General features: G+C 47.5%; 54 protein-coding genes and 1 other annotated feature (2 of these 55 running past the window's edge). Of the genes, 46 read left to right on the forward strand and 8 right to left on the reverse strand.

The genetic code is table 11. The annotated features are described in order from the left end of the window. A protein-coding gene (locus tag HU147_RS06985) for a class I SAM-dependent methyltransferase (protein ID WP_224075565.1) crosses the window boundary here: on the reverse strand, positions 1-520 show its 5' end (the start). 638 nt of this gene lie to the left of the window's left edge; the window shows 520 of its 1158 coding nt (coding positions 1-520); it begins with the start codon at positions 518-520; the stop codon falls past the left edge of the window. Positions 521-675: 155 nt separating this feature from the next. Here HU147_RS06985 and HU147_RS06990 point away from each other — a divergent pair, with 155 nt between their 5' ends. From HU147_RS06990 to cydC, 5 genes are all read left to right on the forward strand, one after another. Continuing rightward, on the forward strand, positions 676-2319 hold the full coding sequence (locus HU147_RS06990; RefSeq protein ID WP_224075566.1) for an AMP-binding protein: 1644 nt from the start codon (positions 676-678) through the stop codon (positions 2317-2319). Between the two features lie 183 nt (positions 2320-2502). Next, positions 2503-3114, forward strand: coding sequence for an NAD(P)H:quinone oxidoreductase (gene wrbA / locus HU147_RS06995; RefSeq protein ID WP_224075567.1), 612 nt, complete (start codon positions 2503-2505; stop codon positions 3112-3114). A gap of 144 nt (positions 3115-3258) precedes the next feature. Beyond that, positions 3259-3927: a hypothetical protein gene (locus tag HU147_RS07000; RefSeq protein ID WP_224075568.1), complete on the forward strand. Its 669-nt coding sequence runs from the start codon at positions 3259-3261 to the stop codon at positions 3925-3927. 459 nt (positions 3928-4386) lie between these two features. Beyond that, positions 4387-6111 carry a thiol reductant ABC exporter subunit CydD gene (gene cydD, locus HU147_RS07005; RefSeq protein ID WP_224075569.1) on the forward strand — a complete coding sequence of 575 codons (1725 nt, stop codon included), beginning with the start codon at positions 4387-4389 and terminating at the stop codon, positions 6109-6111. Beyond that, a complete protein-coding gene (cydC, locus tag HU147_RS07010) occupies positions 6108-7814 on the forward strand; it encodes a thiol reductant ABC exporter subunit CydC (RefSeq protein WP_224075570.1) in 1707 nt (568 codons plus the stop codon). Before cydD ends, cydC begins: the two co-directional genes overlap by 4 nt. A 186-nt stretch (positions 7815-8000) precedes the next feature. Here the strand turns inward: cydC and HU147_RS07015 are convergent, their stop codons facing one another. After that, complete coding sequence (locus tag HU147_RS07015) at positions 8001-8231, reverse strand: hypothetical protein (RefSeq protein ID WP_224075684.1); 231 nt, start codon at positions 8229-8231, stop codon at positions 8001-8003. 343 nt (positions 8232-8574) lie between these two features. On the opposite strand from HU147_RS07015, the gene HU147_RS07020 reads away from it, so the two are divergent. The 3 genes from HU147_RS07020 (at position 8575) to HU147_RS07030 (ending at position 11424) form a co-directional block, all read left to right on the forward strand. Next, a complete protein-coding gene (locus HU147_RS07020; protein ID WP_224075571.1) occupies positions 8575-9594 on the forward strand; it encodes a fatty acid desaturase in 1020 nt (339 codons plus the stop codon). A gap of 97 nt (positions 9595-9691) precedes the next feature. After that, positions 9692-10828, forward strand: a complete 1137-nt coding sequence (locus HU147_RS07025) for a sensor histidine kinase (protein ID WP_224075572.1) — start codon at positions 9692-9694, stop codon at positions 10826-10828. Continuing rightward, complete coding sequence (locus tag HU147_RS07030; protein WP_224075573.1) at positions 10825-11424, forward strand: response regulator transcription factor; 600 nt, start codon at positions 10825-10827, stop codon at positions 11422-11424. Before HU147_RS07025 ends, HU147_RS07030 begins: the two co-directional genes overlap by 4 nt. Positions 11425-11637: 213 nt before the next feature. On the opposite strand, the gene HU147_RS07035 is transcribed toward HU147_RS07030, so the two are convergent. Continuing rightward, complete coding sequence (locus HU147_RS07035) at positions 11638-12006, reverse strand: DUF2188 domain-containing protein (protein ID WP_263427763.1); 369 nt, start codon at positions 12004-12006, stop codon at positions 11638-11640. Between the two features lie 102 nt (positions 12007-12108). Between HU147_RS07035 and putP the strand changes: the two genes are divergently transcribed. The 3 genes from putP to hflX all read left to right on the forward strand — a co-directional run bounded on the left by putP (position 12109) and on the right by hflX (position 15850). Further along, positions 12109-13635, forward strand: a complete 1527-nt coding sequence (gene putP / locus HU147_RS07040; protein ID WP_224075575.1) for a sodium/proline symporter PutP — start codon at positions 12109-12111, stop codon at positions 13633-13635. A 114-nt stretch (positions 13636-13749) separates the two neighbouring features. After that, positions 13750-14472: a VOC family protein gene (locus tag HU147_RS07045; protein ID WP_224075576.1), complete on the forward strand. Its 723-nt coding sequence runs from the start codon at positions 13750-13752 to the stop codon at positions 14470-14472. Between the two features lie 106 nt (positions 14473-14578). Next, a complete protein-coding gene (gene hflX / locus HU147_RS07050) occupies positions 14579-15850 on the forward strand; it encodes a GTPase HflX (RefSeq protein WP_224075577.1) in 1272 nt (423 codons plus the stop codon). 263 nt (positions 15851-16113) lie between these two features. Here the strand turns inward: hflX and HU147_RS07055 are convergent, their stop codons facing one another. Next, positions 16114-17835 (reverse strand): ABC transporter ATP-binding protein, encoded by a 1722-nt coding sequence (locus tag HU147_RS07055; RefSeq protein ID WP_224075578.1) that lies wholly within the window; start codon positions 17833-17835, stop codon positions 16114-16116. Between the two features lie 164 nt (positions 17836-17999). On the opposite strand from HU147_RS07055, the gene HU147_RS07060 reads away from it, so the two are divergent. The 8 genes from HU147_RS07060 (at position 18000) to HU147_RS07095 (ending at position 25608) form a co-directional block, all read left to right on the forward strand. Continuing rightward, positions 18000-18869 (forward strand): DUF6612 family protein, encoded by an 870-nt coding sequence (locus tag HU147_RS07060; RefSeq protein ID WP_224075579.1) that lies wholly within the window; start codon positions 18000-18002, stop codon positions 18867-18869. Positions 18870-19119: 250 nt separating this feature from the next. Then, positions 19120-20070 carry an ABC transporter permease gene (locus HU147_RS07065; RefSeq protein WP_224075580.1) on the forward strand — a complete coding sequence of 317 codons (951 nt, stop codon included), beginning with the start codon at positions 19120-19122 and terminating at the stop codon, positions 20068-20070. Further along, on the forward strand, positions 20063-21013 hold the full coding sequence (locus HU147_RS07070; protein ID WP_224075581.1) for an iron chelate uptake ABC transporter family permease subunit: 951 nt from the start codon (positions 20063-20065) through the stop codon (positions 21011-21013). Before HU147_RS07065 ends, HU147_RS07070 begins: the two co-directional genes overlap by 8 nt. Next, positions 21010-21771, forward strand: a complete 762-nt coding sequence (locus HU147_RS07075) for an iron ABC transporter ATP-binding protein (RefSeq protein ID WP_036807645.1) — start codon at positions 21010-21012, stop codon at positions 21769-21771. Before HU147_RS07070 ends, HU147_RS07075 begins: the two co-directional genes overlap by 4 nt. A 19-nt stretch (positions 21772-21790) precedes the next feature. Further along, entirely contained in the window at positions 21791-22747 is a 957-nt protein-coding gene (locus HU147_RS07080) for a siderophore ABC transporter substrate-binding protein (RefSeq protein WP_224075582.1), read from the forward strand. A gap of 247 nt (positions 22748-22994) precedes the next feature. Then, entirely contained in the window at positions 22995-24062 is a 1068-nt protein-coding gene (locus tag HU147_RS07085; protein WP_224075583.1) for an ABC transporter permease, read from the forward strand. 3 nt (positions 24063-24065) lie between these two features. Next, on the forward strand, positions 24066-24737 hold the full coding sequence (locus HU147_RS07090; RefSeq protein ID WP_224075584.1) for an ABC transporter ATP-binding protein: 672 nt from the start codon (positions 24066-24068) through the stop codon (positions 24735-24737). Between the two features lie 256 nt (positions 24738-24993). Beyond that, entirely contained in the window at positions 24994-25608 is a 615-nt protein-coding gene (locus tag HU147_RS07095) for a phosphatase PAP2 family protein (protein ID WP_224075585.1), read from the forward strand. A 44-nt stretch (positions 25609-25652) separates the two neighbouring features. Here the strand turns inward: HU147_RS07095 and HU147_RS07100 are convergent, their stop codons facing one another. Together HU147_RS07100 and HU147_RS07105 are read right to left on the reverse strand one after the other, a co-directional pair. Next, positions 25653-26933, reverse strand: a complete 1281-nt coding sequence (locus HU147_RS07100; RefSeq protein ID WP_224075586.1) for an ammonium transporter — start codon at positions 26931-26933, stop codon at positions 25653-25655. A 12-nt stretch (positions 26934-26945) separates the two neighbouring features. Beyond that, the gene (locus tag HU147_RS07105; protein ID WP_036807619.1) at positions 26946-27287 is read right to left on the reverse strand and encodes a P-II family nitrogen regulator; all 342 of its coding nucleotides are present in this window, start codon (positions 27285-27287) and stop codon (positions 26946-26948) included. A gap of 150 nt (positions 27288-27437) precedes the next feature. Between HU147_RS07105 and HU147_RS07110 the strand changes: the two genes are divergently transcribed. The 22 genes from HU147_RS07110 to HU147_RS07215 all read left to right on the forward strand — a co-directional run bounded on the left by HU147_RS07110 (position 27438) and on the right by HU147_RS07215 (position 50633). Further along, complete coding sequence (locus HU147_RS07110) at positions 27438-28082, forward strand: uracil-DNA glycosylase (protein WP_224075587.1); 645 nt, start codon at positions 27438-27440, stop codon at positions 28080-28082. A gap of 162 nt (positions 28083-28244) precedes the next feature. Then, a complete protein-coding gene (zupT, locus tag HU147_RS07115; protein WP_224075588.1) occupies positions 28245-29054 on the forward strand; it encodes a zinc transporter ZupT in 810 nt (269 codons plus the stop codon). A gap of 53 nt (positions 29055-29107) precedes the next feature. Continuing rightward, positions 29108-30055, forward strand: a complete 948-nt coding sequence (locus HU147_RS07120) for a DUF4003 family protein (RefSeq protein ID WP_224075589.1) — start codon at positions 29108-29110, stop codon at positions 30053-30055. A 115-nt stretch (positions 30056-30170) separates the two neighbouring features. Beyond that, complete coding sequence (locus HU147_RS07125; protein WP_224075590.1) at positions 30171-31388, forward strand: MFS transporter; 1218 nt, start codon at positions 30171-30173, stop codon at positions 31386-31388. A gap of 165 nt (positions 31389-31553) precedes the next feature. Further along, positions 31554-32408: a GNAT family N-acetyltransferase gene (locus HU147_RS07130; RefSeq protein ID WP_224075591.1), complete on the forward strand. Its 855-nt coding sequence runs from the start codon at positions 31554-31556 to the stop codon at positions 32406-32408. A gap of 222 nt (positions 32409-32630) precedes the next feature. Further along, the gene (gene abc-f, locus HU147_RS07135; protein WP_224075592.1) at positions 32631-34295 is read left to right on the forward strand and encodes a ribosomal protection-like ABC-F family protein; all 1665 of its coding nucleotides are present in this window, start codon (positions 32631-32633) and stop codon (positions 34293-34295) included. Positions 34296-34352: 57 nt separating this feature from the next. Continuing rightward, entirely contained in the window at positions 34353-35321 is a 969-nt protein-coding gene (locus HU147_RS07140) for an ABC transporter ATP-binding protein (protein WP_224075593.1), read from the forward strand. Positions 35322-35356: 35 nt separating this feature from the next. Next, positions 35357-35956 (forward strand): ABC transporter permease, encoded by a 600-nt coding sequence (locus tag HU147_RS07145; RefSeq protein ID WP_440137293.1) that lies wholly within the window; start codon positions 35357-35359, stop codon positions 35954-35956. Positions 35957-35983: 27 nt separating this feature from the next. After that, positions 35984-36871, forward strand: coding sequence for a glycine betaine ABC transporter substrate-binding protein (locus HU147_RS07150; protein WP_263427777.1), 888 nt, complete (start codon positions 35984-35986; stop codon positions 36869-36871). A gap of 155 nt (positions 36872-37026) precedes the next feature. Further along, a complete protein-coding gene (locus HU147_RS07155; RefSeq protein ID WP_224075596.1) occupies positions 37027-38175 on the forward strand; it encodes a thiolase family protein in 1149 nt (382 codons plus the stop codon). A gap of 18 nt (positions 38176-38193) precedes the next feature. Further along, positions 38194-38964, forward strand: a complete 771-nt coding sequence (locus HU147_RS07160) for a 3-hydroxyacyl-CoA dehydrogenase (protein WP_224075597.1) — start codon at positions 38194-38196, stop codon at positions 38962-38964. Between the two features lie 14 nt (positions 38965-38978). Further along, positions 38979-40127 carry an acyl-CoA dehydrogenase family protein gene (locus HU147_RS07165; RefSeq protein ID WP_224075598.1) on the forward strand — a complete coding sequence of 383 codons (1149 nt, stop codon included), beginning with the start codon at positions 38979-38981 and terminating at the stop codon, positions 40125-40127. Next, positions 40128-41099, forward strand: coding sequence for a CaiB/BaiF CoA transferase family protein (locus HU147_RS07170; RefSeq protein WP_224075599.1), 972 nt, complete (start codon positions 40128-40130; stop codon positions 41097-41099). A 49-nt stretch (positions 41100-41148) separates the two neighbouring features. Next, positions 41149-42780: a long-chain fatty acid--CoA ligase gene (locus tag HU147_RS07175; RefSeq protein WP_224075600.1), complete on the forward strand. Its 1632-nt coding sequence runs from the start codon at positions 41149-41151 to the stop codon at positions 42778-42780. A gap of 171 nt (positions 42781-42951) precedes the next feature. After that, positions 42952-43184: a binding site (T-box leader), on the forward strand. Positions 43185-43245: 61 nt separating this feature from the next. Then, positions 43246-44238, forward strand: a complete 993-nt coding sequence (gene trpD / locus HU147_RS07180) for an anthranilate phosphoribosyltransferase (protein WP_224075601.1) — start codon at positions 43246-43248, stop codon at positions 44236-44238. Next, a complete protein-coding gene (gene trpC, locus HU147_RS07185) occupies positions 44235-45008 on the forward strand; it encodes an indole-3-glycerol phosphate synthase TrpC (RefSeq protein ID WP_224075602.1) in 774 nt (257 codons plus the stop codon). Before trpD ends, trpC begins: the two co-directional genes overlap by 4 nt. Then, entirely contained in the window at positions 45005-46801 is a 1797-nt protein-coding gene (trpB, locus tag HU147_RS07190) for a tryptophan synthase subunit beta (RefSeq protein ID WP_224075603.1), read from the forward strand. The genes trpC and trpB overlap by 4 nt, the downstream gene beginning before the upstream one ends. After that, complete coding sequence (gene trpA, locus HU147_RS07195) at positions 46798-47568, forward strand: tryptophan synthase subunit alpha (RefSeq protein WP_224075604.1); 771 nt, start codon at positions 46798-46800, stop codon at positions 47566-47568. Before trpB ends, trpA begins: the two co-directional genes overlap by 4 nt. A 23-nt stretch (positions 47569-47591) precedes the next feature. Beyond that, positions 47592-48182 (forward strand): DNA-3-methyladenine glycosylase, encoded by a 591-nt coding sequence (locus HU147_RS07200; protein WP_036807559.1) that lies wholly within the window; start codon positions 47592-47594, stop codon positions 48180-48182. A 70-nt stretch (positions 48183-48252) separates the two neighbouring features. Continuing rightward, a complete protein-coding gene (locus HU147_RS07205; protein WP_036807556.1) occupies positions 48253-48774 on the forward strand; it encodes a type 1 glutamine amidotransferase domain-containing protein in 522 nt (173 codons plus the stop codon). A gap of 221 nt (positions 48775-48995) precedes the next feature. Continuing rightward, on the forward strand, positions 48996-49325 hold the full coding sequence (locus HU147_RS07210) for an ArsR/SmtB family transcription factor (RefSeq protein ID WP_224075605.1): 330 nt from the start codon (positions 48996-48998) through the stop codon (positions 49323-49325). Between the two features lie 12 nt (positions 49326-49337). Then, the gene (locus tag HU147_RS07215; protein WP_224075606.1) at positions 49338-50633 is read left to right on the forward strand and encodes an arsenic transporter; all 1296 of its coding nucleotides are present in this window, start codon (positions 49338-49340) and stop codon (positions 50631-50633) included. Between the two features lie 39 nt (positions 50634-50672). Here the strand turns inward: HU147_RS07215 and HU147_RS07220 are convergent, their stop codons facing one another. Further along, positions 50673-51470 (reverse strand): GNAT family N-acetyltransferase, encoded by a 798-nt coding sequence (locus tag HU147_RS07220; RefSeq protein WP_224075607.1) that lies wholly within the window; start codon positions 51468-51470, stop codon positions 50673-50675. A gap of 376 nt (positions 51471-51846) precedes the next feature. Here HU147_RS07220 and HU147_RS07225 point away from each other — a divergent pair, with 376 nt between their 5' ends. The 4 genes from HU147_RS07225 to HU147_RS07240 all read left to right on the forward strand — a co-directional run bounded on the left by HU147_RS07225 (position 51847) and on the right by HU147_RS07240 (position 56232). Beyond that, complete coding sequence (locus HU147_RS07225; protein ID WP_224075608.1) at positions 51847-52773, forward strand: manganese-dependent inorganic pyrophosphatase; 927 nt, start codon at positions 51847-51849, stop codon at positions 52771-52773. Between the two features lie 336 nt (positions 52774-53109). Continuing rightward, positions 53110-53817, forward strand: coding sequence for a DsbA family oxidoreductase (locus HU147_RS07230; protein WP_224075609.1), 708 nt, complete (start codon positions 53110-53112; stop codon positions 53815-53817). Positions 53818-53912: 95 nt separating this feature from the next. Further along, positions 53913-54542, forward strand: a complete 630-nt coding sequence (locus HU147_RS07235; RefSeq protein WP_224075610.1) for an FMN-dependent NADH-azoreductase — start codon at positions 53913-53915, stop codon at positions 54540-54542. A 136-nt stretch (positions 54543-54678) separates the two neighbouring features. After that, the gene (locus tag HU147_RS07240) at positions 54679-56232 is read left to right on the forward strand and encodes an FAD-dependent oxidoreductase (protein ID WP_224075611.1); all 1554 of its coding nucleotides are present in this window, start codon (positions 54679-54681) and stop codon (positions 56230-56232) included. Positions 56233-56319: 87 nt separating this feature from the next. Here HU147_RS07240 and HU147_RS07245 read toward each other — a convergent pair whose 3' ends face one another. Next, positions 56320-56841: a YceI family protein gene (locus tag HU147_RS07245; RefSeq protein ID WP_224075612.1), complete on the reverse strand. Its 522-nt coding sequence runs from the start codon at positions 56839-56841 to the stop codon at positions 56320-56322. A gap of 200 nt (positions 56842-57041) precedes the next feature. On the opposite strand from HU147_RS07245, the gene murB reads away from it, so the two are divergent. Further along, positions 57042-57671: the 5' portion of a UDP-N-acetylmuramate dehydrogenase gene (murB, locus tag HU147_RS07250; protein ID WP_224075613.1), read on the forward strand. 288 nt of this gene lie beyond the right edge of the window; 630 of the gene's 918 nt are visible here — the first part of the coding sequence; the start codon lies at positions 57042-57044; the stop codon falls past the right edge of the window.

The raw sequence follows: 57671 nt of genomic DNA on the forward strand, positions 1-57671 counted from the left end.
GCAAATGCACGAGCGCGTCGTCGATAAACTCGATAAAGCGGTTGATTTGGCGGAATTTATCGTATTTCTGTTTTTTCACTTTGCCGTCCGGGCTCTGGACGCCGAGGCGCACAAGAAACGGATAAGCGATGCCGTCTTCCAGCAAGTATTGTTTTTTGCGGTTATGCGACAGTTCAGCGGCTTTAGTTTCGGTTTGTTCGGTTTTCCAGGAAATCTTAAATTTCTTGGACAGCTGAATCTGGACCCGTTCGTCGGTGAACTGGAATAAAGCCTGGCGAAATTCTTCGAATAAATTCTCCAGCTTTTTCAATGCATCTGCTATCGCAAGGTTTTCGTGTTTTAGTATATGTTCATATTGGTACTCGAACTGAATAAAATACTCGTTTTTAATTTCTACCGGCTTTAGTTTCACTCGCTTGATTTCATTCGACTTGAGGCGCGGCTGGCTGATGGTGGCCGAGACAAGCGCGCGGCGCTCTATGGGTTCGGCTAATTGTTCATGCATTGTTTGTAGTTCCATTGCAAATCCTTTCGTCTTTCATAATAGTTGTATTTTATCATGACCCATGAAAAAAATACGGCTGGACGTTTGCTTTTGCTCTTCCTCAACATGTTTTGAATTTTGTGATAATATGGAAGAGGATTGAAAACGTTTACATACTGAGGGGGATGGATATGGCAATTGTAGAAAAAACGGTGGGGCAGATTGTGCGGGAACGGGCATCCTTGCACCCGGCAACAGAAGCATATGTTTATCCGGAACGAAACGTCCGCAAAACTTACAAGGAATTCGATGAAGAAACGGACCGCTTGGCCAGAGCCTTTATGGGAATTGGCATTGCAAAGGGGGAGCACATTGCCATTTGGTCAGACAACAAGCGTGAATGGCTATTGAGCCAATTTGCGACCGGAAAAATGGGCGGAGTGCTCGTCACGGTCAACACAAGCTACCAGTCAGCTGAATTGGAATACCTCTTAAAGCAGTCCGATGCGACGACGTTGATTTTAGGGGAAGAATTTAAAGGGACGAGCTATATCGATATCATCAATGAAGTTTGCCCCGAACTGAAATCCGCAGAAAAAGGTGCGGTTTCAAGTGAAAAACTGCCGCATTTTAAACGCGTCATCGTCATGGGGGAAAATCAGTTTCCGGGTATTTACACGTGGAGCGAGTTTGAGGCCTTTGCTGAAGAAGTAAGCGATGAACAGCTTGAAGAACGCTTTGTCTCGATGGACCCGGATGACGTCATCAACATCCAGTACACGTCCGGAACGACCGGTTTTCCAAAAGGGGTCATGCTGACGCACCGGAATGTCGTCAACAACGGCAAGTTGATCGGTGACACAATGAACTTATCCGAACTGGACCGCCTGTGCATTCCGGTACCATTTTTCCACTGCTTCGGCTGTGTGCTTGGCACAATGGCCGCCGTGACGCATTCGACAACGATGGTCATCGCCGAGCAATTTGAACCGAAGCGGGTGCTGCAAATGGTCCAGGACGAGAAATGCACAGGGCTTCACGGGGTGCCGACGATGTTCATCGCAGAGCTGAACCATCCGGATTTCGGATCATTTGATACATCTACTTTGCGTACGGGCATCATGGCCGGATCGCCGTGTCCAATTGAAGTGATGAAAAAAGTCATCAATGACATGGGGGCATCGGAAATTACGATTGCTTACGGACAAACCGAATCGTCTCCGGTCATCACGCAGACGCGTGCGGACGATGACATCGAAAAGCGGGTGTCCACCGTCGGCAAACCGCATGCGGAAGTCGAAGTGAAAATCGTGGACCCCGTAACCAATGAGCAAGTGCCGGCGGGGGTTCCGGGTGAATTGTGTACGCGCGGCTACCATGTCATGAAAGGCTATTATAAAAATGAAGAAGCGACGCGGAATGCGATTGACGAAGAAGGGTGGCTCCATACAGGAGATATTGCAGTTGAAGATGAAGACGGCTATATCGCCATTACCGGCCGCATCAAAGACATGGTCATCCGCGGGGGCGAAAACATTTATCCGCGCGAAATCGAAGAATTTTTGTATCAGCATCCTTCCATTCAGGATGTCCAGGTAGTCGGGGTGCCGGATCCGAAATACGGAGAAGAATTGATGGCCTGGGTCATTTTAAAAGAAGGGCAGAAGCTGTCTTCAGAAGAACTGCGCGAGTATTGCCAAGGCAAAATCTCCCGGCATAAAATTCCGCGGTATATTGAATTTACAAAGGAATACCCGATGACCGCGTCGGGAAAAATCCAGAAATTCAAATTGCGTGAAATGTCAGCAGAGCGGACCGAAAAGACGGAAGTGTAATCGCTTTTTCAAGCAGAAAACAAGTTGCCGGGTGCGGAAGTTTCTGCATTTGGTAGCTTGTTTTTGTTTAATAAGCAAGTAAAACGGGGAAACAGGTAGGGTAAGAAAAAATCTTTAATTCAGGATATTTCTCGAATTAGCAGCAGTCACGGACTCAATGCATAAAGGAGAGGAAGTCAACCCATGGCAAATGTAAAATTAGCGATCATTTACTACAGTTCGACAGGCACCAACTATCAAATGGCAAAATGGGCAGAAGAAGCGGCCCAGCAGTCCGGTGCAGAAGTGCGGGTAGCAAAAGTGAGAGAAACTGCACCACAGGCAGCCATCGAATCAAATCCGGCATGGAAAGCTCATCATGAAGCGACTCAAGATGTACCGGAAGCGGAAGTGGACTTGCTTGAATGGGCGGATGCCATTATTTTCAGTGTACCGACCCGTTATGGCCACGTACCGACCCAGTTCCAGCAGTTCCTTGATATTACCGGAGGAGCCTGGGCACAAGGCAAACTGGCGAACAAAGTGGTCAGTGCGATGTCGTCTGCGCAGAATCCCCATGGCGGTCAGGAAGCAACCGTACTCGCCGTCTACACATCCATGTTCCATTGGGGTGCAATTGTGGCAGCGCCGGGCTACAACAATCCGGCCTTGTTCAAAGCAGGCGGCAATCCTTACGGGACGACGGTTACCGCAGGCGAAAACGGCATGGTGGAAGATGTGGAAGACGCAGTTAAATACCAGGCAAACCATACGGTTGAAGTGGCGCAATGGATTAAAAACGGCCAAACTCAATAAATCGTAAGTGAGCAAAGCAGGTGAGATGTAAAAAATCTTGTCTGCTTTGTATTTCTAATGGGCAAGGAGTGGAATGCGCGAGTGCTGTGGCTCAGTTTATTTTTCATCATCGGATTTATAATTATTCATCTTTTTTCTAAAAACATGACCTTTTTAAAAGCTCTGCCACGCTCCCGCTTTCTTTCCATTGCCGGCGGCATCTCGGTCGCTTACGTTTTCCTGCACCTGCTGCCGGAGCTTGGAGTTTTCCAAGATGAACTGCGGGGCGAAGTGGAAGGGACGGCATGGCGTTTTCTGGAACATCATATTTATGTAATTGCCATGCTTGGGCTCGTTATCTTTTACGGCTTGGAACAAATGGTCAAGTCGTCTAAGAGAAGACACGCAAAAGCAAGCGGAGAAAATTCAAGGGACGGCGTTTTTTGGGTCCACATCGGTTCTTTTGCTTTTTATAATGCTTTGATCGGCTATTTGCTTGTCCGAGAAGAGTATGAAAGTTCTTGGGGCATGCCGCTTTTCTTTATTGCGATGGGCGTGCACTTTATCACGAACGATAAAGGGCTTCGGGCAACCCATAAAGAAGACTACGACCGATACGGCAGGTGGTTATTGGCAGTTTCGATTTTCATCGGCTGGGCAATTGGTGTGTTGACAGAAGTCAATGAACTTATAATCTCGTTTCTTACCGCGCTGCTTGCAGGGGGCGTCGTGCTGAACGTCTTGAAGGAAGAGCTGCCAGAAGAGCGGGAAAGCAGGTTTTCAGCTTTCTGCATCGGAATCATCGGCTATTCGATTTTATTGCTGCTGCTATAAGTTGTTGCTTGTATTTCTAGCCAGAAACTAATTATTTTGCTATCATATCAAAATAATCATATGTAAAAGTCCCGGAAATCTTAATTCTTTGGGGTGTCCAAAATGATCACACAAGAGGAAAAGCGGGTGTTCGAGTACGAATTGAATAAATTAAATGCAGAGTATCAGAAATGTGCAAATAACTCTTTGAGATCACAAATAAAAGAAGATATCTCTTTTCTGCAATCCGTTCTCCAGTTCCTGCATCACAAAAATGACAAAATGAATACGTCCAACCAATAAACCCGCCAGATTTTTTCGGCGGGTTTATTGATTTTATCGGGAACAAAAGGAAATCAGAGAATGTGAACAAGCTTGTAACAAACGGCGCGTTAAATGGGCTGAGCGCGGGCAACCGCAACGGAATTTAGGCCTCATTGCTTTATAATGGAGGCAACAGCGGTTAAAGGAGAGAAAAGCATGGTTGATTTAAAACAACTGGCTTATGAACGAAAGAATATCATGGCCTTCCTGTTTATTGCCTCCTTCTTGAAAGGTGCGGCGATGATCGGGCAAGCTTTATTTTTTGTATGGATCGCCGATGGCGTTTTTCTTAAAGGGGCTTCGTTCGAAGAAGTCTTGCCTTATTTGTACGGCTTGTTCGGCGCAATTTTGGTGCGTGTGGCGTGTGGATATATAATCGGCCGATCAGGAGTGAATTTAGCAGCGGAAGTAAAGATGGACTTGCGCAAAAAATTGATTGCATCTTTTGCAAGCAACCCGCTGCAAGCTTCGATTCAAGGGCAGTCCGGGCAAAAAGTCAGTTTGCTGCTGGACGCGGTCGATGAGCTGGACGGCTACTTCAGCAAGTACATTCCGCAGATGGTCCAAAGCTATATCATTCCGCTTCTTTTGCTTGTCGTCATTTTTTCACAGCACTGGGTAACCGGGTTGATCATTTTAATCACGGCGCCGTTTATTCCAGTTTTCATGGCGCTTGTCGGCATTAAAACCAAGGAGAAAGCGGATCAGCAGATGGAAAAGCTGGGCCAGTTTTCTGGAACTTTTCTTGATGTGCTGCAAGGTTTGACCACTTTGAAGTTGTTTAATCAAGCGGACCGGCAAAAACAGACCATTCAAAAAAGCAGCCTGGATTTCCGGGATGCCACAATGGAAGTACTGAAATCGGCCTTTTTGTCATCGCTTATGCTTGAATATATTTCCATGCTCAGCATGGGGATTATCGCACTTGAAATCGGATTGCAGCTAGTCGTATTCGATAGCCTGACATTTTTCAAGGCGTTTTTTGTGATGATCCTTGTACCGGATTTCTTTAACATGCTGAAAGATTTCGGCAGTGCCTTCCATACCGGGAAAGGGAGTACGGCTGCGGCTAACCGGCTGTCTGCACACTTGGAAAAAGAAGCGCCCGCAGTTGAATGGGGAGCAGGAACATTATCGAACGACCCTCCGCATCTTTTGCTGCAAGATTTAACATTCCAGTATGGTGAGAGTTTCAAGCTGGGATCGATTAATGCGGAAATTGCGCCTTACAGCCAACTGGCCATTATCGGCAAAAGCGGTTCCGGTAAAACCACGCTGCTGCATGCGATAGCAGGACTGCTGCCGCTTTCAAGCGGCGCTGTACTGGTGAACGGTGTTCCGCGTGAACAAATTGATGAAAAATCATGGTTTGATCAATTGAGCTATATTTCGCAAAATCCTTATTTATTTGCAGGAACCATAAAAGAAAATATCGCAATCGGAGCCAGCCGGGTAACGGCAGATGATGAAATTTGGGAAGCTGCTGCAAAAGCAGGAATCGGCGAACTGGTCGGTTCTTTGAAACATGGCTTGGAAACGCGGATTGGTGAAGCGGGAAGAGGCTTGTCGGGCGGCGAAAAGCAGCGGATTGCGCTTGCCCGTGCTTTCTTGAAGAAACCTTCCATTGTTTTGTTTGATGAGCCGACAACCGGCCTTGATCTTCAAACTGAAAAAATTCTGCAGCAATCAATAGCTGAACTCGGAAAACAGGCGACCGTTATTACGGTTGCCCACCGGTTGCATACCATCAGACAATCAGATACGATTTTGCTTTTGTCTGAAGGCCAGCTGGCAGCTGCCGGCAGCCACGACGAATTATTGGAAACGTACGCGCCTTATGGAGAAATGCTGGAAATACAGCATGGAGGTATTGTGCAATGACAGAATTGAAACAGATATTGTTGTTAACGCTTCGTGAAAAAAGAGACGTAGCAATTGCCATTTTCTTCGGTTTCCTGGCAGGGATTGCCGGAGCGGCGCTGATGGCTTCGAGCGGCTATTTGATTTCAAAAGCGGCGCTGACTTCTCAAATGACTATTTTGATCGTCATGGGAGCTTGTTTGAAATTATTCGGCCTCACTTCGGCTTTAAGCCGCTATGCTGAGCGCCTGTTTTCACACCGTGCGACATTTACCATGCTCAGCAACTTGCGGGTATCTTTTTTTGAGAAGTTGTCGCCACTGGCTCCGGGAATATTTCAAAAATACCGGAGCGGGGATTTGCTGGCGCGCATCGTCGGCGATGTGGAAAGCCTTCAAAACTTTTTGCTGCGGGTATTTTATCCGCCGGTCGTACTGGCCATCGTTTTTATCAGTACGATTTTCTTCACTTCTTATTTCTCGCTTGCCATTGCGATGGTGATGCTCGCTGGCATGTTATTGACGATTGTTGTGGTGCCGGCTGTTTTCGCATGGCGGCAGCGCAGAATCGATTCAGCTGTCCGGGCGAGCCGGGCAGAACTATCGACAGAAGCGACTGAATTTTTATACGGTTTCCGTGATTTGAAAATTTATCAGCAGCTTGACCGCAAAAAACAGGATTTGACGGCTTTTTCGGAACGCTACGGCGAACAGCAGCGGAAAGAAGGCTTTGAAGAAAACATGGCCCAGTCCGTCAACGCTTTTGTGGCGCTCTTAGCTTCGTTCTTCGTACTCGGGCTTGGTGCATATTTTGTCGCAGAAGGGCAACTCGACGGCTTGTATTTAGCGATGCTTGTGATGATTTCTTTGGCGGTCTTCGAAAATGTCGCACCGATGGCAGTTTTTCCGGCTCATTTTGAAGAAAACCGGAAAGCGGCTGTACGCCTTGACCAGGTAGTAGCAGAATCTGTGCAAGCGGCTGGCAACGCGGAATTGCCGTTAAGAGCACTGGACATCGAATTGGAGAACGTTTCTTACACTTATCCGGAAGAAGAACGGCGGGCAATTGAAGGGGCATCTCTTCGTCTTGCACCGGGATCGAAAACCGCCATCGTCGGGCCGAGCGGTTCAGGGAAATCGACATTGCTGCAGCTTCTTTTGAATATCCTGCCTGCAGACAGCGGCACGATTTCAATTGGCGGAGAACCTTTAGCGGCACTCGATCCGGAAAAGCTGTGGCAGCGGATGAATGTGGTACTGCAGGAAAACCATTTCTTCTTCGGTACAATCCGCAGCAACTTGCTGATTGCCAATGAAAGGGCAACGGACGCGGAAATGGAAGCAGCGCTGGCAAAAGTGCAGCTTGGCTCTTTCTCTTTAACGACGAAAGTGAATGAAAAAGGCGAAAACCTGTCCGGCGGCGAAAAGCAGCGTCTCGCTATTGCCCGGGCAATATTAAGAGGGGAATCGCTTTGGCTACTGGACGAACCGGTATCATCGGTCGATGCCGTTACAGCAAAAGCCATTTACCGGCAATTGTTTGAACAAGGCAAAGACGATACGTTCGTCATTATCAGCCATGATTTGACGGGCCTTGAACAAATGGACCAAATCATCGTCATGGAACAAGGAAGAATCGTCGAAGCCGGGCCATATGAAGAGGTTATGGAAAAGCAAGGCCACTTTTTCAAACTCAAGCAGATTGAAAAGAGCATATTTGCATGATTTCGGCTGTTTTTCGCGGTTTTATCTTCCGGTCATTGGATATACTGTCCGGAAGACGTTGAATACTGTCTGAAACGCATGAAATACTGTCCCAATGGCACTGCTGCTTTTTCAGCAGGAGCCCCCAGCAGGGAAAAAGAAAAACCGGAAGACTTCCCCTTCGATCTTGAAGGAAGTCTTCCGGTTTTATTTGAGTAGCAGATCATTTCCGCGCTTAGCATCTTCGAGTTTCAGCTGTTCCAATTGGAGCCTCATTTTCTGCGTTTCGATGACAAAGTTCTCGTATTTCAATTTTTCCAGTTCAATTTCACTTTCAATCATTTTGTTCTTTAGTTTTGTCTGCGTTTGGAAGTGTGAGGTAATGATGGCAACGAGCGGAATCGAAAAAACCATAACGACGGCTACTAGACCGGTCACGACGTTCACCTCTTTCCTGAAAATTCTGATTACAATCAGTATACAGGATTTCTGTTTGATAAAAAACAATTTCTTGAAGGAGAAAAGACTAATTCTTTGTCATGGTGTGATGGAAGGTGCCGGTACGGCAACGACTTCCGAAAAGGCAAATACTTCGCAGAAATCCTTTAACTGCAGCATTTGCAGCCGCCAGGCCGGTCGGAAGCCTGAAATATGGCTTGAAAAGACATGACAAGTGTCATATATAAACCAGACGTTTATGCCTTTTTTAGGTGGCCGATTTTTTTTATGATAAGGACAATAAGTTATCCGAGCGGAAAGAGCTCGTATAAGGAGGAAGAACATGAGCAGAGAAAAGACAGCCCAATTACGTAAATTTGTCGCACCGTTCGAAAAAGCGGATGTGAAAGCCAGTGTACGCCAATTGGTGAACACAATTCCACCATTCATTTTATTTTGGTTCCTGGCTTACCAGGCACTGGATGTATCCATTTGGTTAACGATCGCTTTATGTGTCGTTGCAGCTGGATTCGTCGTTCGTACGTTCATTATTTTCCATGATTGTACCCACGGTTCATTTTTCAAAAACAAAAAGGCAAATGCAGTAGTCGGTACTATCACGGGAATTATGACGTTATTCGCTTACGAGAAGTGGAAACGCGAACACTCAATCCACCATGCTTCAAGCGGTAACCTTGATAAGCGCGGAGTCGGCGACATCTGGGTTATGACAATTGAAGAATATGTAGAAGCTTCAAAATGGGAACGTTTCAAATACCGCATGTACCGCAACCCGCTGGTCATGTTCGGTCTTGGGCCATTATTCTTAGTTCTGATCTCTAGCCGTTTCAACCGTAAAGACGCACGCAAAAAAGAGCGCAACAATACGTATTTGATCAACGTGTCATTGGTTGTCCTTTACTCACTGATTATCTGGGCAATCGGCTGGCAGGCATTCCTAATCGTACAAGGTACGACGATGTTCACTGCCGGGGCACTTGGCATCTGGTTGTTCTACATCCAGCACACATTCGAGGATTCGTATTTCGAAGACGAAAGCGAATGGGATTACGTGAAAGCTGCTGTAGAAGGAAGTTCATATTACCAGCTTCCAAAAGTGCTGCAATGGGTTACAGGAAACATCGGTTTCCACCACGTCCACCACTTGAGCCCGCGGGTTCCAAACTACAATTTGGAAAAAGCGCACGAATCGACGCCGCCGCTTCAACAAGCGACAACCATTACACTTAAAACAAGCTTTAAGTCGCTTCGCTATAAAGTGTACGATGCGAAAAACAAAACTTTCGTTACTTTTAGAGACATCAAGCATTTGTTGAATGAAAACAGCAAATTGCCGGCATAACAAAGATTTGAGAAAAAACCATTCCTTGCTGAATGGTTTTTTCTTTTGCTGTTTCTTTGTTATGATGAAAAATAATAGATGAATGAGGAGCGAGATTATGCAAAGCTGGTATCAAATTTTCCCGAAAAACCCTTGGCTCAGTTTATATGCCTGGGTCATTTTCTGTATCTTGCCGTTCTTTTTCCTTTTCAGATCCTCCTCGCCTGTAGAAATTGCGGCCGGAATCGCATTATTGATCCTGTTTTTTGTTGCTTACCGGCTGTCATTCATCTCCCGCACAGGCTTTATTTACGTCTGGATCAGCATCGAAATTGCGATTAACATCGGTATGACTTTTTTGTTCGGCTACATCTATCTGGCGATTTTTCTGGCTTTTTTCATCGGCAATATACGCCATAAAGTCGGTTTTTTTATCATTTACGGAATCCACATCGGTACGACTATATTAGCCGTCGTGTTCGGATTTATCGAACACAGCTCTCTTTACGTTTCGCAGCTGCCGTTCATTGTCCTGAGTATCGTAGGTGTGATTCTGCTGCCTTTTAATACGTATAACCGCAACAAGCGCGAGAAACTCGAAGGCCAGCTGGAAGATGCCAATAAACGGATTTCCCAATTGATTGTCATCGAAGAGCGCGAGCGCATTGCCCGGGATTTGCATGATACATTGGGGCAGAAGCTGTCGCTGATCGGATTGAAAAGCGATTTGGCCGGCAAACTAATTCACCGGGATGCCGATGCCGCTTTGAATGAAATCAATGACATCCGCCAAACCGCGCGGACGGCTTTAAAAGAAGTACGCGAACTGGTCTCGGATATGCGCGGCACGAAATTGGAAGACGAATTGCTGCGGATCCAGCAGATTCTAAAAGCCGCTGAAATCGACTTTGTCTTGTACGGTTCGGCTAAACTAGTCAACACGCCTTTGCTTGTGGAGAATGTCCTCAGCATGTGCCTGAAAGAAGCAGTAACAAACGTTGTCAAGCATAGCCGGGCAACGCGCTGCAGTGTGTTGATCAAGCAAAAACCGGAAGAAGTTCTGGTGCAAGTGCAAGATGACGGAATCGGCTTTGAAGGGAATAGCCCGCAGCGAGGAAATGGATTGGCAGGTATGCGGGAACGGCTGGAATTTGTCAACGGCAGCGTGGACATCCAGACGATGGACGGTACGACCTTGAACATTCGCGTGCCAAATGTGATTCTTTACAAGGAAAAAGAGGAGGAGCTAATATGATTCGGATTGTACTTGCCGAAGATCAGCGTATGATGCTTGGAGCTCTGGGTTCTTTGCTTGATCTGGAAGAAGACATGGAAGTGGTCGGCAAAGCCGGAAACGGGGAAGAAGCGATTGCGTTGGTTGAAAAGCACCAGCCGGATATTGTCATCATGGATATTGAAATGCCTTTAAAAAGCGGGTTGGACGCAGCGGAAGCGCTAAAAGACCATCCATGCAAAATTATTATTTTAACGACTTTCGCGCGTTCAGGTTATTTTGAGCGTGCCCGAAAAGCCGGCGTCAGCGGCTATCTGCTGAAAGACAGCCCGAGCGAGGATTTAGCGACTTCGATCCGGACCATTATGGACGGCCGCCGCATTTACGCACCTGAATTGGTAGACCTGGCATACGCCGACGCCAACCCGCTGACAGAGAGGGAAAGCCAAGTGATGGAACTGATTGCAGACGGCAAAAGCACCAAGGAAATTGCAAAAGAACTCTTCATCACAACCGGCACCGTCCGCAACTACATCTCGGTCATTCTGGACAAACTCGAAGTGGGCAACCGCATCGAAGCCATTTCCAAATTCAAAGAAAAAGGCTGGTTTAAATAAGAAAAGCGGAGGCGGCCGTTCAGTCCCGACAGGTGCTGGAAGGCTTACTGTAAATGGCGCTTTTTGCCATTTAAGTAAGCCTGAAGCATCCCGAGGGACTGGCCGCCGAAGCTAGACAATAAGAAAAGCGGAAATGGCCGTTTAGCCCATAAAGCACAAAAGGCCAGCCCGCAAAAAACCACTGTCGCGCGACAGTGGTTTTTTGCGGGCTGGTTATTCGTATAAGGTTTCTTCAAGCGAACCGTCTTTAGTATAGATATGCAGTTCGCCGTTATTCTTATTGGCATACCGTTTTGCCTCGCCCATTAAATCTTCTTTAGTCTCTTCGATCAAAATGGCTTTTTTGCTGTCTTTCTTCTTAAGCTGCCATCCTTCATCATGCGCCCTGATTTCGAAAATCACTTTTTCTTCATCGTCTTCCACGCTTTTACGCGCCCGATCCAGTGCAATAGGAATGGCACGGCCTTCCTCGTAACCGTCCCGCAACAGCGCATTGGCGATTTCAATTGCCTTGTTTCTAACAGCTGGGGTCAAGTTTTTAAAAGAATCCGGATAATCATTTTTGCTCCATGGCACAACCATCGCCTCCTTGATTTTCTTTTCCCCTTTCGCTTCCGGAATAAAACAAAATTTTTATGGTAAAAATTTTAGAAAATGGTACACTGAAAATCGGAGGTGGAGAGAATGTCAGATTCAACATATCAAATTATTGCGTTGGTTATTTACATGGCTGCCATGCTGTTTATCGGCTGGTATGCATACCGAAAAACCGTTAACTTAACAGACTATATGCTAGGTGGACGAGGTCTTGGCGCAGCAGTTGGGGCACTGAGCGCAGGAGCAGCGGACATGTCCGGATGGCTCTTAATGGGGCTGCCGGGAGCTATATATGTAAGTGGCTTAGTGGAAGTATGGATTGCGATTGGTTTGACGATTGGAGCTTACTTAAACTGGTTCTTCGTCGCACCGCGTTTGCGTGTATACTCATTTGTAACGAGCGACTCAATTACGATTCCAAGCTTTTTAGAAAACCGTTTGAAAGACAAATCACGTTTGTTGCGTATTGTTTCCGGAATCATTATTTTAATTTTCTTTACATTTTACGTATCTTCAGGAATGGTAGCCGGAGGAGTCTTTTTCGAGAGTTCATTCGGGCTTGATTATCATCTCGGACTGGTGATCGTTTCGGGAGTAGTAGTAGCCTATACTTTATTCGGCGGCTTCCTGGCAGTGAGTTATACGGATTTCGTGCAAGGGCTTATGATGTTCTTGGCGCTTATCTTGGTGCCGCTGATCGGTGTATTTGCTACCGGAGGTTTTAGTGAAACGGCAGCAAGCATCCGTGAAGTGGATCCGACGTTCTTGAACTTGACGACGGGAGCTTCCTTGATTGGAATTATTTCAGCAGTGGCATGGGGCCTTGGTTACTTTGGACAACCCCATATCATTGTTCGTTTTATGGCAATCAGTACATTGAAGGAAGTGCGCCAAGCCCGCCGCATCGGCATCAGCTGGATGATTTTAAGCCTTCTTGGAGCGACTGCTACCGCTTTGGTCGGCATTGCGTATTTCCAGCAAAATCCGGATGCGACACTTGCTGATCCGGAAGGGGTTTTCATCGTCCTTGGACAGATTTTCTTCCATCCTTTGATTGCTGGATTCATGCTGGCGGCTGTTCTTGCAGCCATTATGAGCACAATTTCTTCGCAATTGATCGTAACTTCATCTGCATTAGTAGAAGACCTTTACAAAATTGCGTTTAAAAAAGTATCGACAGACAAGCAGTACGTCACGTTAGGGCGTATGGCAGTATTGGCCATTGCGCTTATCGCCGCGTTTCTGGCGTGGGAGCAAAATGCGACCATTTTGGATTTGGTGGCTTATGCATGGGCCGGCTTCGGTGCCGCTTTTGGGCCGCTGATCCTCTTGTCTTTGTTCTGGCGCAAACTGACGACTTGGGGCGCATTGTCCGGAATGGTTGTCGGGGCTGTAACCGTTATTATTTGGGATGCAATCGGTACAACTTCAGAAGATCCTGGAGCTACTGATCTTACAAACTTCATTGGCAGTGTTTATGAAATCATCCCAGGATTTATCCTATGTCTTCTTGCAGCTGTCATTGTCAGCTTAGTGACGTACAAGAAGAATGACGAAATCGATAGAGAGTTCAGTGAAACTGAACGTTTAATCAAAGCAAAAGCAATAGAATAAATACCAAGGCTTTAACCTTCTTAACGGAGGTTAAAGCCTTTTTATTAGGCTGAAAAGGGAATAGAGCGAGAAATGGCGAAGGTATAAATGAATGAAGCGAAAAAGAGGTGCTGTATGTTTTTGGATCATATTGTTCATTTTATTGATAACAAACCACAAATTGCGGTAGAAGAGTGGAAGCGGCAAGGAATGCACGCGGCGATAGGCGGGAGGCATTTAAACTGGGGCACCCACAACGCTCTTTTCTACACGAAAGACAGCTATATTGAATGGCTTGCTGTAGAAAAGCCGGAAATTGCAGAAGCGGCAGACCACCCGTTGACGAAACTCTTGCTGCATGACAAAACCGGCTTCGGCACCATTTGCCTGCGTACGAGGTCGATTGAAGAACTGGACAATCGCTTGAAAGGCGACGGATTTGAAACTTCCGGCGTGCTGGATGCCGAACGCAGAACCGAAACGGGTGAATTGATTCAATGGAAAATGCTGTTCATAAAAGAAGAAGTGACCGATCAATTGCCGGCGCCGTTTTTTATTGAATGGCAGGAAAGCGATGAGCAGCGCTATCAAGGGCTGCGGGAAAGAGGAGCAATTGCGGCGGCTAATGAAGAGTTGGCAATCGAGCATCTTGTATTTGGCGTCAAAGAGCCGGAAGCTGCTGAAGGCAAGTGGCGCAGGATTTTAGGCGGTTCTTTGGAATTGCCGAATTGCCGAGTGGAGTTCAAACGCACCGAAGGGGTGAAAGAGCGTCTGGAAGAAGTGCACTTTATAAATGGACATAAAAGGCTATCTTTTGAAGACGGGGTTTATTACCTGCCAAAACGCGGGAATGTATAGGATAATAGGTAAATGAGCCGCCGGAATTTTTAAAGGAGAGTATCCTACTCTTCTTTTTTGTCATGGAACGCAAAAGATTCCCATTGCGGTATAAGGAGGAAACTAAATGGATGTCTTAATAGAAAAAGCAATTTTAGTAGGCGTTCAGCTGCAGAAAGATCTGCATTTTGAATACGAATTGGAAGAACTGCGCAATTTAGCAGAAGCATGCAATGTCGGTGTGGTCGGGGAAGTTTACCAAAACTTGGAACGCATCAATCCGTCCCATTACGTAGGGAAAGGGAAAGTCGAGGAAATCAAGGCTTTTTACGAAGAGTCTGACGCCAACTTAATCATTTTCAATGATGAATTGTCGCCGTCCCAAATCCGCAACTTGGAAGAAGACCTGGAATGCAAAGTCATCGACCGGACCATGCTGATTTTGGATATTTTCTCGCGGCGCGCCAAAACACGGGAAGCTCAAGTTCAGGTGGAATTAGCACAGCTTCAGTATATGCTGCCGCGGCTTGTAGGGCTGCGTGCCTCTCTTGGCCGGCAAGGCGGTAGCACGGGTGGCGGTCTTGCCAACCGTGGTGCCGGGGAAACAAAACTGGAACTGGATCGCCGGAAAATCGAGGAGCAATTGTCCAAGCTCAATCGTGAATTGGAACAGATTCGGGCGCAGCGTACAACCCAGCGGAAGCAGCGGACGAAGACCGGGATGCCCGTCGTGTCGCTCGTCGGCTATACAAACGCCGGCAAATCCACCATCATGAATGGTTTATTGACAAAGTCTGGCCAGGACCTGGAAAAACAAGTATTTGAAAAAGATATGCTGTTTGCCACGCTTGATACGTCGGTGCGCCAAATTCGGCTGGAAGACAATAAAAACTTTTTGCTGACGGATACGGTTGGTTTTGTCAGCAAGCTGCCGCATCATTTGGTGCGGGCGTTCCGCTCGACTTTGGAAGAAGCGCGCAATGCCGACCTTTTGCTGCATGTAGTGGATGTATCCAACGAGGAATACCGGTACATGATGGATGTGACAAACTCGACATTGCACGAAGTGGGAGTGGAAGATGTTCCGACAGTCTTTGTATACAACAAAGCGGACTTAGCGGGAATCCCTCATCCGAAAGTGAAACAGGGAGAGTTGTGGATTTCGGCAAAAGACGGAATAGGTTTTGATGAATTGCTTGAGATGATCAAGCAGTACATTTTCTCGGAATACGTCACATGCCGCATGATCATTCCTTTCGAACGCGGCGATGTAGTCGCGTATTTGAATGATTCCGCGACCATTTTGGAAACGCAATACGAAGAAGAAGGCACGTTGATGAAAGTAGAACTCGGCCAGGCGGACTACGACCGCTTTGAGCAATATGTGATTGGCAGATAAACGAAAATATGCTCGTCCATCCTTGTTAAGGGGAGTGGACGAGCATATTTTTTGTTTTTACGAGCAAGTCGGAGTGGCTTACGAGCGACTTCGGGTGAAATACGAGCAACTTTACATCGGATACGAGCAACTTCGCACCCGATACGAGCAACTTGCCCGCTTCGCCTGCTGAAAATGAAGAAGCTGCACTTCATTTATTCGAATACGCCCAGCCGCCTCAAACAAAAAAGCCTGCCCGATTGCATCGGGCAGGCTTTCCTCAGTTAAGATTGTTGAAATTGGATGCGGTGGAGATTGGCGAAAATGCCATCGTGCTCAAGCAGTTCGGCATAGCCGCCTTGTTCAGCAATGCCGTCTTCAGTGACGACAATGACCCGGTCCGCATCGCGGATCGTCGCTAGGCGGTGCGCAATGATAAGCGTCGTGCGGTTCTCGGCCAGTTCGCCGAGGGCTTCCTGGATGACGCGTTCCGTCTCTGTATCAAGCGCGGAAGTCGCTTCATCCAAAATCAAAATTGGTGGGTTCTTCAAGAACATACGGGCGATTGCTAAACGCTGTTTCTGCCCGCCGGACAATTTCAATCCGCGTTCGCCGATCTGCGTTTCGTAGCCGTCCGGAAGTTTGCTGATGAAATCTTCCAAATGGGCTTTTTTCGCAGCGGCGAGAATTTCTTCATTGCTGGCGCCGCGTTTGCCGTACGCAATGTTTTCCCGGATGGTTCCGGTAAACAGGAACACATCCTGCTGCACAATGCCGATATGCGAACGCAGCGAATGCTTCGTCATATCACGGATGTCGATGCCGTCGATGGCAATTGATCCTTCTAAGATGTCATAGAAGCGCGGGATCAACGAACAAATCGTTGTTTTCCCGGCACCGGATGGGCCGACAAAGGCGACGGTTTCTCCGGCTTTCAATTTCAAATCAATGCCGTTCAGCACTTTTTTATGATCGTCGTAGCCGAAATGGACATTGTTGAATGTGATGTCGCCGCGTAAGCCATTCACTTCCACGGCGTCTTCCCGGTCGAGGATATCCGGTTCCTGCTCCAGCAGTTCGCGGAAGCGGCCAAAACCGGCCATCCCTTTTGGATACAATTCAAGCAATGCGCTGATTTTATCGATTGGTTTGATCAGGACGTTCAAGAATAAGACGAAACTGACGAGTTCCCCGTAAGACAATTCGCCTTGGAAATTCAGCCAAGCGCCGTAAACGAGCACGATCAATGTCAGCAAACGCGTCATCATATAAATGCTGGAATGCGTCGCAGCCATCACTTTATAGGCGACAAGCTTTGCCATACGGAAGCGGCCATTGTCTTTTTTGAAACGGTTAATTTCGAATTCTTCGTTCGTAAACGACTGGACCACGCGTGCACCGGAAACGCTGTCTTCCACGCGCCCGTTCACATCGGCGATTTTGCCGTACATGCTGCCCCAGGCCTGGTTCATCTTGACGTTGCAGAACGTAATGAGCCAAACAAGGAATGGGATGACGATCAAAGTCACAAGCGCCAGTTTTGGGTTGATCCAGAACATGATGCCGAACGCGCCGAAGAACGTCATGATGGCGATGAAAAAGTCTTCCGGTCCATGGTGGGCCAGTTCGCCGATATCAAAAAGATCATTGGTGATGCGGCTCATGACATGCCCCGTTTTCACGTTGTCAAAAAAGCGGAACGATTGCCGCTGGACATGGGTGAACAGCTCTTCGCGCATATCGGTTTCGATATTGATGCCGAGCTTATGCCCAAGGTAACTGACAATGTATTGCAAAAACGTGCTCAACAGGAACACGGCGAGCAGCAGGACGCTGACGGTCACGATGGTGTTCCATTCGCCGCTTGGCAACAGTTCGTCGATGAACCACTGGACAGCGACAGGGAAAGCAAGCTCCAAAATAGCGACAATGACGGCACTCGAGAAATCGATAATGAACAACCGCTTATGCGGTTTATAGTACTTAAAAAAATGCTTTAACTTCACTGCTAGTCACCTCAAGGATTTTAATCTATTGAAAAGTATAATCGAAAGCAAAGAAATAAACGAATAAAAGTTTCTGAAATCGAAATATTCATTAAATAAATGCCAATTAGTTGAAACTTTTTCCAATCATTCCCGTACTATAAGAAAAGCCAAATTTTGAAAGGATGAGAGATTTGAAAAAGTGGATGATGGCAATGGGTGCAGGCGCTTTGGCGATGAGCTTGGCAGCTTGTGGAGAGACAGCGGAACCGGCAGCAGGAACTGCAGACAAAAAAGCAGCGGATAGTGAATTGACGTTGGAAGAAGTGTTTGCAAAGTCACAGGAAGCTTCCGAAGGAATTAAGAGCCTTCACGCGGATATGGTGAACAACCAGGTAATGAGCATCGAATCGGCGGGAATGGAAATGGAGATTGCGATGGATATCGCCATGGACATGACCATCGATCCGGTCGCTTTCTACCAGCAGGCTAAAACGACGATGGTGTCGGAAGAAATGGGATCTCCGGAACCGATGACAATGGAAATGTATATGACAGAAGAAGGCATGTACATGAATGACCCAACAATCGGCTCCTGGATTAAAATGCCGGATGAAAACATCCAGGATCTTCAGGCAATGATGGAACAGCAAACGGCAGATCCTTCCCAGCAGCTCGAAGACCTGAAAGCATTCGAGGATGATTTCACATTTGAACAGACAGAAGATGAATACATTCTAAAATTGGATGCTGCCGGCGAAGAGTTCCAAGCGTTGATCGACAAGCAAATGGAGCAGTTTTTAGGCCAAATGGAACTGGAAGCACAAGTGGCTATGGAAGAAATGACAATTAATGCTGTATCTTATGAGATTTTCATTGATAAAGAAACGTTCCTGCCAAACATTATGAATGTCGACATGGACATCGATATGAACATTGAAGGCGACTCCGTCAATATTCAGTCAGACCTGGATTCGACTTATAGCAAATACAATGAAATTGAAGCTATTACTGTACCGGCTGATGTTATCGAACAAGCAAAAGAAATGGAATAGTACTGAAAGAAAAGCGTATGCATATGGCATGCGCTTTTTTATTGCCCCCAAAAAGCGTTTCTGCATATGAAAGCAAATATGGCAAAGTTATAAACAAATCAATTAATTCTCAACTAATTGAAAATAATTCTCATTTAATCGTTGACTCTTCTCGCCAAACTGCTATACTGAAACTTGTGAGTAAGTGATAATCATTATCACTGATTTAATTAATCAATAAATCCTTATTGAGCACGGATGAGGGGCAGCTATGAAAAAAAGATATTTAATACCAGCATTAATCATACTGTCTGTTATTTCGTTGTTTGTCGGAGTAAGCAGTATCAGTATCACCGATCTGCTTGACTTCCAATCGGAAGAAACACAAATATTCCTGATTAGCCGACTGCCAAGGCTGGTTGCGATTTTGCTGGCAGGTGCGGGAATGAGTATGGCAGGACTCATCATGCAGCAGTTAAGCCGCAATAAGTTTGTGTCTCCTACGACGGCAGGTACATTAGATGCTACAAGGCTTGGGATTCTCGTTTCGATGCTGTTGTTCGCCAATGCATCAATGCTCGAGAAAATGACGGTAGCATTCGCTTTTGCACTTGCCGGAACGTTTCTTTTCATGAAAATTCTTGACCGCATCAAATTTAAAGATGCTATATTCATTCCGCTTGTCGGATTGATGTTCGGAAACATTCTTTCTTCGGTCACGACATTCTTCGCTTACCGCGCAGACGTTATCCAAAATATGTCCGCCTGGCTGCAAGGTGATTTTTCGATGATCATGAAAGGAAGCTACGAACTGCTCTACATCAGTGTTCCGGTTTTTATTATCGCTTATTTTTATGCCAACCGCTTTACGGTTGCCGGGATGGGAGAAGACTTCTCCAAAAACCTGGGGATGAAATACCGGAGCGTGGTGAACATCGGCTTGACGCTGGTTGCGCTGATTACAGCAACGGTAGTGTTAACGGTTGGTATGATTCCGTTCTTGGGGCTGATCATCCCGAACATCATTTCGATTTTCAAAGGTGACCATCTTCAAAAAACTTTGCCGCATACAGCGATGCTTGGAGCCATCTTCTTGCTGGTATGCGATATTTTAGGAAGAGTATTAATTTACCCGTATGAAATTTCCATCAGCTTAATGGTCGGTGTCATCGGAAGCTTTATTTTCCTCTTCTTATTGTTTAGGAGGAAAGCATATGCGTGATTTACATAAGATGCTCATACTGGTCGGCTTGGCTTTAGCGGCTTGTGGGGTATACCTGTTCCAGGATTTGAACGGGAGTTTCGATTACGCATTGCCGAGACGCGGCGTAAAAGTGTTTGCCATGGTATTGACGGGAGTGGCCATCGCCTATGCGACGGTCGTCTTCCAGACCATCTCCCATAACCGGATTTTAACGCCGAGCATCATGGGACTGGATTCGCTTTATATGATGCTTCAGACTCTGCTGATCTTTTTCCTTGGTTCAGATCACATTACGATCGTCAACAAGCAAGTGAACTTCTTGCTGTCGATTGCTGTCATGGTGGTATTCGCTTTACTGTTTTATCAATTGCTGTTCAAAAAGAACGAGCGGCCGATTTACTTTCTTTTGCTGGTCGGCATCATTTGCGGAACGTTTTTCGGAAGCATTTCCACGTTCCTGCAAGTGCTGATCGATCCCAATGAATTCTCGATCATCCAGGATCGGATGTTTGCCAGCTTCAATAATGTTAACGAAGATCTGGTATGGACTTCACTCGTCTTTATCACTTTGCTGATCGCATTTGCCTGGAAGAAGAATTCCTCATTGGATGTTCTGACGCTTGGCCGCGATACAGCGATTAATCTTGGAGTAAACTACGACGCACTCGTAAAACAAATGCTGGTGCTGTCGGCTGTCTTAATTGCCATTGCCACGGCGCTCGTCGGACCGATTACCTTCTTCGGCCTGATTGTTGCAAACTTGTCCTATCAATTTTTCACCTCGTATAAACATTCGGTGTTATTGACAGGATCAATCGTCATCAGTGTGGTTGCCTTAGTCGGCGGCCAATGGGTAGTGGAGCGGATCTTCACTTTCAATACGACATTGAGCGTCATCATCAATTTCATCGGTGGAGTTTACTTCATCTATCTACTATTAAAGGAGAGTCGATCTAAATGATCCAAGTTCGTGAATTGACGAAGCTGTACGGAAAAAAGCAAGTGGTGGAAAATGTCTCGGTTGATATCCAGCGCGGCCAGATTACTTCTTTTATCGGACCGAACGGTGCAGGTAAATCCACATTGCTTTCAATGGTTAGCCGGCTTTTGGATGCGGATACCGGGGAAGTGCTCATCGATTCAACCAACACCAAAAAGTTGAAATCGAATGACTTCTCAAAACGTGTTTCCATCCTGAAGCAATCCAACTACATGAATGTCCGTTTGACAATTCGCGAACTGGTTTCTTTTGGCCGCTTTCCTTATTCGAAGGGCCGTCTCAATGACGAAGATGAAAAGATGGTCGACCAATCAATCGATTATATGGATTTGAAGGAAATGGAGAATTCTTATTTGGACGAGTTATCAGGCGGGCAGCGCCAACGCGCGTTTATCGCGATGGTCATTGCCCAGGACACCGACTATATCTTGTTGGATGAACCGCTGAATAACCTGGATATGAAGCATTCCGTACAAATCATGAAGATTTTGCGCCGCTTGGTGGATGAACTTGGCAAGACAGTCGTCATCGTCCTTCACGACATCAATTTCGCTTCTGTGTATTCCGACCGCATCGTGGCATTGAAAAATGGCCGAGTGGTGAAAGACGGAACAACGGAAGAAATCATTCAAAGTGCAGCATTGAAAGAAATCTATGATATGGATATTCCGATTCAGCAAATGGATAATTGCCGGATTTGCGTGTATTTCAATTCTTAATAAAAGGGAGCTCGAAAAAATGAAAAAGTGGTTATTGATCGCATTTACATTAATGATGGTAGCAGTACTTGCAGCTTGCGGCGCGAAAGAAGAAGCAACGGATGCAAACGCTGCAAAAGCTGACGGGAAAGAGACAGAAACAATTACGGTGAAACATGAGCTTGGCGAAACAACTTTTGACAAAGACCCGAAAAAAGTAGTTGTTTTTGACTTTGGTATTCTTGATTCAATGGACCAGTTAGGCCTTGAAGAATCTGTTGCGGGTGTTCCGCAAGCAAGCATTCCTGCTTACCTTGAAAAATACGCAGACACTGAAAAGTACGAAAACATCGGTACGTTGAAAGAAGCGGACTTTGAAGCAATCAATGCAATGGAGCCGGACTTGATCATCATTTCTGGACGCCAGGCAGACATGTACCCAGAATTTGAAAAAATCGCTCCAACAATCAACATGGCTGTAGATACAACGAAATACATGGAATCATTTGAAGCAAACATGAACACACTTGGAGACATCTTCGGAAAAGAAGACCAAGTGAAAGAAGAATTGGCTGCAGTTGAAAAGCAAATCGAAGATTTGAAAACAAGCATTACTGACGAAAAAGCATTGATCGTTCTAGCGAATGAAGGCAAAGTGAGCGCTTATGGAGCGGCATCACGTTTCGGTATCATCCATGACGTGTTCGGCGTTAAACAAGCAGATGAAGGAATTGAAGCTTCAACTCATGGCCAAAGCATTTCTTTCGAATACATTCTGGAAACAAATCCGGACATGATGTTCGTAGTTGACCGCAATGCAGCAGTAGGCAATGAAGCAAGTGCGAAAGATTCCCTTGAAAACGAATTGGTACAAAAAACAAACGCTTATAAAAACGACAACATCATCTACTTGGATCCAGACTTCTGGTACTTGTCAGGCGGCGGATTCCAATCTGTAAGCCAGATGGTTAAAGACATCCAAGCTGCGTTTAAATAAGAATATCTATCATAGGATTTCTCCTGCTCCCGCTTTTTCAAAAGCGGGAGTTTTCTTTTTGTGGGAGCTAAAGAAAGCAGTGAATAATGAATGTAGAAGAAATGGGCAGAAACGTCAGAGATCCGCCTTGTTTATTTCCGTATTCAGGGGTTAGCAATAAATACAAAGGGTATACAAACTTTGTATAAGTAATATATAAGTGTTTCTGCTATACTGATTACATACTTAAGAAACAGGAAGTGATGGAATGTTTTTGGCATGGAACGAAATTCAAAAAAATAAGCTTCGCTTCGTTTTGATTATTGGCGTCCTTATGCTGGTGGCATATCTTGTGTTTTTCTTATCGGGACTTGCCAATGGTTTAGCCAGCTTAAATCGTGAAGCGGTAGACAAATGGGAAGCATCGGCAGTGGTGCTGACCGAAGAATCGGATAAAAGCTTAGTGGCATCTTCCTTGGCGATTGATGAAGCGGAAGCCGTAGAAGCTGACGAAACGGCGGTTCTTGGCCAGATTAATGCCATTGCACGGAACGATGACCAAAAAGCCAACGTTTCCATCTTTGGCATCCGGGAAGACGAATTCATCATGCCTGAAGTGACAGAAGGTGAAGCATTTGCCGGAGAAAACGAAGTCATTGCCAGTGATACATTGAAAGAAGACGGCTTTGCTCTTGGCGACGTAGTGGAATTGTCTTCGACAGAAGAAAAGCTGGAGATTGTCGGATTCACAGAAGAAGCCCGCTTTAATGCGGCACCTGTGCTTTACGGCGACTTGGCAACTTTTCAACGGGTGAAATTCGGAGAAGCAGCTGAAGCGAACGAAGACCAGATCAACGGATTGGTTTTACGGACGGAGGATGTTTCATCAGCGACGGATAAAGACGAACTTGAAGCCATTGAAGTGGAGACCTTCATTGAGAACTTGCCGGGGTATACAGCACAAAGTTTGACATTGAACTTCATGATCTACTTCTTGTTCGTCATTTCATCGGTTATCGTGGCGATTTTCTTGTACGTATTGACCGTCCAAAAAATCAGCATGTTTGGTGTGATGAAAGCGCAAGGCGTGCCAAGCGGCTACCTGGCGCGTTCCGTGATCGCCCAGACATTTATTCTGGCTTTGATCGGGGTAGCGGTTGGATTGGCATTGACGCTGGTAACCGGCTTGTTTTTGCCGGCTGCAGTACCTGTTGCATTTGATATTCCGACGATGCTGATATACGGGGCAGTGCTGGTAGTCGTAGCGATTGCAGGGGCCGTATTCTCAGTATTGACGATTGTGAAAATAGATCCGCTAAAAGCGATTGGAGGATAAACGATGGCAGTGTTGGAATTAAACCAAGTGAAAAAAACATTCGGCAGCGGCCATAAAAAAGTGGACGCTTTGAAGTCGACTGACTTTCATGCAGAACAAGGAGAGATGATTGCGGTAATCGGGCCTTCGGGTTCCGGGAAAAGCACGTTCCTGACAATCGCCGGCGGTTTGTTGTCGCCTTCGAACGGGGAAGTCATCATCAATAACGAAAACATCACTTCTTTAAATGAGAAAGAGCGTTCCAAAATCCGTTTGAAAGAAATCGGCTTTATCCTGCAAGCTTCCAATCTGGTGCCGTTTTTGACGGTCGACAAGCAAATGAAGCTGCTGGATAAAGTGAAGAAAAACAATATGAACAAAGAAGAAGTCGAACAGCTCTACAAAGATTTGGGCATCGGCGACTTGCGCAATAAATACCCGTCTGACCTGTCAGGCGGGGAACGGCAGCGGGTGGCGATTGCCAAAGCGCTTTACAGCAATCCGTCCATCGTCTTGGCCGACGAACCAACGGCATCGCTCGATTCTGACCGGGCTTATGAAGTGATGGGCTTGCTGAAAGACGAAACAAAAAATAAAATGACGACCACCATTGTGGTGACGCACGACACCCGCCTTATCGACTACTGCGACAAAGTCTACAAAATGGTCGATGGTGTGTTGGAACAGCAAAAATAAGCGCCGCATATTAAACTGAACCCTCCTTCTTGGAGGGTTTTTTGAATACGCCCAGTAAAGGTTAAAATACGCTCGATTATTCTGGAGATACGCTCGGTAAAGGTTAAAATACGCACAACAACGGTTAAAATATGCTTTTACAGCAAATAAAGCGTCTAAGCCATTGCTTACTTCAATGCCCAAACCGAGCATTTTTGAATGAATGGAAAATTTAGACTATAATAGACAGAAGAGCTCGTGGAAAGAAGGTGAGGCTATGAAGCGTCTATTGTATTTATTGGGGATACTTGCGTTGATCGGTTTTATTGGAATCGGGCTTACTTTCGCTGACGGGGCATTCGCAGAAGTCGACCGGCAAGCCGCTGATTTGCTGACGGGAATCGGTTTGCTGGACGTTCTTTCTGTTCTGGCGGATGAAGCTGTTGTATTTATTGTTGGAATCGCCATGATTGTGTACTTATGGCTGCGCCGCAGGGATTACCGCGGAATGTTGTTTGTCTTTTTGACAGTCGGAGCAGGACGGGCGTTGAACCAGGGGCTAAAAGAACTGTTTCAACGGGAAAGGCCAGATTTTTCGCATGGCTTGGACAGCTACGGCTTTCCTTCCTGGCATGCCATGGGGGCGGTTCTTTATCTCCTGACGGCCGCTTATTTTCTGGTGGGATCGCTTGGAACCCGTACAGCCCAAGGGTTCGTTTGGCTGGCAGCAGTGGGGCTGGCCATCGCCATCGGTTTGTCGCGGGTGGCTGGCGGCGAGCAATACTTTTCGGATATCTTAGCTGGCTGGTGTATAGGTTATGCGTTGTTTGCCGCTGTTGTATTCTGGTACGAAATGAGAGAACGCTCTTTCAGAAGGGCGCATACACAATGAAAAGCAGGAACAGGTTAAATGGTTCCTGCTTTTATTTATGGGCATTATGGTTTTTGCGGAGCGGCGTGTTCGCCGAGTTGGTTAAGCCGTTCGGCAAAAGAATTGGTTGCTGATGGAGCTCCGCTTAGGACGTCCTGCATCGCGTAAGCCTGAGAACCGTGTTCTGCAAAGTCCAGCCCGCTTTCTTCGTCTTCCGCTGCTACGCGTAGCGGAATGACGGCATTGACAATGGCCAATACAAGGATGGCGGATACAGAAGTCCAGGCGATGACGGCTAAGACGCCGACCGTTTGGATGCCGAGGATTTCAGCGCCGCCCCCGTAGAGCAGGCCGCCTGTTGTATCGAAAAAGCCAAGCGCCAATGTTCCCCAAATACCGACTACTCCGTGGACGGCAATCGCGCCGACTGGATCATCTATGCGAATTTTTGCATCCAGCAAATGTACGGCTTCAGTCATAATGATGCCGGCGATGAGGCCGATTACGATAGATCCCAAAAAGGAGACGTTTGCCGCACCTGCTGTAATGCCGACCAAGCCGGCCAATGCGCCGTTCATCGTTAAAGAAGGGTCGATCCGGCCGTAGCGCATACGTGTGTACAGGGCGGTTGCCAGTACAGCGGCAGAAGCTGACAGCAATGTGTTTAAAATGACCGGCGGAACAAGTGCCGGGTCCGCTGCCAAAGTACTGCCTCCATTAAAGCCAAACCAGCCGAGCCAGAGGATGAACACACCCAATGCACCGAGCGGCAAATTGTGGCCGGGAATCGAATTGACGATTTTTCCGCTGTACTTGCCGATACGCGGGCCAAGCTTCCAAGCGGCGATGAAGGCAGCGGTTGCTCCGGTTAAGTGGACAACGGTCGAACCGGCAAAGTCGATAAAACCGATCTGCGACAGCCAGCCGCCGCCCCACACCCAATGTCCGACAATCGGATAAATAAACGCTGTCATTGCAATGGTCACTAAAATATAAGCGCCGAGACGCATGCGTTCAGCGACTGCTCCCGAAATGATCGTGGCGCAGGTTGCCGCAAATACTGCCTGGAAAACAAAGAAGCCGATATCTTCCCGGCCTGCTAATAAAAATCCATCTGTTCCAATCATCCCGAACCCCGAAGTGCCGAACATGAGTGCAAAACCGACAAAGAAATAAAGGATCGAACCAAGGGCGACGGTGATTAAGTTTTTCATAAGGATATTAAGGGTATTTTTAGAACGGGTGAACCCGGTTTCAAGCATCGCAAATCCTGCGTGCATAAAAAAGACGAGAATCGTGCCGAGCATAACCCACATCATATCAACTGAACTTTGAACTGCTTCCATAGAAATTCCTCCTTATCCGACGGCGATGATGCCGCGTTCTTTTGTTCTGATTCGAATGGCTTCCTCAACCGGCAAGATGAAAATTTTGCCGTCGCCGACTTCGCCGGTGGAGGCGTATTCCAGCAAAGCATCCACGATGGCTTCCACTTTTGAGTCATCCACGACCATTTCGAGTTTCAACTTGGGAGAAAACTCCATCGTATAGGCATTGCCCCGGAACAAACCGACCCGGCCTTCTTGTTTTCCGATTCCAGCGATTTCAGTGACACTTAAACCATCAATGCCTTCAAGAGCCAAAGCTTGGCGAACATTGGCAAAAACGGAGGGGCGGATGATTGTCTCGATCTTTTTCATTGTTTTTCCTCCTTCAAAATGATTCTAACAAAAGTTATGTTAGGTTTTCTAACATATTAAACAATAAATTCTGACAATGCAATAGTTTTTTGAAAATTTATGTTAGAAAACATGACATGCGCGAAAAATAAAAGAATTCGGGGTGATGGTATGTATAAAATTGCAGATGAATTGGTTCAAATTGGCATAGAACGAATCAAAGAATTTCCGGTAGAAGGCTTTGTAAGAGGAAGCGGGCCGCTTCATCCGGCCTTGATGTTGGTAGGGGAAGCGCCAGGGGAAAATGAAGTGGAAACCGGCATTCCGTTTACGGGACGAGCTGGAAAAGAGCTGATGGCTTCACTGGAAAGTGTCGGCTTAGCCAGGGAAGATGTGTATATCACGAGTGCAGTGCGGAGCCGTCCGTATAAATGGGGAACAAAAAAAGAGCGCAATGGAACAGTAACTGAGCGGAAATACAACCGAGCGCCGACCAAAAAAGAAATTATCGCCCATGCGCCGATTTTGGATACCGAAATCCGTGACATCCATCCGCCACTGATTGTCACTTTGGGCAATATCGGGCTGCAGCGACTGGTGGGGCCGAAAGCGAAAGTGACGCAGCTGCACGGCGTTCTGATGGAAACGCCGATTTTAATGTGGAATGAGGAAAGGCAAGCCTTTACTGAAACGGAAGAAGTGTATCATATCTTTCCGACATTCCATCCGGCCAGCGTTTTTTATAACCCGCCGGTGCGGGAGTTGAAAGATGAAGATTGGCGGAAACTGGGGGAATTGCTGCGGATTAAGGAATAGTGGCAACAGGTGTTAAGCATTCTATAGGTCTTGTGATTTCTGTGAATAACAATTGGGAAATTAGAGAATAATAGAATATCTTCCTTGATTGATAAAAGTTGCGCAAAGGAAACTTTTAACGTACAATAACCCTATTCAAAAGAATGGAAGGAAGTCGGGGTTATGGACAGTGCCGTATTATTTGCTCTTGGATTGACGCTATTTGCTGGATTGGCAACAGGCATCGGTAGTTTGATTGCTTTTTTTGCTTCCCGCACTAATACTAAATTTCTGTCGATTTCACTTGGATTCTCCGCGGGCGTTATGATTTATGTGTCGATGATTGAGATCTTTGTGAAAGCAAAAGATGCTTTAACCGGTGCCCATGGGGAATCATTCGGATATTGGTTGACGCTGGCTGGTTTTTTTGGCGGAATGATTTTCATGGCAGTATTGGACCGGATTTTGCCGCAAGTGGGAAACCCGCATGAAGTGAAGACGGTAGAAGACATGGATGAAGGGCCGACCAACGCGGAATATGCCCATCTTCGGAAATTGGGGATATTTACAGCGCTCGCAATCGGCATCCATAACTTCCCGGAAGGCATCGCCACGTTCATGTCGGCAATCCAGGATCCGGCTTTAGGGGTAGCTATCGCAATTGCCGTAGCCATCCATAATATTCCGGAAGGGATTGCGGTGTCGGTTCCGATTTACTACGCAACCGGCAGCCGGAAAAAAGCCTTTCAGTACAGTTTTTTATCCGGAATTTCGGAACCGGTCGGAGCCATTGCCGCTTGGCTGATCTTAATGCCTTTCCTTAGCGACACGCTGTTTGGCATTATTTTTGCGGCAGTAGCCGGCATTATGGTTTTCATTTCTCTGGATGAACTATTGCCTGCTGCCAAAAGATACGATGAAGCCCATTTGTCCATTTATGGATTGGTGGCTGGGATGGCCGTCATGGCGGTCAGCCTTGTATTGATTGTATAAGTGAAACCTTGCGCCTCCTCGTCTCGTATAAATGAGACAAGGAGGCGTTTTCTATGGACATGAAACTTATAGAAGAGACTTTTAAAGAAGTATCTAAAACGCTTGGATGGTCAGTGGATAAACGGATTGCCCTGGCAGTGACCAATTTTTATCTTACGCAGGACTCAGGATTTCGGAAAAAAGAACACGAAGAAGCCGCAGTGGCCATCAAGAAAAATGAAGGCTGGGCTTCTCCGTTAAGGAATTATATGTTCCATATCGCGGCCGCCTTTTTGGCGCTTCAGGGAGATCCGGAAAGCGGCTTGAAAAAATTGAATGCCAAACAGCTGGAACTGAACGAAGCGGGGTTCCGCAAGTCGCCTTATACGTATTTGGCCGCCTTGCTGATGGAAGATACGGGCGAAGCGGAGCGCGCAAAAGAACTATACGATCAAATGAGGCAGCATCATAAATTCCTGACATCAAATGAGGATGTGCCTTATGCGGTGCTTTTGGGAAGGCGGGAAGGAACTGCTGAAGAACGGGCGGCAACGATGAATGCTTATTACCGGGAACTCCGGGAACACGGCTTCAGCATGGGCAATGATTTGCAATGGTTGTCACAGATTATGACATTCAATTCCCCGGAATACGATCCGGAAATGGTTGGAAGGGTATTGGCGATCCGTGAATTTCTGCAGAACGAGAAAATAAAAATACGGTCGCCCCAGTATCCGATTTTAGGGCTGCTGGCAACGGCAAAAGCGAGCGGCCACACACTTGGGCAGATTGTCGAACATACACGGCAGCTGGAAAACAGCAAATTATTCAGATGGTACAAGGATGTCGCTTTTTCAACGGCAGTGCAGTTTGGCATGAAAGACATTATCGAAACCCGCGAAGTTTCTGATGTTACATTTTCAACATCGTTGGAAATGTTGATGCAGGCCCAGCAGGCAGCGATGATGGCGAGTATTAACGCCGCCGTTATTTCTTCCTCTGCCAATAATGGCTCTGAATGACAAGAATTGTTTGAAAAATTCAACTTTTACCAGCTGTCTTGTCACCCGCATATCGAAAGAGTATAGTATGGTGTAAAGACATCATATTACATGTGTAAAGACAGGGAGAGTTGGCATGGCTACGTTAACAGAGAAAAACACTGTTCCGCTATCAAGAAACAAATTGCTTGGAGTGGCAGGATTGGGTTGGCTTTTTGATGCAATGGATGTAGGGATTCTGTCTTTCGTCATTGCGGCATTGCAAGTAGACTGGAATTTAAATGCGTCTCAAATGGGTTGGATCGGCAGTGTCAATTCAATCGGCATGGCTGTGGGCGCTTTTGTCTTCGGTATTTATGCGGACCGGGTCGGCCGCAAGAAAATTTTCATCATTACCTTATTGCTGTTTTCATTGGCAAGCGGAGTTTCCGCATTGACGACATCGCTTGCTGCGTTTATGCTGCTGCGATTTTTCGTTGGCATGGGGCTTGGCGGTGAGCTGCCCGTTGCTTCGACGCTGGTTTCAGAAAGTGTGCCCGCGAATGAACGAGGCCGCGTGGTTGTACTGTTGGAAAGTTTTTGGGCAGGCGGCTGGCTGATTGCCGCGCTTATTTCTTACTTTGTGATTCCGTCGTTCGGTTGGCGCGTCGCTTTGCTGCTGACTGCATTGCCGGCATTGTATGCGTTATATCTGCGCATCAAACTGCCGGATTCCCCGCAGTTTTCAGCCAAAAAAGATGTGCTGCGGTCGATTTCAACCAATATAAAAGACGTCTGGTCCAAAAAGTACCGCCGTCCGACATTGATGCTTTGGATTGTCTGGTTTACGGTCGTCTTTTCGTATTACGGCATGTTCCTGTGGCTGCCGAGCGTCATGGTCTTAAAAGGTTTTACGATGATCCAAAGTTTTGGCTACGTCCTGATTATGACGCTGGCCCAGTTGCCGGGGTACTTCTCCGCAGCTTGGCTGATTGAAAAAGCAGGGCGCAAGTTTGTTCTTGTTACTTACTTGATTGGAACGGCTGCCAGTGCGCTTGTCTTCGGAAATGCCGACACCATCGCTGTGCTGATTACAGCGGGAGCTTTTTTATCATTCTTTAACTTGGGCGCTTGGGGAGCGCTTTATGCGTATTCGCCAGAGCAATACCCGACGGTCATTCGCGGAACCGGTACGGGAATGGCGGCTTCGTTTGGCCGGATCGGCGGCATTTTAGGTCCGTTATTGGTCGGCTTCATGCTGACGGCAGGATACGGCATTGGCTGGATCTTTGGGATTTTCTGTGTATCCATCATTATCGGAGCGTTAGCAGTGGCATTTCTTGGGACGGAAACAAAACAAATGGAACTTGAATAGAAACGTGTGAATGGCTCAACCGCATAAAGCGGATGGGCCATTTTTAGATTTTATTATGGTGCCAGCCGAAATAAATTTCGGAAAAAACTTTATTTAGCAGGAGTTTTTTCCACCTTTAGCCAATATCTAATAGTCAGAGATCAAGACAGAAAAGAGTGAGCCGAAATGGATTGGATCGTTTATACAAATCCCGCTGCATTTGCAGAGCGAGTGGAGAAGCTGCTATACAAAAACGAAGACATATATAGTTTATTTTTAGGGATACTGAACCAAATACAAGAGGGACGCTACGAAGAATACTTTTTGGCGACAATGGAAAATGAGGGAGAAGTGGCGGCTGCCTGTTTGATGACGCCGCCTCATCCGTTTCAACTGGTCGTCTTTCAAGAAGTTCCTGCTATTGAAAGAGAAATAGCGCACCGACTATTGGCTTCAGGCATAGTGGTGGACGCAATTGTCGGCGACCAGGCCGTTGCCCACAGGTTAGCTGAAGCGTGGATTCAACGCGTTGGCGGGGAAATACGGGTACTCATGCACCAAGGGCTATACCGGGCCGATGCTGTAAACACCCGCCTTGAAAAAAGTCCGGGAACGTGGCGAGTGGCGAATAAAAAAGATGCGCCGTTGCTTGAAGAATGGATTTTGCTTTTTGAGCAGGAGACAGGCATTGCCGTGTCCACCCCGGCGGAAGCGGCGCGGAAAATCGATTCGTTTATTGAACTGAAAGAAGTTTATGTATGGGAAGTGGACAATGAAGTGGTGGCCTGCATGAAAAAATCGCGGCCATCCAAAAATGGCATTACGGTATCGTTTGTCTTTACGCCAACGAAACACCGGCGCAAAGGCTATGCCCGCACGCTTGTTGCAGAAGTGACCGAAGAACTGCTCGGTGAATACGATTTCGTCATGCTTTATACGGACTTGCAGAACCCCACCTCCAATAAAATCTACAAAGAAATCGGCTTTGAGCAAATTGCGACGCCGGTCCATTTGAAAATCGAGGACGATCTGCCAGAATAATATGTTATAGTAGTGGCAATAAACTGAAGGGATGATGGGTGGCCGATGGATAACTAATCCTATTTCTATGCAACCGAAGATTTTGGTGTGAAAGAGATTGGATTCGTCTGCCCATTTTTAGCAAAAAGAACAGCCTGTGAAAAACAGGTTATTTGGGTATGCGAATTCTTCCGAATACAATTCGGAGGAATTTTTTTATTTCTCCGGTTAGGGGGAAGGGCTATGACCATTAGAGGGAAAGTAAATAAGCTGACAATCGGATTTGAAGATCGGATTGTTTTGAAAGAAGTACAGGCCGATATTCCAAAAGGTGCACGCATCGCCATCATTGGTGCAAACGGCAGTGGAAAATCATCCTTGTTGGATGCTGTTGCTGAAGGTCTTCCGGGAATTCAATGGATTGGTTCAGCACCGTCTGTCGCTTATATGAAACAGGAAGTGAAGCGGGTGGATGGTGAAATTGGGAATGCGAGCAGCCGGAAGCTTGAAACGAAATGGCATGTGCCGGAAGTCCGCAGCCGCTTAAGTGGAGGCGAAGCGATGAAGATGCGCTTGGCGCGGGCACTTTCTGAAAATGCAGAAGTTCTGCTGCTTGATGAGCCGACCAATCACTTGGATGCGGAAAGCATCGAAGCCGCCGTCAAACAACTGGCAGCGTATGCCGGTACAGTGCTGATCGTCTCGCATGACCGGCACTTTATTGATCAAGTCGCGACTCATATTTGGGAAATTGAAGACAAAAAATTGACGGTTTATAAAGGTAATTACAGCGTCTCTAGAGAAGAGAAAGAACACCGGAAACTGACGCAGCAAAGAAAATACAATCAGCAGCAGGCGAAAATCGCCCGTGTGGAACAGCAGCTTTCGGAACTGCAGTCCTGGTCGGGAAAAGCCCATGCGGACTCGACGAAACAAGATGGCTATAAAGAATTTTACCGCTCCAAAGCAAAGCGCATGGATGTTCAAGTGCGCAGCAAGCGGAAACGGCTGGAAGCTGAACTGGAAAAGGATGGGGTAGAGCGGCCGAAAGAAGACGTAAGCGTCAAGTTTGAAATCGGCGGTGCTGATAAAAAAGGGAAGCGCGTCATGGAATTGAAAGAAGTCAGCAAGGCGTTTGGAGACCGTTTTCTTTTTGAAAATGCGTCTTTTACCGTGCAGCACGGCGAACGCGTTGGGCTGGTCGGCAAAAACGGCAGCGGCAAATCCACTTTCTTCAGTATGCTCCGAAAAGAAACCGATTATTCAGGAGAGATTTGGTTGACTGCCGGTATGAGAATCGGCTACTTGAGCCAGAATGTTTTTGACTTGCCGGAACAAAAAACGCCTGCGGAATTATTTGGAACAGGAAGCTATGAAGTGAACGGCAAAATCCGGACCTTGATGGACAACTTGGGGTTTGAAAAACACCATTGGACCGAACCGGTTCGTCATTTGAGCATGGGGGAGCGGGTCAAATTGAAGTTAATGGAATTTATGCTGTCGGACTGCAATGTGCTGTTATTGGATGAACCGACCAACCACCTCGATTTGCCTTCCCGTGAACAGTTGGAGAAAACTTTGGAGAGCTTTCCGGGAACTTTGCTGGTTGCCACCCATGACCGCTTTTTCATGGAAAAACTGGCGGATAAATTGCTGGTATTTGAGGAAGGCAAGCTGCTCAAGTATGAAAACAGCTTTTCGGAATGGAACAATAAATCCGATGGAGATGTCCAAGTCGACATGTTGCAGCTGGAGACAGAACGCCAAGCTGTTCTGGGCAAACTTAGTTTGATGCAGCCAAAAGATAAAGAGTATGGAGCTTTGGATCGCCGTTTCAATGAATTGACAGCAGCCATTAAAGCGATTTCGTCTGATTCTGGAAAGGAAGCAGGGAAAAAGAGTAAATGATTCCCGTTCTGGGTAAATTAAAAAGTAGGTCGAAAGAGAGAGAAAGGAGTGGGTGCTGTGATTCAATTTGATAAGGTCACCAAACGGTTTCCCGATGGCACGGAAGCCTTAAAAGAAGTGTCTCTTACATTGCCTGCACATCAATTAACAGCGGTTATCGGACCAAGCGGCTGCGGGAAAACCACGCTTATGAAAATGATCAATAAACTTGAAAAACCGACTGAAGGCACTGTCCTGATTGATGAAAAGCCAATCATGGGACTGGATGAGATTGAACTGCGGCGGTCTATCGGCTACGTTATCCAGCGGATCGGCTTGCTTCCCCATATGACCATTGCCGATAATGTTTCCTTGGTGCCCAAAATGCTGGGCTGGGAAAAAGGGGAGATCGATGCACGGGTACGTGAATTGCTGCAATTGACCGGCCTTGATCCAGACACGTTCCTCCACCGCTATCCGCTTGAACTGAGCGGCGGCCAGCAGCAGCGTGTCGGTGTGGTGCGGGCGCTCGCAGGAGACCCGAATATCGTGTTGATGGATGAGCCGTTTTCTGCACTGGATCCAATTAGCCGTGAACAATTGCAGGATGAGCTGCAGAACTTGCAAAAGAACATCCGCAAAACCATCGTCTTTGTCACCCACGATATGGATGAGGCGCTGAAAATTGCCGATTCCATTATTGTGATGCGTGGCGGGCAGGTGGAGCAAATAGGGACGCCGCAGCAATTGGTTGCCGAACCGGCGAACGATTTTGTGCGCAATTTCATCGGTGCCGAACGCATCAGCCGGCAGCGGACATTCGGCGAAAGAAAGCTGAAAGAGTTTGTTTCTCTGTTCGAAAAGGATTGGCGGGGAGATGCCCAAAAGATCTCGGTCGATGCAACCGTCGCTGAAGCGGCAGCACAATTATCCGCAAGCGGACTTCCGCGTCTGGCGCTAATGGAAAATGAGCATGTGATCGCTTATGCCAGCGACCGTGATTTACTGCGGGCGGCCCTTCATAAGGAAGAAGGTGCAGCCAGTTGAGTCAAATCATCGATACATTTATCAGCCGCCAGGAAATGATCCAATCGGCTTTTCTGGAGCATATCTATCTGTCTTTTGTGGCTGTCGCTATCGGCATTGCCATCGCTTTGCCGACAGGGATAGGGATTGCCCGCTACCGGCGTTACGCTGAACCGATCATCGGGGTGACCGCTATTTTCCAAACCATACCCAGTCTGGCTTTATTCGGATTTTTAGTGCCGATTCTTGGCATTGGTTCACCGACGGCTTTGGTGGCGCTGATTATTTACGCGCTGTTGCCGATTCTGCGCAATACGTATACCGGCATTACCGGCGTAGACGGCTCTGTAATTGAAGCAGGGCGGGGCATGGGCATGACGCGTACGCAGATACTGCGCCAGATTGAATTGCCGCTGGCATTGCCATTTATCATGGCCGGCATCCGCACCGCAACCGTGCTGACGGTCGGCATCGCCACACTGGCAACGTTTGTCGGAGCCGGAGGGCTTGGTGACATCATTTACCGCGGGCTTCAATCCTATAACAATGCTTTGGTGCTGGCCGGCGCATTGCCGGTTGCCTTATTGGCCATTGGATTCGACTTAGTGCTGAAACAAATTGAGAAGCGCATGACGCCGAAAGGCTTAAAAATTTAAGGGGGAATATCCGTGAGAAAAACAGCAATGGCCATTTTATTGGCAGCGTCTGTCGGATTGGCTGGCTGCGGAAGCGGCGGCGAAGGAACAGATCCAATCGTGATCGGCGGCAAGCCGTGGACGGAGCAGTACATATTGCCGCATATCCTGGGGCAGTATATTGAAGCGAATTCTGAGTACACCGTAGAGTATGAAGACGGGCTCGGCGAAGTGTCCATTTTGACGCCGGCTCTTGAAAAAGGAGATATCGATATGTATGTGGAATATACCGGCACCGGATTAAAAGACGTATTGAAAGAAGAATCACAGCCTGGGCAGTCTTCGGAAGAAGTGCTTGATCGTGTGCGAAAAGGCTATGAAGAAACGCTGAATGCGACATGGCTGGAGCCGCTTGGATTTGAAAACGGCTATACGCTGGCGTTTTCGAAAGACAGCGGCTATGATGCCAAAACGTACTCGGACTTAGCGGAAATCTCCAAAACAGAAGACATGTCGTTTGGCGCTCCGCATCCATTTTATGAACGTAAAGGCGATGGCTATGACGATATGATCGCCACCTACCCGTTTAAGTTTTCAGCGACTGAAAGTTTTGATCCTGCCATCATGTACGAAGCTGTAAAAAACGGCGAAGTGGATGTGATTCCGGCATTTACGACGGACAGCCGGATTGGGTTGTTTGATTTGGAAACCACGGAAGACGATTTGTCGTTTTTCCCGAAATACGACGCAGCACCAGTCGTCCGCTTGGAAACGCTTGAAGAATATCCGGAACTGGAAGAAGTGCTGAAAGGATTGGCCGGCCAAATCACGGAAGAGGAAATGCTCGCCATGAACGCCCGTGTCGATGTGGATAAAGAAGAAGCAAGCGAAGTGGCCCGCGAATTCCTGATTGAACAAGGTTTGATAGAAGAATAAACAAAAGAATCCTGCAGAGCCATCTGCAGGATTTTCTTATGGTATTTGCTTGGGAATTCTTGTACAATTGCTTTAATGAGTGAATAGTCATTCAATTCTTTAAATTGAAAGCGTTTGCATTACAATGGAAGAAAAATATAAAAGGGGTGTCAGGAATGAGAGAAGTAGTCATCGTAGAAGGAGTCCGTTCGGCAGTTGGAAGACGGAAAGGGATGTATGCCAATACCCGGCCGGATGAACTGGCAGCGCTTGTGTTGGAAGAATTGGTGAACCGCGCAGGTGTCGAGAAAGGTGCGGTGGAAGACATTATTTTGGGCTGCGTTTCCCAAGTAGCCGAACAAGGCGGCAATGTGGCCCGGACGGCGGCATTGATCGCCGGGTTCCCGGACTATGTGCCGGGCGTGACGATTGACCGCCAATGCGGATCGAGCCAGCAAGCGGTTCACTTCGGGGCGCAAGCCATTTTGGCCGGCGATATGGACATTGTCATTGCGGGCGGCGTGGAAAGTATGACGCGTGTGCCGATGTTCTCTAATATGCAGGGCGCCGGACCGAGCAAGAAATTAACCGAGCAATATGAAATTATCAATCAGGGCTTATCGGCTGAACGCATTGCTGAAAAGTGGAACTTCAGCCGCGAAGAGCTGGATGCTTTTTCAGTCCGAAGCCATGAGCGGGCTCAACAAGCAATCCAAAATGGCCATTATGACCGGGAAATTGTACCGGTTGAAGTGGAAAATGCTGATGGAGAAAAACAGCTGGTTTCTGTAGATGAAGGCCCGCGTCCCGGCACCACAGAAGAAGTGCTTGGCGGCTTGAAAACGGTCTTTGATGAAAACGGCGTCATTACGGCGGGTAATGCCAGCCAGATGAGCGATGGAGCTTCGGCCGTCTTGTTGATGTCGCGTGAAAAAGCGGATGAACTGGGATTGAAGCCGAAAGCACGCATTGTGGCGCGTGCAGTTGTCGGGTCAGATCCGACTTTGATGCTGACAGGGCCGATTGCGGCAACCCGCAAAGTGCTGGAAAAAGCAGAGCTTCAAATCGAGGACATGGACCGCTACGAAGTCAACGAAGCGTTTGCTCCTGTGCCGCTTGCCTGGTTGAACGATATCGGGGCAGATCCTGAAAAACTGAATGTCAACGGCGGAGCGATTGCTTTGGGTCATCCGCTTGGAGCCACAGGTACGAAACTTTTGGTATCGCTTCTCCATGAACTGGAACGCATCGAAGGGCGCTACGGTTTGCTTGCAATTTGCGAAGGCATGGGCATGGCGAATGCCACCATCATTGAACGGTTATAAGGGACAAGGAGGCTGGACATGAATTTAGCAGAATTGAAAGCAATTGTAACAGGCGGGGCTTCAGGGCTTGGTGAAGCGACGGTTCGCCGGATCGTACAAAATGGAGGGAAAGTGGCCATTTTTGATTTGAACAAAGAACGCGCCGAATCGCTTATTGATGAACTCGGTGAAGAGAACGTTTGTTATTTTGAAACCGATGTAAGCAATGCGGAACAAGTGGAGCAAAATGTAACGAACGTGGTTGAGAAATGGGGCGGGATTACCGGAGTCATTAATTGTGCCGGCATCGGCACTCCCGGCAAAGTCGTATCAAAAGGTGAGCCGCTAGCGCTTAATCGGTTTGAAAAAGTCATTCAAGTCAACTTGATTGGCACATTCAATGTCATTCGGGTGGCGGCGGCAGCCATGCAGAAAAACCAACCGAATGCAGAAGGAGAACGGGGCATCATCATTTCAACTGCTTCGGTTGCTGCTTATGAAGGGCAAATTGGACAAGCTGCCTATAGCGCTTCAAAAGGAGGAGTAGTTTCAATGACGCTGCCGATTGCGCGTGAATTGGCACGGGACGGCATCCGTGTTATGACCATTGCGCCAGGCCTGATGCAAACGCCGATGTTCGATGGCTTGCCGGAAGCGGCCGTGAAGTCGCTGTCGGCTTCTGTGCCGTTTCCGGCACGCCTTGGGCATCCAGCGGAGTACGCGCAATTGGTCCAAAGCATTGTGGAAAATCCGATGTTGAACGGTGAAGTGATCCGGCTTGACGGAGCAATCCGTATGCAGCCGAAGTAAGGGGGAATAGGGAGATGGGGAAATACCGTTTTGAAGAAGAAGAGCATGAGCTGTTCCGGAAATCGCTAAGAAAATTCCTGGAAAAAGAAGCCGTGCCGCAATATGACCAATGGGAAAAAGAGCATATCATCCCGAAATCGTTTTGGAAACGCATGGGCGACATGGGCTTTTTATGTCCGCAAGTAGACGAGCAGTACGGTGGGCTGGGACTGGATTTCCGCTACGCTGTCATCATTGGCGAAGAAATGGAGCGTGTCGGCACCAGCTTGACCGGGGTTGGCCTGCATAACGATATCACTGTCCCGTATATTGAAGCTTACGGAACGGATGAACAAAAGCGGCGCTGGCTGCCGGGCTGCGTGACTGGAGAATATATTACGGCGATTGCCATGACGGAACCGGGAGCGGGATCGGATTTGGCAAATATTTCAACGACAGCGGTGCGGGACGGAGACAATTACATCGTCAACGGACAAAAAACCTTTATTACCAATGGCATCAATAGCACTCATGTAGTAGTGGTTGTCAAGACAGATCCGAAGGCAGAGCCAAAACACCGCGGCATCTCGCTTTTGATGATTGAAGAAGGGATGCCCGGGTTCACCAAAGGACGGAAACTCGATAAAGTCGGCCTTCACGCACAGGATACATCGGAATTGTATTTTGAAGACTGTGTTGTACCGGCAGCAAATCTGATTGGCGACGAAAACAAAGGGTTTACATATTTGATGGAAAAACTGCAGCAGGAGCGCCTGGTCGTTGCGATTGCTGCACAAACCGCTTCAGAAGACATGTTGGATACGACGCTTGAATATGTCAAATCGAGAAAAGCATTCGGCAAACCGATTGGCTCCTTCCAGAATTCGCAATTTAAGTTGGTTGAAATGGCGACTGAAATTGAACTGGGGCATTCGTTTTTAGAATCGTTGATTGAAGACCATATGGCCGGCAAAGATATTGTCTCGAAAGTATCCATGGCAAAATACTGGCTGACGGATACGGCGAAAAAGATATCCGGCGAATGCATGCAGCTGCACGGCGGCTACGGTTATATGGAAGAATACAAAATTGCGCGGCGCTACCGCGATACGCCGGTTGCTGCCATTTATGCCGGATCCAATGAAATTATGAAAACCATTATTGCCAAACGGATGGGCTTATAAATGGATAAGGCATTAGCAGGAGTCCGTTTGTTGGATGTCACCTATTACTTGCCTGGGCCTTATGCCGGGATGCGCCTGGCGGAAATGGGCGCGGAAGTGATCAAAATCGAACCGCCGGCGGGGGATCCGGCGCGTTATATGAGCGGCGGCTACGTGCACGAAGCAAACAATAAAGGGAAAACCATTGTTCAGCTGGATTTGAAATCAACAGAAGGGCATGAGCAAATGCTGGAATTGGCCAAGACGGCAGATGCGCTGATTGAAACGTTCCGGCCGGGCGTTATGAAAAAGCTGGGATTGGATTATGAAAGCTTAAAAGCAGTCAAGCCGGATTTGGTGTATTGTTCACTGTCCGGCTACGGGCAAAAAGGGCCGCTTGCTGAACTTGGCAGCCACGACTTGAATTATTTGGCCCTGTCCGGCGCATTGGACCAAATGGCCGACAGCAATGGCCGGCCGGTGCACCCTTCGAATACATTTGCAGATTATACCGGAGGCTTATTGGCATCCGAAAAAATCACCGCCGCGTTGCTGCGGAAGTTCCGAACCGGCGAAGGTGCTTATTTGGACATTGCACTGGCTGAAGTGATGGCTGAATTCCAGGGCAACCACGATATTTATCATCAGGCGAGCGCTTCAGTTTGCGGCATCCCTGAGATTTCAGGAAACCGCATCAGCTACGCTATCTATGAGACAAAAGACGGAAGATACGTCACGCTCGGAGCGCTCGAAGAGAAATTCTGGTACAATTTCTGCGAATTTGCGGAAAAGCCGAATTGGCAAAAATGGAGTGCAAAAGCCGTTGGTAGTGAAGAACATGCAGAAGTCGCTGCTTTTTTCAAAACAAAAGACTGGCGGGAATGGTACGAGGTATCCATGAATATTGATTGCTGTTTAGCGCCCGTACTGAAAGCGCATGAACGCCATGAGCACCCACATTTTGCAGCTCGCCAGGCAGTGAATTTCTGCTGACCAGATTACGTGAACCCCAAATCGCAAAGAAAAAGGAGCCTGATGTCCAATGATGAATGCACCGCTGCTATTATCTTCTTTTGTGAAACGTGCTGAGCAATACTTTCCTGATAAGCTGATCATTTCGCGGACAGGCGAGCAGATCCACCGCATTCCCTATAAAGATTTTGCGAAACGGACCCGCCAGCTGGCAAGTGCGCTGGAAAAACTGGGCATGGACCGGGGGACGAAAGTCGGCAGTTTTGCCTGGAATCATCATCGCCACCTGGAATTGTATTTCGGGGTGCCGGGCTCCGGTGCAATTTTGCATATGATCAATATCCGCCTTTCTCCTGAACACATCATTTATGTCATCAACCATGCGGAAGATGAAATCCTGCTGGTGGACCATGACTTGTTTCCACTGATTGAAAAAATCGCGCCGCAGCTAAAAACCGTCAAGCATTTCGTCATTATGAAAGACGGGGTGGACCTTCCGGAAACGGCTTTGGAAAGGGTTCATTCCTATGAAGCGCTGGTTGGCGCAGAAGACGGCAGCTACGTATTTCCGAAAGATTTGGATGAGAACACACCGGCCGGCATGTGCTATACATCAGCGACAACGGGCAATCCAAAGGGAGTCGTGTATTCGCATCGCGGACTCGTGCTCCATAGTTTCGCGCTGGGGATGAACGACTCGATGGGGCTGTCCGAGCGCGACGTGGCAATGTCCATCGTTCCGATGTTCCATGCCAACGCGTGGGGGCTGCCGTTTGCAGCGGTGCTGTTCGGTACGACTCAGGTTCTGCCGGGGCCGGGATTTGCGCCCGGAATGCTATTGGATTTGATTGAGCAAGAAGGGGTGACGCTGACTGCTGGGGTTCCGACCATCTGGCTGGGCGTTTTAAAAGAACTGGAAGCCAATCCGCGCAATTTGGACTCACTTCGGATGATTATCTGCGGAGGGTCCGCTTCGCCAAAAGGCTTAATCCGGGCATTTGAAGAAAAGTACAAGGTGCCATTTGTGACAGGCTATGGCATGACGGAAACTTCGCCGCTTGTCAGTTTAGCGGTTACGACTTCGGCGATGGCGAATCTGTCAATGGCTGAGCGCATCGAGCGCCGTTCGATGGCAGGGCTGCCGATGCCCGGGCTTGAAGTGCGCATTGTCAATGAACAAGGCGAAGCGCCGTGGGACGGCAAAACGATGGGCGAACTCAATGTCAAAGGCCCATGGATTGCCGATGAATATTATAAAGATGAACGCACGAATGATGCGTTCAGGGACGGTTGGCTTTATACGGGAGACATAGCAGTCATTGAACCGGATGGCTACATCAAATTGACGGACCGCACAAAAGATTTGATCAAGAGCGGCGGCGAATGGATTTCTTCTGTCGATCTGGAAAATGCCCTTATGACGCATGAAGCGGTATTTGAAGCGGCAGTAGTGGCGATTCCGCATGAAAAATGGCTTGAGCGCCCGCTGGCCTGCGTTGTGGTGAAAGAAGGCTACGAAGAAAATGAACAGACGAAGGCGGAACTGCTCGCTTACCTCGAAAGCCAATTTGCGAAGTGGTGGGTGCCGGATGATATCGTATTCTTAAAAGAAGTGCCGAAAACATCCGTCGGCAAGTTCCTGAAAGCTGCATTGCGAAAAGAGCTGGATCGTCATTACCAAGAGCAGAGAAGCTTTGATTGAGCGGTATAACAAAAATGTACAGATTGGCTGTTGATGTATTTCTGTAAAATGTTTGAGTCGTTAACACTTGACAGAATATACAAAACAATTGTAATATGAGTGTCAACTTGTTGGACGAGCGGCAAGTTCATTTGAGAGAAGAGCCCAGAGAAGAGTCAGAATAGAAGAGCGTGCAAATCGAGGATTGAGACGAGTAGGCAAGTGAATCCACTTTAGAGAGTCAGCGGCTGGTGGGAGCTGATTGGATTGCTTGCGCGAATGGACTTAGGAGAGCTGGCCTGAAAGCGGTAGCGAGTAAGGGAGACGTAGGCCCTGCGTTAAAGGGAAAGGCGAAGAGCCTGATTTAAGTGAGTGCAAAATTGCATTAATGCGTGGTGGTACCGCGGTTTAACCCCGTCCCCGCAACCGGATATCAATCCGGTTGCGGGGATTTTTGCATTTCAATACGAGCTGAGGAGAGATAGCATGAGAAAAGCAGAGAATTTAACAGAGCAGAGCATGTATGAAAAATCATTGGATTTATTGAACGGAAAGATAGAGCAGGACAGCATCAAGCAATTTTTGCTGAACCTTCATGAGAAAGGCGAAACAGCCGATGAATTGGTCGGGATGGTCAAAGCCATGAGAGAAAAAGCGGTGCCGCTTCCGGAAGTAAGCGGCGAATTGGTCGATGTTTGCGGTACAGGCGGCGACCGTTCGTACAGTTTCAACATTAGCACCTTGACGGCGTTTGTCCTGGCAGGATGCGGCATGACCGTCGCGAAGCACGGCAACCGCAGCGTTTCAAGCAAAACAGGCAGCTCCGATGTGCTCGAAGAACTCGGCATTTCCACCAAAGTGGAAGTTGAGCGCATTCCGGAAATGCTGGATGGAACAGGCATTGCTTTCTTGTTTGCGCCGGCCATCCACCCGGCACTTGGGGACCTTCGCGAAGTGCGCAAAAGCATCGGCACACCGACAATTTTCAACCTGGTGGGGCCGCTTGCCAATCCGCTGCCGATTACCGTCCAAATGACAGGCGTTTACCGCCGGGACATGATGAAGCCGATGGCAGACGCATTGATGCGCTTAGGCAGAACACGCGGAGCCATCGTCCACGGAGCAGGTGGACTGGACGAATTGTCGCTCGCAGGCGTCAACGAATTGATCGTTTTCGATGAACACGGCAAACGCCATCTGACGATCCATCCAAATGAGGTTGGGCTGGAAACTGCGCCGATTGACACCATTCGCGGCGGCGAGCCGAAACGCAACGCGGAAATTTTTCTGGAAGTACTGGAAGGAAAAGAAAGCCCGTATTTAGATACGGTGGCGCTCAATGCCGGAACGGTGCTTTATGTCAGTGGACGCGCCGAGACAATTGCTGAAGGCGTACATCAAGCCCGAAAATCAATCATGTCCGGTGATACCGCCAAAGTGTTTGAACTGCATCGTTTAGCTTCGGGGGTGTTAGTGTGACGATTCTGGATAAAATCATTGAAACGAAACGAATGGAAATTAAACAGTACGAAAAAGTGGAAGCAAACGGTCCGTCTTTTCCGAAGAAAACGAGATTAGCTGATCATTTGCGCAGCAAAAATGGCGTCATTTCCGAAATCAAACGGGCTTCGCCTTCAAAAGGGGATATCCGCACCGAAGTCGATGTGGTGGCACAAGCGAAGAGATACGAAGCATCAGGCGCAGCGGCCATTTCCGTCTTGACGGATGAAACGTATTTTAAAGGGTCCATCGATGACTTGCGGGAAGTGGCGAAAAACGTATCGATTCCGGTTTTATGCAAAGATTTTATGATTAGCGAAATTCAGATTGACCGTGCGAAACATGCCGGGGCCACCATTGTTTTGCTGATTGTCGCGGCGCTTGAGAAAAAAGAATTGCACCGGTTGTTTGATTATGCCGCAGGTCTTGATCTTGAAGTGCTGGTGGAAGTGCATGACGCCCAGGAATTGGCGCAGGCACTAGAGCTCGATGCCGAACTGATTGGCATCAATAACCGTGACTTGAAGACATTCGAAGTGACGGTGGAGCGTACGGTCGAACTGGCTAAAACCTTTCCATTTGGCGATAAACGTTTGCTGATCAGTGAAAGCGGTTTGCATTCAAAAGAAGACGCGGCTGTTGCATTTGGTTCCGGTGCTTCCGGAATTTTGGTCGGGGAAGCATTGATGCGTTCGGAAGATCCGGGAGCTTGGATCCAAGAAGCGACAGCTGAGGAGGCGGTCAAATGACGCGAGTGAAAATCTGTGGACTCAAAGAAGTCCAGCATATCGAAGCGGCAAAAGGGGCAGATGCCATCGGTTTCGTTTTTGCGCCAAGCAAGCGCCGAGTATCGATTGAGCAAGCGGCGGAACTGGCACAATATGTACCGATCAGCACAGACAAAATCGGTGTGTTTGTCAATGCATCACTTGAAGAAATCAAAGAGACGGTTGAAAAAGTGCCGTTGACAATGGTGCAGCTGCACGGCGATGAGCCGGATGAATTGGTCGAGGCGATTCAGGTGCCGGTCATTCAAGCCTTTTCGATTCGCAGCAAAGAAGATGTGGAAAATTTGGAGCGCTCGAAGGCTGATTTTATTCTGGTCGATGCGCCTGGAACGGATTACCGCGGAGGCAGCGGCAAGGTCTTTGATTGGAGTTTGCTGGAGGGAGCGAAAGTGGATGCTTCCCGGCTGATTGTGGCAGGCGGTTTGAACCCGGCCAATGTCCGGGCAGCCATCGGACAGACGAACCCGCATATGGTGGACGTTTCAAGCGGAGTGGAAACAGACGGCAGAAAAGATGCAGTTAAAATACAGGAGTTTATCAAACAGGCAAAGGGTGGTTCGATGCAGGAAACAGTTGAAAAAACCGGGTTTTTCGGTAAATACGGCGGGCAGTTTGTGCCGGAAACATTGATGAAAGCGGTCAAGGAATTGGAAGAAGCATATGCGGAAGCCAAGCAGGATCCTGGATTCATAAATGAATACCATCGTTATTTATCCGAGTACGTCGGCCGCGAACAGCCGCTGACATATGCCAAGCGGTTGACGGAAGCGTGGGGCGGCCCGAAAGTCTATTTGAAACGGGAAGACTTGAACCATACTGGTGCCCATAAAATCAATAATGCACTTGGGCAGGCATTGCTTGCGATCCGCATGGGCAAACGGAAAATTGTCGCGGAAACCGGAGCCGGCCAGCACGGTGTGGCAACGGCAACGGTCTGTGCCTTGTTCGATTTGGAATGCGTCATTTTTATGGGCGAAGAAGACATCAAGCGCCAGCAATTGAATGTGTTCCGCATGAAATTGCTCGGCGCCCGTGTGGAAAGTGTCACAAAAGGCAGTTCCACTTTAAAAGATGCAGTCAACGAAGCGCTGCGCTATTGGGTGACGAATGTGGAAGATACGCATTACCTGATCGGTTCCGCACTTGGGCCACATCCTTTCCCGACAATGGTGCGCGATTTCCAAAGCGTTATCGGCGAAGAAACGAAGCGACAGATTGTGGCGCATGAAGGGCGTTTGCCGGATACGGTTCTTGCCTGCATCGGCGGCGGCAGCAACGCCATCGGCATGTTTTATCCGTTCATAGGGGATGAATCGGTCCGTCTGATCGGCGTCGAAGCGTCAGGTGAAGGGCTGCATACAGAAAAACACGCAGCTACTATGGCGAAAGGGACAGAAGGCGTACTGCACGGTGCATTCATGAAACTGTTGCAGGATGAGTCGGGGCAAGTGCTGGAAGCCCATTCGATTTCAGCAGGCCTCGATTATCCGGGAGTCGGTCCGGAGCACTCGCACCTTGCAGACATTGGCCGCGTCGAATATGTCTCCATTACCGATGCGGAAGCATTGGACGCAGTGGTCACATTTTCCCGGCTCGAAGGCATCATCCCGGCGCTTGAATCGGCGCATGCCATTGCACAAGCCGAGAAAACGGCAAAAGAAATGAACCCGGATGAACTCCTGGTCATTTGCGTTTCCGGACGCGGCGATAAAGACATGGCCACGTATGCGGAAAGATTGGAGGGTTTGTCATGAAGAGATTACAGGACTTGAAAGAATCCGGCGGAAAAGCATTCGTGGCCTATATTATGGCGGGAGACGGCGGATTATCGCGCTTGAGCGAGCAAGTGCAGTACTTGCAGGAAACAGGCGTGACCGCCATCGAAATCGGCATTCCGTTTTCGGATCCTGTGGCAGATGGCCCAACAATCGAAGCAGCAGGCAACCGTGCGTTGAAAGAAGGCGTAACGCTGCAAAAAGTGCTCGATGAAATGAAGAACTGGACATTTGAAGTGAAAATTCCGCTACTCATTATGACGTATTTAAATCCGGTTTTGCGGGTCGGCGTCGAGCATTTTGTGAAAGAGTGCAAAAAAGCGGGTGTTTCTGGTTTGATCATCCCGGACCTGCCTTATGAGCACCGGGAGCTGGTCGAACCGTTTGCCAAAAAAGAAGCAATTGCCTTGGTGCAGCTTGTGACGCTGACAACTACCGAAGAGCGGCTCGAGGCCATTTTGAATGAGGCGGAAGGATTTGTTTACGCAGTGACGGTAAAAGGCATCACGGGAGCGCGCGACGAAATGTCGGGTGATGTCCAGGCCTTTATGCGGCGTGTCCGGGAGAAAAGCCCAGTGCCGGTTTATGCCGGCTTCGGCATTTCAAAAGCGCAGCACGTGGACCTGCTGCGGGAAGATGTCGACGGCTTTATCGTCGGAAGCGCCATTGTCCAGGCTTTCCAGGACGGCACCATCCGGGAAATTGAACCGCTCATACAGGCGGTGACGGCTCTTAATCCGGTATAATACGGATTAGGAGGGATGTTTTTATGTTTACGCCAATCTCGGCAGACTTTTTTGAAGCGCCAACGCTTGAACTGTCCCGCAGTCTCCTTGGCCAAATCCTGGTGCACGAATTGCCGCAAGGAATCGTCGCAGGGCGCATCGTGGAAACCGAAGCTTATATGGGTGCGGAAGACCGGGCAGCCCACAGCTTTGGCAATCGGCGCACCAAACGCACGGAAGTGATGTTCGGCAAACCCGGACTTGTCTATACGTACCAAATGCATACCCATACTTTGATCAATGTGGTCAGCGGCCCGGTCGATACGCCGCGCGCCATTTTGATTCGTGCCGTAGAACCGGTCGAAGGCATCGATTTAATGGCTGAACTGCGCGGAAAGCACATGCCCATCAAACAGTGGACGAGCGGTCCTGGGAAACTAACAAAAGCGATGGGCATTACGATGGATTATTACGGCCATCATTTTACGGAACGCCCTTTGTATATTGCAGAAGGCGATCCGGTTCATGCAGTGGCAGTCGGACCGCGCGTCGGCATCGGCAACTCGGAAGAAGCGGTCCATTATCCGTACCGTTTTTGGGAAAGCGATAATCCGTTCGTTTCGAAATTTCGGTAAGTGCTGTGTTTAATCTTTGTTCTGTGTGGAATACTAAAAAAGAGTACTTACACAGAAGGAGTGAAAGATAGTGGCAAAAATTGCAACTTTAATTACAGATATGTTTGAGGATGTAGAATATACGGATCCATCGAAAGCATTCAACGATGCAGGCCATGAAGTCTTTACGATTGAGAAAGAAGCTGGCAAAGAAGTGACGGGCAAGCAAGGTGAAGCCGTCGTAACCATCGATAAAGGAATCGATGACGTAAACCCGGATGAATACGACGCGTTATTCCTTCCAGGAGGATTTTCACCGGACCAATTGCGTGCGGATGACCGCTTTGTTGCATTCACGAAAGCATTCATGGATGCCAAAAAACCGGTCTTTGCCATTTGCCATGGACCGCAATTATTAATCACTGCGAAAGCGCTGGAAGGCCGCAAAGCGACCGGCTACAAATCCATTCATGTAGATATGGAATATGCCGGCGCCAAACTTGTCGATGAGGAAGTGGCTGTATGCCAGGACCAACTGGTAACGAGCCGCCAGCCTGACGACATTCCGGCATTCAACCGTGAAGCGCTTCGCGTTCTTGAACAATTAGCTTAATCCAAAAGATGAGAAATCCCGGCAGGTTGGCTGCCGGGATTTTTTGTGCTGAAAAAAGTTGCAAACGAATTGTCGGGGTTCGTGTGAAGTCTTTTCTTTTAAGCTGCAAAATGGGCTAAAAAAGAGCAGCGTGAATAAATCCTGATTTCCTATAATCGCCTATTGAATCAATAAGCAAACACTTATATAATAAGCAAGACTAAGCCGAAGAAGGTGAAAACATGGATTATCTTCAAATGGAATCGTATTTAAAAGCGATCAGTGACCATAACCGAATGCTGATTTTAAAATATCTGTCGAAGGATTCGCTGTGCATTTGCGAATTCACCGAGCTTTTGGACATGACGCAGCCGGCCATTAGCCAGCATATGCGCAAATTGAAACAGGCAGAACTCGTTACGGAAGAAAGACGGGGCCGCTGGACCATTTGGGCGTTGAATGTGCGCCATCCGCAATATCCGATACTGATTCATTTATTGAGTCTTCTTCCGGAACCGGAACGGACAATTGAAACTTTGGTGGCAGAAGGAAAAAAAGTGGTTTGTAATTAAGGAGAGGGAACCGTGGAAGTTTTGTTAGCAGGATTTATATTTATTGTGACGTTATTTTTAGTTATTGCACAGCCGCGCAATTTGTCGATTGGCTGGTCGGCGGTCGGCGGCGCTGTTGTGGCGCTGCTTGTCGGAGTCGTCGACTTTGGAGATGTGTGGGACGTGACTGGCATCGTTTGGAACGCCACATTGACCTTTGTGGCGCTGATTATCATTTCATTGATTCTTGATGAAATCGGCTTTTTTGAATGGGCCGCCTTACATATGGCGCGTTTTGCCAAAGGAAGCGGATTGCGGATGTTTTTCCTGGTCATTGTGCTCGGCGCGATTGTCGCGGCGTTGTTCGCAAATGACGGAGCGGCGCTCATCTTAACGCCGATTGTATTGGCAATGGTGCGGGCATTGAAGTTCAAAGATGCCATGATTTTGCCGTTCATCATGGCTTCCGGGTTTATCGCAGACACGGCATCATTGCCATTCGTGGTCAGCAACCTGGTCAATATTGTATCGGCCGACTTTTTCGGGATCAGTTTTATCGAATATGCCCTGCATATGATTGTTCCCAACCTGTTCAGCATCCTGGCGAGCATGCTCGTTTTGTATTTGTATTTCCGCAAAGACATACCAAAGCAGTTTGATGCCAGCGCCTTGAAGGCACCGGCATCGGCAATTAAAGATTTGAAACTGTTCCGTCTGTCCTGGGCAGTTCTTGGCATTTTGCTGGTCGGCTATTTCGTCAGCAGTCCGCTCGGCATACCGGTATCATTCATTGCCGGCATTGTAGCCATTGTGTTCCTGGCCATTTCACGCAGAAGCGAATCGGTCCATACAAAAGCGGTCTTGAAAGGCGCTCCTTGGAATATCGTCTTTTTCTCCATCGGGATGTATGTAGTCGTTTACGGATTGCGCAATGCCGGTCTGACTTCTGTTTTGGCAACGGCGATTGAGTGGACTTCCAGCCACGGTTTGTATGCAGCAACGATCGGCATGGGTTTTATCGCGGCAATTTTGTCGTCAGTCATGAACAATATGCCGACGGTCATGATTGATGCATTGGCCATTGCTGAAACCAATACGACCGGGGTCGTGCGGGAAGCATTGATTTATGCCAATGTCATTGGCTCTGACCTGGGGCCGAAGATTACGCCGATTGGTTCTTTGGCTACCCTTTTGTGGCTTCATGTCTTGAGAGTTAAAGGGGTTACGATCAGCTGGGGCTATTATTTCAAAATCGGCATCATTTTGACGGTACCGACTTTGTTTATCACCTTGACGGGCCTTTACTTGTGGCTCACTATTTTAAATTAAACAATTCCAAACAAAAAAGCTCGCGGCTGCGAGCTTTTTTTAATCCAGAAACTTCGCCATATAAAGTTCATCGTACGGCTTATCCTCAATCATCAGTGATTTTTTGCGGACGCCTTCTTTTTCGTAGCCTGATTTATCATAAAGTTTGCGGGCAGCGGTATTTTCTTCGACAACTGTCAATTCCAAGCGAGTGACGCCTTTTGCAGCCGACCATTCTTCTGCTTTTTGAAGCAGTGACGTGGCAATGCCTTTATTTTGGGCGCTTTTCTGAACTCCGAGAATCAGGGAAGCCCGGTGAGCCGCCCGTTTTGCGTCGTTGCCGACAAGCATTAAATAACCGACATGTTCGCCGTTCAAGATGGCAATAAAGATGGCCGAGTGGCCTTTTTGCTTCCAGTCGATAATTTGCTTGCGCATGCTTTGGGTAGACTGGACGCGTTCGTTCTGCCCGTACAGCATGAACTCGGACTCCGATTCGACTTGGCGCTGAAGCGACACAAGGGAGCGGGCATCGCCATGTTCCGCGGCGCGGATCAGCAGGATGTCTTCATTGCCAGCGTTGGCATTATGGGCCCCCGAAGCATCCGTGCGTTCAAAGGTGACGTAGCGGTTGGTGATAATTTCGCTGACGTGATAGCCGGCATCCATCCAAGCATGGAAATGTTTAGCAGGTGGTTTTGTTTTTTTCCACCAGCTTTTGTTTAAATAAGCGGCATTCGGCAATTGTTGACCCATAATCTGTTCAATTTCATTAAAAGACAAGGTGATTTTGGAAGCGGAAGCTGAAGAAAAATAATCGGCAAGCGGAATGTATTTTTTTTCCAGAATTATGGTCATTAAATTCGCTCCTTTTTTGAAAAGCAATGGATTGGTTATGGGAATTATACCATTTGTCCTATTAAAATGTATATAATTATTTCTATTTTCTAAAAACTTTTTTTATTGCTGGAAATTAATAAGTATATACTAGCTTAAATTTCTATTTTATTAGTATTTTAGTCCCTGTTATTTCGGTAGGATTTATATTATCAGATTATTTAATAAACTATTGACAACTCTATTTTTCTGCAGAAGTAGAAGAGGAATGGCAATTCTTTTCTAAAAAGTTTGCAGCATCCGCCGTTTTGCCGCCAGATGCCTTATTGTATTTCGGCAATGCGCTGAGTTGTGTTAAAATTATCACGGAAACCAACTTCATTCAGGAGGCTATAATATGTCAAACGTTTTTGTATTCGGTCATAAGAATCCAGACACGGATTCTATTTGCTCGGCCATTTCATATGCTTATTTAAAAAACCAAATCGGGATGCAGGCAGAGCCGATCCGTTTAGGCGAGTTAAACAACGAAACTCTTTATGCACTGGAGAAGTTCGCATTTGAACAGCCGCGCCTTGTTGAACGCGTATCAGAAGAAGTGTCGCAGGTCATCCTTGTCGACCACAACGAACGCCAGCAAAGTGCGGAAGATATTGGAGACGTCCAGGTCATCGAAGTGATTGACCATCACCGGATCGCCAATTTTGAAACAACGGATCCGCTTTATTTCCGCGCGGAACCTGTAGGCTGCACAACTACTATCCTGCTGAAATTGTTCAAGGAAAACGGCGTGGAAATTCCCGCGAATATTGCTGGGTTGATGCTATCTGCTATCATTTCAGATTCACTCCTGTTCAAATCACCGACTTGCACGCCTCAAGACATTGCAGCGGCACGCGAATTGGCTGAAATTGCAAAAGTGGATGCAGAGGAATACGGTTTGGCTATGCTGAAAGCAGGAGCAGATTTGAGCAATAAAACATTGGAAGATTTGATGTCTTTGGATTCCAAAGAATTCGAAGCGGGCGAACACCGTTTTGAAGTGGCTCAAGTAAATGCCATTGATGTGAATGATGTCATTACTCGCCAAAAAGAGTTGGAAGTACTGATAGAGCAAATCATCGCTGAAAAAGGGCTGGACTTGTTTACATTTGTTGTAACCGATATTTTGAACAACAACTCTGTCGCCATCGTTCTGGGAAGAAGAGCGGACATCATCGAAGAGTCATTCAAATCAAGCGTTGTTGATAACCGTGTTCTTTTGCCGGGTGTCGTATCGCGTAAAAAACAAATTGTTCCGGTAATCACCGAAGCGCTTAGCTGACTCCTTTAAGGAGTCAGTTTTTCTTTTTGTCTAGCTCCAGCGCCTAGATGCTCGGGGTCATAAGCCAGCCCAGCTATGTGGCAGAGGATGCCACTTCGCCGGTCTGGCTTATGCCTGTCGCAGCTACACAGGCGCTTCCGCTTTTCTTTTTGTCCAGCTCCAGCGCCCAGCCCCTCGAGTCGCTTCAGCCTTTCCAGCAATGGCAAAGAACGCCATTACCGGCAAGGCTTCCAGCGCTTGTCGGGGCTAGACGGCCGCTTGCGCTTTTCTTTGTATAGGCAAAAAAATTGAGGCTTGTTGTTTTCGTTGTTATAGTAATGCCAAGAGGTGGATAAAATGAAAATAGAGATTTGGTCAGATTATGTGTGCCCATTTTGTTACATAGGCAAACGAACACTGGAAAAAGCTTTGAAGAGATCAGGCTATGAAAGCCAAGCGGACATTTCATTCAAAGCCTATCAGTTAAACCCGAATACACCAATCGATTCGACAGTTTCCACTTATGAATCATTGGCGAAAAAAATGGGGCAGACAGTCGAACAAGCGAAAGAAATGACTAAAGGTGTAGCAGAGCACGCCCGCACTGTAGGCCTTGAATATAATTTTGACGGCATGGTGGAAGCCAATACATTTGCAGCTCACCGTTTGGTAAAATGGGCTGAAAGTTTAGGGAAAGATGCCGAACTGACAGAACAATTGCTGCATGCGTATTTTATCGAAGCCCAGAATGTCGGGAATGCTGAAGTATTATTGGACATTGCTGAGAAATCGGAACTTCCACGAGAAGACGCTCAAGCAATTCTGGCTTCGGAACAGTTTACGGCCGAAGTACAGAAAGATATTGAAGAGGCCCGCCAAATTGGTGTGCAAGGAGTGCCGTTTTTCGTGATTAACCGAAAATATGCCATTTCTGGTGCCCAGCCGGTAGAAGCATTTGTGGATGCGCTTATCCAAATCGGGGAAGAAGAAGGCATTCGTCCGGCTTTGAAACCATTGGGAAGAAAAGAAACTACTTATTGCACAGGAGATTCCTGTGACATGTGAGCAGAGTAATGGATTTCTACTCTGCTTTTTGTTAAGATAAGGATGTCTTGAAATCGAGAATAATATAAATAGTATAAAGGGAGTTTTGTATTAAAATGAACGTTTTAGTAGTAAAAGCAAACAACCGTCCGTCTACAGAAGGTGTATCAAGCAAAATGCACGAAGTGTTTATGAATGAAATGGATAAAGGCTTGAATATCCAGACATTTGATGTATTTGAAGAAGATATGCCGTATTTCGGCCAGGATTTTTTCAATGCGATGCAAAAGTCGGCTCAAGCTGAACCGATGACTGAATTAGAGCAGCGCATCTTGACAGCTTCTGCTAAAGCAATGGATGCTTTCATGGAAGCAGACGTTGTTGTATTTGCTTTCCCATTATGGAACATGACGATTCCTGCAGCGCTTCAAACATTTATTGATTACATCTACCGCGCAGGCGTAACGTTTAAATATACAGAGAACGGTCCGGTTGGCTTGGTTCCGGAAAAGAAAGTCATTATTTTGAATGCACGCGGCGGCGTTTACTCAACACCGGAAGCAGCGCCTGCTGAAATGAGTGTTACTTATATCCGCAACATCATGAACTTCTTTGGCATCCAGGACATCAACGAAATTATCATTGAAGGGCATGCAGCAGATCCTGAAGCAGCCCCTGCTATTATTGAAGAAGGCATGGAGCGCGTAAAACAAGCAGCTCGCTCTCTTCAAGGCGTTAGAGTCTAATTGAATTTTTTCTGAAAGCCCGAAAGCGAAATTTGCTTTCGGGCTTTTTTTATTGTCCAGCTCTTGGGTTTTTCTTATAGGTTAGGAATTCGGGTGACAGGGTACACATTTAGTAAAACCTTAGAGGAGGGACAGCATGCGGCAAGAAGAAAATATCACGCAAGTTCCAGACGAGCAGAAGTCTTATTGGAGAGAGTATAAGGAAGTGCCAAGTTACCCGGCACTCCAAGGCAACGAGTCAACGGACATTGGAATTATAGGCGGCGGGATTGTCGGTGTGATCAGCGCCTATTTGCTGGCAAAAGCAGGACGGAAAGTAACGTTGATTGATGCAGGGAAATTGATTGACGGCGTAACAGGATATACGACCGCAAAAATCACGGCTCAGCATGGTGTGTTTTATTTTCCGCTGATCAAGATTATGGGGCAGGAAAAAGCGCGCCAGTATTATGATGCCAATATGGCCGGTCTGAACTACATCGAAGAAACGGCTTCTGAACTTGGCATCGACTGTGACTTTTCGCATCAAAATGCCTTTATCTACGCCAATACAGCCATTGGGGCCAAACTGATCCAAAAAGAAGCGGAAGCTTACGAACAGTTGGGAATCAACGGCGGTTTAGCAAAAGAAGAAGTGGAATTGCCTTTTGAAGTACAGGAAGCGCTTGTCATGCGAAATCAGGCACAATTCCACCCGGTTAAGTTTTTGGCGAAGCTGGTCAGTGAAATCGAACGCCTCGGCGGCAAGATTTATGAACAAACCCGTGCCATCAAGATTTTAAGCAAAAACGACCCGGTTATCCAAACGGAAAACATGTCCCATCTTTCCTGCAATAAAGTGATTGTCGCAACCCATTATCCATTTAACAGTTCTGATGGCTTTTACTTTACGCGGCTCAATATAAACCGTTCTTATGTCATCGGAGCCCGAACGACCGGGAAAGTTCCGGAAGGCATGTACATCAGTGCGGATATGCCGTCGCGCTCCATCCGCTATGCAACAGATGAAAATGGGGAAAAACTCCTGCTGATCGGCGGCGACGGCCATGCGACCGGCAAAAGCAAATCGCCGACCATGGACCACTACAAAAACCTGGAGAATTTCGGCGAAAAGTATTTTGGCATACGGGAAATCCCGTACCGCTGGTCGGCACAGGATATGACCACGCTTGATAAAGTGCCTTATGTCGGCACCATCACTGCCGGCTACGACAATATTCTGGTAGCGACAGGCTTCCATAAATGGGGGATGTCCAACGGAGCGGTAGCAGCCATGATGCTGTCGGATCAAATTCTTGGAAACCCGAACCCTTACGCAGAATTGTATGATCCGACGCGCACGAAAATGAAGGCTGTCGATGCGCTGAGCTTCTTGAAAGACAATGGCGGCGTGGCCAAGGAACTGATCAAAGGGAAGTTGAAAATGCCGTCCAAAACGGTCGAAACATTGGGTAAAGACGAAGGCGGCTTAGTGAAATACGGCAAAGGCAAAGCAGGCGGCTATAAAGACAAATATGGCCAGGTACATCTGGTGGATACGGCTTGTACCCATATGGGCTGTGAGACCCATTGGAATGACGCCGAACGTTCCTGGGATTGTCCGTGCCACGGATCCCGTTTTTCCTATACAGGAGATGTGCTGGAAGGTCCCGCAGTCAAACCACTTAAGAAAATCGAGCAGGAATATTAAAAAAGCAGTGCGGAGAGTTCTCCGCACTGCTTTTTACTTTCGCTTTTACCTGTCAGAGCTGAACAGGCGCTTCCGCTTTTCTTGTTGTTATGCAGGGTTTGCTTGCAGTTCAAGGGAGATTTTGATGTCTTCCCCAACCAGGACGCCGCCAGTTTCAAGTGCTTGGTTCCAAGTAAGACCAAAGTCTTTGCGGTTTACTTTGCCTTCTGCATTAAAAGCCACTACTTCTACGCCCCAAGGATTCGTGCCTTTGCCGCCGTATTCTACTTCGAAGGTAGCAGGGCGTGTGATGCCTTTGATAGTAAGGTCGCCTGTCAATTCATACTCGTCATCTTTTTTCTTGATGTCGTTTGCTTTGAATGTGATGTGCGGGTGATTCTCCGCATCGAAGAAATCAGCGGAGCGCAAGTGGTTATCGCGGTCTGCATTATTTGTGTTAATGCTTGCTACGTCGATTTTAAAATCGATCAAAGCGCCGTTTAAATCTTCTTCGTTCGCTTCAACTTCAGCGTCGAATGAAGTGAAAGAGCCTTTTACTTTTGAGATCATCATGTGTTTTACTGAGAAGCCGATTTCTGAGTGAGCTGCGTCGAGTGTCCATCTTTTCATGTATAATTCCTCCTAAATAATCTATCTATTTCAACTATATAATGGTGAAGTCTCAAAGTCAATAGTCTTTATTTAATAATTCTCGAATTCGAGATATTTTTTTATCGGTCTTTAGAACGGAACATGCAGCTATCACTTGTCAAATCAACAATAAAATCGGATACTAATAGAAGCGAAAAGTTAGAAGGGATTTGCTTTAAATGATGAAAGAACAATGGTTAAGTGATTTACGCCGCTTTTTGGCTGATGATCACGTGAAAATGGATGAACCGCTACATTTACATACATTAACACGAATGGGTGGACCAGCTGATATTTTTGTAACCCCTACAACCGAAGACGAAACTGCTTATGCAGTTAAATATGCATATGAAAATAAAATACCGCTATTGCTGCTTGGCAATGGTTCGAATATGGTGGTCCGTGACGGCGGCGTCCGGGGAATTGTCTTGAACTTGAAAAGCCTGCGTACAGTCCGCATTGAAGGTACATCCGTTTATGCCCAAGGCGGCGCCAATATTAAGGAAGTTTCCAAAATAGCAGCGTCCAACCGGCTGACAGGCTTTGAATTTGCCTGCGGCATCCCGGGTTCTATCGGCGGTGCTATGGCAATGAACGCCGGCGCATACGGCGGAGAAATCAAAGACATTATCCGGCAAGCTACGGTATTGACCCGCGAAGGGGAAAAACTGGTTTTATCTAAGGAAGATTTAGAACTGGGCTACCGGAAAAGCATCATTATCAAAAAAGGCTATTACGTCTTGTCAGCTGAGTTTTCGTTGGAGTTCGGCAAACAGGCTGCCATTGATGCGAAAATGAGCGATTTGACG

This window comes from Planococcus chinensis, from assembly GCF_020071995.1.
GTDB lineage: Bacteria > Bacillota > Bacilli > Bacillales_A > Planococcaceae > Planococcus > Planococcus chinensis_A.

Excerpts from the sequence above, each read along its gene's own strand:
- HU147_RS06990 (WP_224075566.1), top strand. The coding sequence starts at position 676 with ATGGCAATTGTAGAAAAAACGGTGGGGCAGATTGTGCGGGAACGGGCA.
- wrbA (WP_224075567.1), top strand. The coding sequence starts at position 2,503 with ATGGCAAATGTAAAATTAGCGATCATTTACTACAGTTCGACAGGCACC.
- HU147_RS07000 (WP_224075568.1), top strand. The coding sequence starts at position 3,259 with ATGACCTTTTTAAAAGCTCTGCCACGCTCCCGCTTTCTTTCCATTGCC.
- cydD (WP_224075569.1), top strand. The coding sequence starts at position 4,387 with ATGGTTGATTTAAAACAACTGGCTTATGAACGAAAGAATATCATGGCC.
- cydC (WP_224075570.1), top strand. The coding sequence starts at position 6,108 with ATGACAGAATTGAAACAGATATTGTTGTTAACGCTTCGTGAAAAAAGA.
- HU147_RS07020 (WP_224075571.1), top strand. The coding sequence starts at position 8,575 with ATGAGCAGAGAAAAGACAGCCCAATTACGTAAATTTGTCGCACCGTTC.
- HU147_RS07025 (WP_224075572.1), top strand. The coding sequence starts at position 9,692 with ATGCAAAGCTGGTATCAAATTTTCCCGAAAAACCCTTGGCTCAGTTTA.
- HU147_RS07030 (WP_224075573.1), top strand. The coding sequence starts at position 10,825 with ATGATTCGGATTGTACTTGCCGAAGATCAGCGTATGATGCTTGGAGCT.
- HU147_RS07035 (WP_263427763.1), bottom strand. The coding sequence starts at position 12,006 with ATGGTTGTGCCATGGAGCAAAAATGATTATCCGGATTCTTTTAAAAAC.
- putP (WP_224075575.1), top strand. The coding sequence starts at position 12,109 with ATGTCAGATTCAACATATCAAATTATTGCGTTGGTTATTTACATGGCT.
- HU147_RS07045 (WP_224075576.1), top strand. The coding sequence starts at position 13,750 with ATGTTTTTGGATCATATTGTTCATTTTATTGATAACAAACCACAAATT.
- hflX (WP_224075577.1), top strand. The coding sequence starts at position 14,579 with ATGGATGTCTTAATAGAAAAAGCAATTTTAGTAGGCGTTCAGCTGCAG.
- HU147_RS07060 (WP_224075579.1), top strand. The coding sequence starts at position 18,000 with ATGAGAGATTTGAAAAAGTGGATGATGGCAATGGGTGCAGGCGCTTTG.
- HU147_RS07065 (WP_224075580.1), top strand. The coding sequence starts at position 19,120 with ATGAAAAAAAGATATTTAATACCAGCATTAATCATACTGTCTGTTATT.
- HU147_RS07070 (WP_224075581.1), top strand. The coding sequence starts at position 20,063 with ATGCGTGATTTACATAAGATGCTCATACTGGTCGGCTTGGCTTTAGCG.
- HU147_RS07075 (WP_036807645.1), top strand. The coding sequence starts at position 21,010 with ATGATCCAAGTTCGTGAATTGACGAAGCTGTACGGAAAAAAGCAAGTG.
- HU147_RS07080 (WP_224075582.1), top strand. The coding sequence starts at position 21,791 with ATGAAAAAGTGGTTATTGATCGCATTTACATTAATGATGGTAGCAGTA.
- HU147_RS07085 (WP_224075583.1), top strand. The coding sequence starts at position 22,995 with ATGTTTTTGGCATGGAACGAAATTCAAAAAAATAAGCTTCGCTTCGTT.
- HU147_RS07090 (WP_224075584.1), top strand. The coding sequence starts at position 24,066 with ATGGCAGTGTTGGAATTAAACCAAGTGAAAAAAACATTCGGCAGCGGC.
- HU147_RS07095 (WP_224075585.1), top strand. The coding sequence starts at position 24,994 with ATGAAGCGTCTATTGTATTTATTGGGGATACTTGCGTTGATCGGTTTT.
- HU147_RS07100 (WP_224075586.1), bottom strand. The coding sequence starts at position 26,933 with ATGGAAGCAGTTCAAAGTTCAGTTGATATGATGTGGGTTATGCTCGGC.
- HU147_RS07105 (WP_036807619.1), bottom strand. The coding sequence starts at position 27,287 with ATGAAAAAGATCGAGACAATCATCCGCCCCTCCGTTTTTGCCAATGTT.
- HU147_RS07110 (WP_224075587.1), top strand. The coding sequence starts at position 27,438 with ATGTATAAAATTGCAGATGAATTGGTTCAAATTGGCATAGAACGAATC.
- zupT (WP_224075588.1), top strand. The coding sequence starts at position 28,245 with ATGGACAGTGCCGTATTATTTGCTCTTGGATTGACGCTATTTGCTGGA.
- HU147_RS07120 (WP_224075589.1), top strand. The coding sequence starts at position 29,108 with ATGGACATGAAACTTATAGAAGAGACTTTTAAAGAAGTATCTAAAACG.
- HU147_RS07125 (WP_224075590.1), top strand. The coding sequence starts at position 30,171 with ATGGCTACGTTAACAGAGAAAAACACTGTTCCGCTATCAAGAAACAAA.
- HU147_RS07130 (WP_224075591.1), top strand. The coding sequence starts at position 31,554 with ATGGATTGGATCGTTTATACAAATCCCGCTGCATTTGCAGAGCGAGTG.
- abc-f (WP_224075592.1), top strand. The coding sequence starts at position 32,631 with ATGACCATTAGAGGGAAAGTAAATAAGCTGACAATCGGATTTGAAGAT.
- HU147_RS07145 (WP_440137293.1), top strand. The coding sequence starts at position 35,357 with ATGATCCAATCGGCTTTTCTGGAGCATATCTATCTGTCTTTTGTGGCT.
- HU147_RS07150 (WP_263427777.1), top strand. The coding sequence starts at position 35,984 with ATGGCCATTTTATTGGCAGCGTCTGTCGGATTGGCTGGCTGCGGAAGC.
- HU147_RS07155 (WP_224075596.1), top strand. The coding sequence starts at position 37,027 with ATGAGAGAAGTAGTCATCGTAGAAGGAGTCCGTTCGGCAGTTGGAAGA.
- HU147_RS07160 (WP_224075597.1), top strand. The coding sequence starts at position 38,194 with ATGAATTTAGCAGAATTGAAAGCAATTGTAACAGGCGGGGCTTCAGGG.
- HU147_RS07165 (WP_224075598.1), top strand. The coding sequence starts at position 38,979 with ATGGGGAAATACCGTTTTGAAGAAGAAGAGCATGAGCTGTTCCGGAAA.
- HU147_RS07170 (WP_224075599.1), top strand. The coding sequence starts at position 40,128 with ATGGATAAGGCATTAGCAGGAGTCCGTTTGTTGGATGTCACCTATTAC.
- HU147_RS07175 (WP_224075600.1), top strand. The coding sequence starts at position 41,149 with ATGATGAATGCACCGCTGCTATTATCTTCTTTTGTGAAACGTGCTGAG.
- trpD (WP_224075601.1), top strand. The coding sequence starts at position 43,246 with ATGAGAAAAGCAGAGAATTTAACAGAGCAGAGCATGTATGAAAAATCA.
- trpB (WP_224075603.1), top strand. The coding sequence starts at position 45,005 with ATGACGCGAGTGAAAATCTGTGGACTCAAAGAAGTCCAGCATATCGAA.
- trpA (WP_224075604.1), top strand. The coding sequence starts at position 46,798 with ATGAAGAGATTACAGGACTTGAAAGAATCCGGCGGAAAAGCATTCGTG.
- HU147_RS07200 (WP_036807559.1), top strand. The coding sequence starts at position 47,592 with ATGTTTACGCCAATCTCGGCAGACTTTTTTGAAGCGCCAACGCTTGAA.
- HU147_RS07210 (WP_224075605.1), top strand. The coding sequence starts at position 48,996 with ATGGATTATCTTCAAATGGAATCGTATTTAAAAGCGATCAGTGACCAT.
- HU147_RS07220 (WP_224075607.1), bottom strand. The coding sequence starts at position 51,470 with ATGACCATAATTCTGGAAAAAAAATACATTCCGCTTGCCGATTATTTT.
- HU147_RS07225 (WP_224075608.1), top strand. The coding sequence starts at position 51,847 with ATGTCAAACGTTTTTGTATTCGGTCATAAGAATCCAGACACGGATTCT.
- HU147_RS07230 (WP_224075609.1), top strand. The coding sequence starts at position 53,110 with ATGAAAATAGAGATTTGGTCAGATTATGTGTGCCCATTTTGTTACATA.
- HU147_RS07235 (WP_224075610.1), top strand. The coding sequence starts at position 53,913 with ATGAACGTTTTAGTAGTAAAAGCAAACAACCGTCCGTCTACAGAAGGT.
- HU147_RS07240 (WP_224075611.1), top strand. The coding sequence starts at position 54,679 with ATGCGGCAAGAAGAAAATATCACGCAAGTTCCAGACGAGCAGAAGTCT.
- HU147_RS07245 (WP_224075612.1), bottom strand. The coding sequence starts at position 56,841 with ATGAAAAGATGGACACTCGACGCAGCTCACTCAGAAATCGGCTTCTCA.